Genomic DNA, 57,671 nt, shown 5'->3' on the forward strand with positions numbered 1-57,671 from the left:
GGCGCCGGCAGCTTTCAGCTTTTCGATAATATCCCAAAAAGTGCTTTCGCTTATAACACTATGTACACTGCTCCAGCCTTCTTCCGCAAGTGGCAATACGGTGGGGCTTTTCATGCCCGGCAGCAAAGAAATAATTTGCTGCAGGTTGTCGTTTGGGGCGTTCAGCAACACATACTTATTGTTCTTTGCTTTTTTTACAGATTGTATCCTGAAAAGCAACTTATCCAGAATAGCTTGTTGCCCAGGCGCAAGCTGCCTGTTACGTATCAGTACCGCCTGAGACTGTAATATAGTTTCCACCTCTTTTAAGCCGTTCATAAACAAGGTAGAGCCACTGCTTACCAAATCGCAAATGGCTTCTGCCAAACCTATACCCGGCGCTATTTCCACGCTGCCGCTTATCTCATGTATCTCGGCATTAATACCTTTCTCATTCAAAAAATTCTGCACTAACACAGGATAGCTGGTGGCTATGCGTTTGCCTTCCAAAAAATTCACATCATCATATACATCTCCTCTTGTTACAGCGATAGACAAACGGCATTTGCCAAAGCCAAGTTTTTCTACCACATCAATCTTTTTGTTCTTCTCATATACCACATTCTCTCCCACAAAACCAATGTCTGCAACAGCATCTTCCACATACTGGGGGATATCATCATCCCGTAAAAAAAATACTTCCAATGGAAAATTGCTGGCTTCACTCTTCAGCTTGTTTACACCATTGCTGATGTCGATACCACACTCTTTCAACAGTTTTAGCGAATCATCGTGCAGGCGTCCTGATTTCTGGATAGCGAGCTTTAGTTTACCCTCATCCCCTGAAGGGGTGCTTTGAATGCCTTGGTTCATTATTATTTATTGAAAACTGTCCCTGAATATTTTTGCCCCTTCATGGGATAGGGGTAATAAAAAAAGGCCTACCTACCGGTAAGCCCTTTGTACAATATTGTGTTAGCTGCACAGTATCACCGGCCTACCTTACTGGTAAGATATGATGGTGGTGATGTATGTGCAACTGATTGTTCATTTGAAAATTGTGCTGCAAAAATAGGGCATGCTGTTTACCGTCCAAATTTTTATTGATAATGCTTGTGTTTCTTTTTTAGATACCAGCAATAGTTTTTCATGGCGACTTCGTTGCGTCGCAAGCACTTTATCGTTCGGTTCAATGGGCGGCTGTAGCCTTGTAGTGTAACACGCTGGTTATTGCCCAACCTTTTGCTTGCCGGCATATAGCCCGGCGGCTATCTTAAATAAAAAAGGCTGCCCCTTGCGGAAACAGCCTTTATCCTATATGATGTTAAGTTTATTCAAACTTGAGGTCAAGGCCAAGGCCTCTTAACTCATGCACCAATACATTGAATGATTCAGGAATACCAGCCCTTGGAATGTTATCGCCTTTTACGATAGATTCATAAGTCTTGGCACGACCAATGATATCATCAGACTTAAGCGTTAACAGCTCCTGCAGTATGTTGGCAGCGCCATAAGCTTCCAGTGCCCACACTTCCATTTCACCAAAACGCTGGCCACCAAACTGCGCTTTACCACCCAGCGGCTGCTGTGTAATCAAGCTGTATGGTCCGATAGAACGGGCGTGCATCTTGTCATCAACCATGTGATGCAGTTTAATAACGTAGATAACACCAACCGTTGCCTTCTGGTGAAAGCGTTCGCCGGTTTCGCCGTCGTACAGGTAGGTATGTCCCATCATCGGTATGCCGGCTTTCTCACAGTAGTCGGCTATTTCATCGGTAGTAGCACCGTCAAAAATTGGCGTAGCGAATTTAGTACCCAGTTTTAAACCTGCCCAGCCAAGAATGGTTTCATAAATCTGGCCCAGGTTCATACGGCTTGGTACGCCTAACGGGTTTAACACAATATCAACCGGGGTTCCATCTTCCATGAACGGCATGTCTTCAGCACGTACTATTTTGGCAACAATACCTTTGTTTCCGTGGCGGCCCGCCATTTTATCACCTACTTTCAGCTTACGCTTAACAGCCAGGTAAACTTTAGCCAGCTTTAATACACCGGCAGGTAACTCATCACCGATAGAGATGTTGAATTTCTCCCTCTTGTAACGGCCCAGCTCTTCGTTGTATTTGATGTTGTAGTTGTGCAGCAGAATGTTGATTTGCTCATCAACGCCAGCATCGCCAGTCCAGCCGAGTGGGTTAACGTTCTGATAGTCTATGGCAGCCAGGTTCTTTTGGTTGAATTTGGCGCCTTTGCCAATCAGCATTTCGCCAAAGTTGTTGGTAACACCCGCGGAAGCTTTGTCTTTCAACAAGGTCTGCAGCTTGCTCAACAATATTTCCATTACGTCTTCAGCGTTCTTCTCATGTACTTTCTCTACTTTTTCCAGTAACGCTTTTTCACGCAGCTTGGCGTTTTTATCTTTCTTGGCACGCTGGAACAGTTTCTTATCAATTACCACACCTTCTGTACCGTTAGGCGCTTTCAGAGAAGCGTCTTTTGCATCGCCGGCTTTGTCACCAAAGATGGCACGCAACAGTTTCTCTTCCGGTGTAGGATCGCTTTCGCCTTTAGGGGTAATCTTACCGATAAGGATATCGCCTTCTTTAACAGTTGCACCAATACGGATGATACCATTCTCATCAAGGTCTTTGGTTGCATCTTCTGATACGTTAGGGATATCCGGAGTCAGTTCTTCTTCACCCAGTTTGGTATCGCGAACTTCAAGTTCGTATTCTTCAATGTGGATTGAAGTGAACAAGTCTTCACGAACTACTTTTTCACTGATAACGATGGCATCCTCGAAGTTGTAACCTTTCCAGGGCATGAACGCTACCTGCAGGTTACGGCCCAGAGCCAGTTCACCATCTTTTGTAGCATAACCTTCAGTAAGGAAGTCGCCTCTTTTTACCACCTGGCCTTTTTTAACGGCGGGACGGAGTATGATAGAAGTTGACTGATTGGTTTTGATGAACTTGGTAAGGCGGTAAACTTTCAGGTCGTCTTCAAAGCTTACAAGGCGGCCCAGGTCGTTCCTTTCGTAACGAACATGTATTTCCTTGGCATCCACAAATTCAACCACACCATCACCTTCCGCATGTATCTGGATACGTGCATCACGGGCGGCTTTACCTTCCAAACCTGTACCAACTATTGGTGATTCAGGGCGGATTAATGGTACTGCCTGGCGTTGCATGTTCGATCCCATCAATGCACGGTTGGCATCATCATGCTCCAGGAACGGAATAAGGGAAGCGCTCAAACCAACAATCTGGTTAGGGGCAACGTCCATGTATTCCACATCATTCTTCTCCAGTATCGGAAAGTCGCCGGTTTCGCGGCTGATGATCCTGTCTTCAACAAAGTTGCCTTTATCGTCCAGCACAGAGTTACTCTGCGCAATTTTGGCGGTATCTTCTTCCTCAGCGCTCAGGTAAGTCAAATGCTTAAGGTCAACCTGGGCATTGCTTACTTTACGGTAAGGCGTTTCAATAAAGCCCATTTCATTGATCTTGGCATGCACACAAAGTGTGGATATCAAACCAATGTTGGGGCCTTCCGGTGTTTCAATGGTACACAGACGACCGTAGTGAGAGTAGTGTACGTCACGAACCTCAAAACCTGCACGCTCACGGCTCAAACCACCTGGTCCCAACGCGGAAATACGGCGTTTATGGGTGATTTCGCTCAGGGGGTTAGTCTGGTCAAGGAACTGTGACAACTGTGAAGTACCAAAGAATGAGTTGATTACGGAAGAAAGTGTCCTGGCGTTAATCAAATCAACCGGTGTAAATACCTCATTGTCACGAACGTTCATCCTTTCGCGGATGGTACGTGCCATACGGGCTAAACCTACACCAAACTGGGCGTATAACTGCTCGCCTACAGTGCGTACACGGCGGTTGCTCAGGTGATCAATATCATCAATTTCCGCTTTGGCGTTGGTTAAACGCACCAGGTATTTGATGATTTCAATAATGTCTTCGCGGGTTAACACCTTGGTATTAAGGTCGGTGGTTACATCCAGCTTACGGTTTATTTTGTAGCGGCCCACTTCGCCAAGGTCGTAACGCTTGTCGCTAAAGAACAGTTTATCAATAATACCACGTGCAGTTTCGTTATCGGGGGCATCAGCACCACGCAATTGACGGTAGATGTGCTGTACCGCTTCCAACTCACTGTTAGAGGTATCTTTATTTAATGTGTTGTAGATGATGGCATAATCGCCACCCACATCTTCACGCTGAACGAAGATGCTTTTTACCTCCAGTTCAGAAATTGTATCAATCGCGTCTTCATCAAGGATGGTATCACGCTCCATCACTATCTCGTTACGCTCAATGGACACTACTTCACCGGTATCTTCGTCCACAAAATCTTCCACCCAGGTCCTCAGTACGCGGGCAGCCAGCTTTTTGCCAACATGCTCTGCCAGGGACTTTTTATCGGCTTTTACTTCCGTGGCCATACCAAACAGTTCAAGAATGTCTTTATCTGTTTCGTAGCCTATGGAACGCAACAATGTTGTTACAGGGAATTTTTTCTTACGGTCAATGTAGGCAAACATCACGTTGTTGATGTCTGTAGCAAACTCCATCCAGGCGCCTTTAAAAGGAATTACCCTTGCAGAGTAAATTTTGGTGCCGTTGGGGTGGATAGACTGGCCGAAGAACACACCGGGGGAACGGTGTAGCTGAGACACCACTACACGTTCTGCACCATTGATAACAAAAGTGCCGCGGGGTGTCATGTAAGGTATGTTACCCAAAAACACGTCCTGAACAATAGTCTGGAAATCCACGTGCTCTTCATCGTTACAGCTCAGGCGTAATTTGGCTTTCAACGGCACAGCGTAGGTTAAACCACGCTCCATACATTCTTCAATAGTGTAACGGGGAGGGTCAATAAAATAATCAAGAAATTCCAGCACAAAGATGTTGCGGGTATCAGTAATAGGAAAGTTTTCCTTAAATACTCGGAAAAGGCCTTCCACATTACGTTTGTCCGGGGTAGTCTCTAACTGGAAAAATTCTTTGAATGATTCTAACTGAATGTCTAATAGGTCTGGAGTTTCAGCCAGGTGTTTTGTTTTACCAAAGCTGATCCTGTTTTGAACTTTTGTTGATGACATATCTGTAATTAACCGGTTTTGCTAATAATTCTGGGGAGAACTTACAGGTTCTCAGTGCACTGATTTGGAATTAGTTACGTTTTCTTTATGGCCATAAAACGTAACACAATTGCTAATTAGCCCAAAATAAAGGATGGCAAAATTAAGAAACGGGAACCAAACGCAAAAACAAATTTTATGCCCTAATGTTAATATCCTGCAAAGGGGCAGAAATATTTTTAAGGTTAATATGTTGATTTAAAAGGCGAACAATTACTTTAGAGGTGATTTTTTCTTATGCTGAAACGTATTCTTGAACTTTTTGCGGGTGTGCTAATTGTAATAATTGTCTTAGCCAGATGCGGCGACGCAACCAATGCTTCTAAGCCACTTATTACGTATATTTTTACCAATAAGGCCCTGACTGTTATAGTCAACATTGCTCTATTGGTATTGGCTGCCAGGCTTATTTCGGGAAAACAGAAAAAAACAAACAGGAAAGAAGATCATCCTACATAAAAGTTATTTGCTTCCATGTATTTTACACACTGGCTTGCTTTGAAGTATGGAATAAGAACAGTTTGATTAATTCATATTCCCTACCCATCCGGGTCTGAAAAGACCCCATGAAAAACCAACCGATGAACGTAGTGCGACGCAACGATGCCTCCACAAAGAACCTGCAGTTGGCCACCATAAAAAAAGCCGGAGGCTTGATTGCAAACATGCAGCTAATTAACTTCCATTACTGTCAATTACACCTCAAGGGTAAACGCCAATTCCTTATTTTTGCCCTCATTGTAAAAATAACCGCATGAGCGAAGAAAAGAGCCTGAATTTTATAGAAGAGATTATTGAAGAAGATTTGAACAATGGTAAACACACTTCGATTGTCACCCGCTTTCCTCCCGAACCCAACGGCTACCTGCACATAGGCCACGCCACCAGCATTTGCCTGAACTTTGGCCTTACCAACAAATATCCCGGCTATACCAACCTGCGCTTTGATGATACCAACCCCGTTACAGAAGAAACCGAATATGTGGAGAGCATTAAAGCCGATATTCAATGGCTGGGCTTTAAATGGAAGAACGAACTCTATGCATCTGACTATTTTCCGCAACTGTACGAATATGCCGTTAAGCTGATTAAACTGGGGCTTGCTTACGTGGATGACAGCACTTCGGAAGAAATAGCTGCCATGAAAGGTACGCCAACCGAAGCCGGCACAAACAGCCCTTACCGCAACCGCAGCGAGGAAGAAAACCTGCAGCTTTTTGCCCAGATGAAAGAAGGCGTTTTTCCTGATGGCAGTAAAACACTCCGCGCCAAAATTGATATGGCACATGTTAACATGCTGATGCGTGACCCCATACTGTACCGCATTAAGCACGCCCACCATCACCGCACCGGCGATGCATGGTGTATTTACCCCATGTATGATTTTGCGCATGGACAAAGCGACAGCATTGAAAATGTGACCCATTCCATTTGCACGCTGGAATTTGTGCCGCACCGCGAACTATACGACTGGCTGATTAAAAAGCTGGAAATATACCCATCCCGCCAGTACGAATTTGCACGCCGCAACCTTACCTACACGGTAATGAGCAAACGTAAGCTGCTGCAACTGGTGAATGAAAAATTTGTAGAAGGCTGGGACGACCCCCGCATGCCAACCATCAGCGGTTTTCGCCGCAGGGGATATACGCCGGAAAGCATCCGCGAATTTTGCGACCGTGTGGGTATTGCCAAAAGAGATAACGTGATTGATGTGGGCCTGCTTGAATTTTGCGTTCGTGAGCACCTGAATAAAATAGCCAGCCGCCGCATGGTGGTGTTCGACCCGCTGAAAGTGGTTATCACTAACTACGAAGAAGGCAAAGTGGAAATGATGCAGAGTGAAAACAACCCCGAGGAAGAAACCATTACCTACCGTGATGTTCCTTTTAGCCGGGAGCTGTATATTGAGAAGGAAGATTTTATGGAAAACCCGCCGAAGAAATTCTTCAGGCTGGCGCCGGGGCAAATGGTTAGGCTGAAGAGCGCTTACATCATAAAATGCGACGAAGTAGTAAAAGATGAAGCCGGCAATATTACCGAAGTAAGGTGCTCGTACCTGCCCGAAAGCCGCAGTGGCAGCAATACCTCCGGCGTTAGCGTTAAAGGCACGTTGCACTGGGTAAGCGTTCAGCACGCTGTGCCTGCAGAGGTGCGCCTGTACGACCGCCTGTTTAAAGTAGAAGACCTGGGCGAAGCTGAAGGCGACTTTAAAGATTATATTAATACAGGTTCGTTGCAGGTGGTTGAACATGCTTACGCAGAGCCTGCTTTAAGAACCGCCAAATTTGACGAGCGTTACCAGTTTTTGCGTAAAGGCTATTTCTGCCTTGACAAAGACAGCAACGAAGAGGTGATGGTTTTTAACCGCACTGTAACGCTTAAAGATGCCTGGGCTAAGGAACAAAAGAAAAACTGATAGTGTATACTCCGCCTGGCGGGGCCTACGCCCCCTGAAGGGGGCTATTATGGGCCCGGCTGTATGAACTACTATGAGGCTGCCGTTGCGTCGCACTCTTTTACGTTCTGTAATTCTACTCAGCATTGTGCGGCAAGCTTTATTATCATTTTAGCAGGCTTCGTTTAAATAGCAGTTAACTCCCGTTTACAAATAACATTACCCGCCTGTTTGCAAACAGGCGGGTTTTTATTGATATTGCAGGATGAATTTGCTTGAACATTTCCGTTATCACATACAGCAAAACTTTCCCCAGCTATCTGCATGCACAGGCAGGCTTGTTATAGCGGTAAGCGGCGGTATTGATAGTATTGTTTTAACTGACCTGCTGGCAAAAGCCGGCTTTGACTTTGCTATTGCCCACTGCAACTTTAAACTGCGGGGAGAAGAAAGTGAAAGGGATGAGCAATTTGTAAGAAGCCTCGGGTTAAAATACAATAGTGAAGTACTGGTAAAAAGTTTTAACACGGCCGAATATGCCGCCGAGAAAAAGCTGTCCATACAGGAAGCTGCAAGAGAGTTGCGCTACAACTGGTTTAGTCAACTGGTTGATAAAGACAGTTACCTGCTAACCGCGCACCATGCGGATGATAATATTGAAACGCTGTTAATGCATTTTTTCAGAGGAACCGGCATACAGGGCCTTGCCGGCATACCAGCTTACAGCCGGGAGAAAAGAATTATCCGGCCACTGTTATTTGCCTACAGAGAGGATGTAACAGCTTATGCAAACGAAAATCAATTACAATGGGTGGAAGATTCATCAAACGCCAGTGACAAATACACCCGCAATTTTTTCAGGAACCAACTGTTGCCGGCCATTGAAGAAGTATATCCCCAGGCACGAAAGAACCTGCAGGATAACATAGAACGATTTAAAGAAACGGCTCTTCTGTATAACCAGTCCGTTAGTGTGCATAAACAAAAACTCATTGAGATAAAGGGTAATGAGTTGCACATTCCTGTATTGAAGCTGCAACAAACTGCGGCCTTAAAAACCATTGTTTGGGAGATTATTAAAGATTATGGCTTTACAGTTCACCAAACTGATGAAATTGTTAAGCTGCTGTCAGCGGATAATGGCAGCTATGTACAAAGCCATGCTTACCGTACCATCAGGAACCGGCAATGGTTGATTATAGCCCCACTTGAAACAACTGAAGCTGCTACCATCCTGGTAGAACCATCAGACAGGAAAATAGTTTTCGACAATAACTGCCTTACCGTTGAAACCGTTGACGCCGCAACTTATCAATTATCAACAGCCGCATCGGTAGCATCGCTGGATGCAGGCCTGGTTAAGTTCCCCTTACTATTGCGCAAATGGAAACAGGGCGATTATTTTTATCCGCTGGGTATGCGCAAGAAGAAAAAACTCAGCCGTTTTTTTATTGATCTTAAACTTTCCACCACAGATAAAGAAAAGGTTTGGGTGCTGGAGTGCGACAAGAAAATTTTATGGGTAGTTGGTTATCGTATTGATGACAGGTTTAAGCTATCGGCCGGCACCAAGCGGGTATTGAAATTGAAGATTGATTAACCCGAATTGTAAACATGTAAAAATGCCCGCCAAACAGGTGATGCCAACTGAGTTAGGCGTTGAAGTATCACTCGTCAAAGCAACCAAATATTGCGTTGACGATGGTTGTGAACGCAGCTCCACCCGGTGAAGGCCTGTGCGTTGGCTTAGCACTACCACAAAAGCCACCTATCCGCATTTCTATAAAAATCACCTATATTTGCCCCGCTTCTATCTTATGAACGCTGACCCTTAAACGCATAGCTTCCCATACATTTCAATTACTGTAATTTTGCCCATGTATATGTTACCTGGAAAATCAGAGAAAATAACCGGCTGGGGAAACTACCCTGTTTCAGAATCAATTGTATTTACCCCTTCTGCTGAGAAAGACATTCAGAACGTATTAAAGGAAGAAAAACTGGTGCCCCGTGGTTTGGGCAGGAGCTATGCAGACCAGGCAGTAAACGACAACCGTTATGTAGCCGTTTGCACACACCTTAACCGGTTTATTGCCTGGGATGAAAAGGAAGGTATCCTGGAATGTGAGGCCGGGGTGAGCCTGGAAGACATCATCAATACATTTACCCCGCAAGGTTGGCTACCTATGATTTGCCCGGGCACTAAATTTGTTACCATCGGCGGGGCTATCGCCAACGATATACACGGCAAAGCCCACCATATAGATGGCTCTTTTGTTAACTGCGTAATTTCTTTTACCATACTTCTGGCCAGCGGCGAAACCATAACCGCATCCCGCACCGAAAATGCCGACCTGTTCTGGGCCAACTTCGGCGGCCTGGGTTTGCTGGGCATTATACTTACCGCCAAAATAAAGCTGCGGAAAATTGAAACCACTTATTTCAAGCAAAAAAGCGTGGTGATCAAAAACCTTGACCACATGCTTGCTGCTTTGGATACTTATGACCATGAGTACAACTATTCCGTTGCATGGATTGATACTTTAGCCAAGGGCGACAAACTGGGCAGCGGCGTATTAACGCTGGGCAATGCGGCCAGGCTGGATGAACTGCCGGAGAAACTAAAGAACGATCCCCTGAAACTGCACCCGAAAGGCAAACTGTCTGTTCCTTTTTTTATGCCCAACTTTACACTGAACGGTTTAACAGTGCGCATTTTAAATAAAGTGATTGGCTTTGTTCAGAACTCTCCCAAAGCGTTTGTGCACTACGAAAAATTCTTCTTTCCGCTGGATGCCATTAATAACTGGAACCGGGGTTATGGCAAACGCGGTTTTATACAGTACCAGTTTGTTATACCCGAGGAGAATGGCAAAGAAAACCTTACTGAAATATTGAAAATGATTGCAGCCAGCGGCTGTACGCCTTTCCTGAATGTGTTTAAACGCATGGGCGATGGGCAGGGCATCCTGTCTTTTCCGTTTAAAGGATATACACTAGCTATTGATTTTCCCATGACCAAAAACCTGCCCGCCTTTGCGAAGGAACTGGATAAGAAAGTGCTTCAGGCTGGTGGCCGCCTTTACCTGGGCAAAGATGGTCTGCTGGATGAGCAAATGTTCAAGACCATGTACCCGCAACACCAGCAATGGCTGGCTATAAAGAAAAAATACGATCCCAATAATGTATTTACTTCCAACATAGCAAGGCGGTTGGGCCTGGAGGCATAAAAAGGCGATTGTTGTTGATGCACGATGCATAGTGTATTACAAGGCTGTTGTATTACGGTACTATTTATTAAGCCTGCCCGCAGAAACAACAGCGTGTGGCACTTTCGGGTGAGGGATTGAAGCGGCTACCCCGGTGAGGCCATCGCAGCCGTGCTTTTGTGCCGGAGTAGTAGCGGAAAGCCCGACCCCTTGCGATAGCTTGGGGGCACCCCCAAAAATTCCTCACAGCAGAACGCAACAGCGCTGCCCCCCACCGTTCCTTAAACCCGGGATGACAGCTTACCTTACAATATTCCCCTGCTGCTAACAAGATTGTACCAGTTTTTGTAAACACTTTACCGGTTTTCTGCGGCATGTAAATAAATTGAATAGTTAACTGTAGCAGGATAAACTGTTTGCCCTATTTTAGAAGCTGCAAACTTAACCAGCTAACCATTGCCTGCATGAAAAGAAGTCTATACATACCACATTGCCTGTTACTTATTGCCGTGCTGGCTTTGCCCTGCGATACAGATGCACAACAAGCCAAAAACATTACCCTTCAACAGGAACTGCAGTTTCTGCATAATATTGCACAATTACCATTGTATAACACCAACACTTATTCGGCGCAGGTATCTACCTACGATACTACCGGCGGCAACAACGACGGGTTTAACGGCGACTACTCTTTTATAAGAAAGACGGCAGACAGCAGCCTGGTTATTTTTGATGTACAGGGCTGCGGTGTTGTTAACCGTATATGGACGCCCACACCTACAGAAGACACCCTTGATTTTTATATTGATGATACCAGTAAGCCTGTCCTTTCCATTTACTATAAAGACCTGTTCTCCGGCACAGTGTTTCCTTTTGTGCAACCACTTTGTGGCAGCCAGCTTGGCGGTAACTATTGCTATTTCCCTATTCTTTTTCAGCAGCGGTGCATTATTATAGCAAGGGCAAAACGCATGCAGTTTCACCAGGTGCAATACAGGTTATTCCCGCAAGGCACGCAGGTGAAAAATTTTACACCCATGCTTAATGATGAGGAAAAACTGGCTTTGCAAAAAATAAAAAACGTGTGGACAAACCCGCAACCTGCCGCCATTGTAAAAGAAACTAAAACACTTGAGCTTTCTGCAGCCTTGCAACCCGGCGAAACAAAAGACATCCTCAATCTAACACAGGGTGGCAGAATTACCAGCATTGAACTTTCGCCCTCTGCCGTATTTGAAGGGCTTACAAAGCAGGTGGATTTACTGGTTTATTGGGACGATGAAAAAGAGCCTGCCATCAATTGCCCCATTGCAGATTTTTTTGGTTATGCTTTTGGCAAACGCTCCATGCGTGGCCTGCTTATTGGCAGCAATACAGAGGCGGCTTATTGTTACCTGCCTATGCCTTTTGACAAAAAGGCCAGGATAGCATTGCGCTACAGGATGGCAGATAACCTGACGGCGAAGACGGTACAAATTCATGCTAAAATAAATTACACACTACAGCAGAGAAACCCAGGCATAGAAGGCCGGCTATATACCTACTGGAATAAACAGCAGCCGCAAAAAGGCAGCCCGCATGTGTTTTTGCAAACCAGTGACAAAGGGCATTTTGTTGGCGCCATTTTACAGGCACAAGGTTTACAAAATGGCATGACAATCTTTTTTGAAGGCGACGATTCCACTGTTATTGACGGGCAAATGCGGCTGCATGGCACTGGGTCAGAAGATTACTTCAACGGCGGCTGGTATGCATTTATGGATTGCTGGGATGCCCGCATGAGCCTTCCTTTGCACGGCTCACTTGATTACTCTTTGCCTTATTGCCGCACAGGCGGCTACCGCTTTTACATGGGCGATAAGCTGTCTTTCGAAAAAAACTTTTATCACTCTATAGAGCATGGCCCGGAGAACAATGCCTTCCCTTCCGAATACACTTCTGTAAGTTTTTATTACGGCAGCCATGCACCCCAGGGCAGTACCAAACCGTTAACTGTTTCCACGGCTGTGTATGTGCCTGATACACTCAATCTATACCCACAGTTACTCGAGTTTACGGTTTGGGATGCTGCTGATGTTAAGGCCACCTGGGCCTACCCCACCGGCGGCCAAAGCTTTATATTTGGCGTTAACAGCGAGAGTAAACTGCGCTTATCGTTAAAAGATATCCTGCCGGGCAAATACAAGCTGTACGCGGATTACGAATTGAATAGCGAAGGCTGCGATTTCTCCATCTGGCAAAGGCAAACACAGCTTTCAGAATGGATATCCACCAGCGCCGGCACTAAATCCCGCAACAGTAATCATTACCTCTGCGATATTACTACCGACGATCTTGTGAACGCACTTACCCTCCGTTTCAAAAATACAGGGCAAAAAAAATCATTCTTTCTTAACCGGTTCATCCTGGTAAAGCAATAAGTGTACGGGCATAACACAAAGCAATATGCATTGATAGGTTTTATGGGGTGCCCCCAAGCTACGCAAGGGGTCGGGCTTTCCGCTATTACTCCGGCACAAAAGCCGGGCTGCGATGGCCTCACCGGGGTAACCGCTTCAATCCCTCACCCGAAAGCCGGTTACCGGTTACAAGTTGCAGGTTGCTGGTCTGTTGATTATGTGGATGATTATTTTAGTTTAATATCATGCAGGGAAAGAAAAATATTCAATAAGTCCGTTGACGATTACAATAAGGTATGTGCGAAACCCAAAACTCACGTTTTATTAAATAACTCTGTAATCTTACAGTAACTTATACCGTAAATTCAGCTTACAATTTTAAACACTTGTGCTATGTGGTGGATATACGCATTGCTGTCAGCATTGTTTGCAGGGCTTACTGCTGTGCTGGCAAAAAAGGGAATAAAAAACATTGATTCAGACCTTGCCACGGCCATAAGAACAACGGTTATACTGGGCTTAAGCTGGGGGCTGGTTTTTCTTAAAGGGGCAGCTTCCGGTGTGCAGCAATTCAGCAGGCAAAACTGGGCGTTTCTTGTGTTTTCTGGCATAGCCACAGGCCTGTCGTGGATATTCTATTTCAAGGCATTGCAAGTAGGTAAAGTGTCGCAGGTAGCTCCCGTTGATAAGGCCAGCGTAGCTATCGCTATTATCTTATCAGTAATTTTTCTTGGTGAACAACTCACCTGGAAAACTGTATCCGGCGTTGTGTTGATTACGGCAGGCACTTTAATAATAGCATGGAAGTAAAGGCCCTTGCAAAAGGATTACATCACACCAAAGGTTTCTTTTTTAATTTTTCAGTTGATTCTATAAAGAAAAGTGGGCACCACATGAGGATAATGAAGAATACATATAGCAGTTCTTTCATACATTGGATTTTGAAGCGTTCTGGATTTGGAAGAGCGTAAGTTATTATAATTATTCGTATCTGCCGGTATATTTTTTCTGCCAACTTGTAACAACCAGTGTAGCACGCAATTAGCTTAATGATGCTTAACCATTAACAAGAAAATTTGCTTAAATAACCATTTATTATTATTGCAACAGTCTAAATGATCTATGAAAAAAGGACAACTTATTTTTCTTGTTATTATTTCCCTTACAGCCTGGGCAGGCCTGCTGTTACAGTTGTACATTATGCCTAAGCAAAATGGCTTCTTAAGGGCTGCTGAAGAATTCTTCAGTTATTTTACCGTGCTTTCAAATTTACTTGCCGCCCTGTATGCCACTCTAAAGCTTTTTGGCTGGTGGAAAAACCCAGGTGCGGCAGGCGCAATACTTTCCGGCGCAATATGCTCTTACATAACCATTGTTGCCGTTGTTTATCACACGTTACTTAGTAAACTGTGGAACCCGGCCGGCATATTTTTTATTGCTGACCAGTTACTGCATACTGTAGTGCCAGTGTTGTTTGTACTGTTTTGGTTTTTGTATGCAAGAACAGGGTTGCTGCAATGGAAACATGCTTTACTCTTTTTAATATTCCCGGTTTGCTATATTATTTACACAATTGCTCACGGAGAGTTATCTGGTTTTTATCCCTATCCATTTATCAATGTAGGCCAGTTGGGTTATAGTGCAGCATTGCAAAATACGGCGGGGCTGGTGGTGGTTTTCCTGGTAGCCGGTTGCATTGTTATTGGATTAGATAAAAGCAGGCAAAATCAGAAACAGGTTTTTGCTAAATAAAAAACCGGGGCGATAACCCCGGCTTCATATAGTATTCAATTAAAAGTATTAAGACACAGCTTTGTGTAAATCCCTGTAACTTTTTATGGTATTGTGAGATTGCAGCAGGGATGCCTTCTGCTCACTTACCAATGAACGCAGGTTCGCACTCAGGTCATTATCTTCCAGTGCTTCTTTGTATGCTTTTTGAGCGGCATCTTCACCATATTCGCAGGATGATAGTATGGCATGGCGGTCGTTACCGGTAAACGTATTTTTAACATCCATCCATGCCCGGTATATTTTACCCGGCGTAGTTGTTCCTGTGGCTACTTCACCACCAAGGGCAACCACTTCCCGGCTTAGTTCATCAACATATCCCTGGCTTTCATCTATCATACGGTTAAATAAAACTTTCAGGTCACCGTCAATAATATCTGTCTCTTCCAATGCTTTTTGGTAACCGGTAATCCTGTCGTTATTAATCCTGATAAGGTCATTTAGAATGTCAACATTATTCTCGTTGCTGTTCATATTGATTATTTTTTTAGGTTAACAATACTTCTACAGGATAGAATATTGTGCCGGAAATGATACCCATTGAAAACGCGGGTTACAAGGGCAGTATAATCCACATCGGCCTACTCAGAGTGAGGAAGTTACCCCTCAATATCCGATGCCGTAATTGCCGGGATAAGGGCTTACGAAATGTGATATGCGAAGGAACATTCAAGGAAAATTTCTGCCGCTGAAAGCGCAGAAATAAAGGCTAACCTGCGGGAAAAGCTGCGTAGCGAATCTGAACGTACAAGAGTGCGACGCAACGATGCTTAATTCATGCCCTGTTGCCGGGACCATAAAAAGTTAAAACCCGGTTTTACCGGGTTTTAACAACCTCATCTATAAAAATGCCGCAGTATAACTTTCTTTTACTTCTTTTAAATCAGCAGGTTTACCGGCAAATACAAGATTGCCGCCACCATCGCCGGCTTCGGGGCCAAGATCTATTACCCAGTCGGCATTTTTAATAACATCGGTGTTGTGCTCTATTACCAGCAGCGAATGGCCCTGCTCTATCAACGCATTGAAAGAAGCCAGCAACTTTTTAATATCATGAAAATGAAGGCCGGTGGTAGGCTCATCAAACACAAACAACACATGCCCGCCGGATTTACCCTTGCCCAGGAAACTGGCCAGCTTAACACGCTGCGCTTCGCCGCCACTCAGCGTATCGCTGCTCTGGCCAAGCTTTACATAACCGAGGCCTACATCCTGCAAAGGCTGTAAAGCTTTCGCCAATGATTTTTCATCCTTAAAAAACTCGATAGCTTCATCCACGCTCATCTCCAGTACATCGTACACGCTTTTGTTTTTGTATTGTACCTCCAGCACTTCCTCCTTAAACCGTTTGCCACCACACACTTCGCAGGTAAGGTGAACATCCGCCAAAAACTGCATTTCCACCACCTGTTCGCCTTCGCCCTTGCAGGCATCGCAACGTCCGCCATCTACGTTAAAAGAAAAATGCTTAGGCTGAAAGCCACGCACTTTTGACATAGGCTGCCGGGAATACAAATCCCTTATTTCATCATACGCTTTTATGTAAGTAACCGGGTTACTGCGGGATGATTTGCCGATGGGGTTTTGGTCAACAAGTTCTACCTGGGTTATATAATCCGTATCGCCGGTAATGGCTTTATGAAAGCCTACTTTATCAGCAAACTCTCCCTTTAGTTTTTTCAACGCAGGATATAAAATCTGTTTTACCAATGTTGTTTTTCCGCTGCCGCTTACCCCGCTTACCACGCAGAGCAGGTTAAGGGGAAACTCTACCGTAATATTTTTCAGGTTGTTTTGACGGGCGCCTTCTACTTTAATGCTACGGTTCCACTTACGGTATTTGGCGGGTGCCGCAATGGACAATTTGTTGCTGAGATATTGCCCCGTAAGGCTTTTGGGGTTGCTGATAATTTCATCGTAATTACCGGCAGCTATTACCTCGCCGCCAAGGTGAGATGCCAGCGGGCCCATGTCAATAATGTAATCAGCCTCCCGCATCATCATTTCATCATGCTCCACCACTACAACAGTATTGCCTTCATCCCTTAACTGCTTCAGCACTTTAATAAGGCGGGCTGTATCCCGGGAATGCAGGCCGATAGACGGCTCATCCAGTATGTACAATGAATTGGTGAGATTGCTGCCCAGGCTGCGGGTAAGCTGTATGCGCTGGCTTTCGCCCCCGCTGAGTGAGTTGGCCAACCTGTTTAAGGTAAGGTAACCAAGGCCAACATCCAGCAATGTCTGCAACCGCTGGTTAACCTCCAGCAGTATGCGTTTGGCAATTTCCTGGTCGTGGCGGGAAAGTGTTAACTGGTTAAACCAATCCTTCAGGTCTTTTACAGGCAGTTTGCAGAGTTCGCCGATATGTTTGCCGCCCACTTTAACATATAAAGCTTCTTTTCGCAAACGGTAACCGCCGCAATCCGGGCAGTTGGTACGGCCCCGGTAGCGGCTAAGCAACACCCTGTATTGTACTTTGTAGAGGTTTTGTTCTACTTCTTTAAAAAACTCATTGATGCCGTAAACAGTACCCTGCCCTTTCCAGAGCAAATCATATTGAGAGGGCGTTAAATCCGCCACGGGTTTATGCACAGGAAAATCAATGGCCCTGGCGCCTTTTACAAACTGTTCCCTCCACCAGCCCAGCTTCTCCCCTTTCCAGGGTGCAACGGCGCCCTCGTATACGCTTAGCCTGCGGTCTGGTATTACGAGTTCAGGGTCTATACCCAGCACCTGGCTAAAACCTTCGCAGGTGGGGCAGGCACCATAAGGATTGTTAAAGGAAAAAAGATTGGGTACCGGCTCTTCAAACTGCAGGCCATCCAATTCAAACTTATTGCTGAAGTGCAGCAACTTGTCGCCTTGTTCCGGTAGCTGTACTTCTACCAGCATCTCGCCCTCCCCTTCATAAAAAGCCGTACCGATGGAATCGCTGAGGCGATGGGTATCATCTTCGTCAAAATCCTTGGTTACAATGCGATCTATTAAAATATGGGCTGCCTGCTGTTTATCACCTGCAGCCAGTTTTTGTTTCAGTTCCTTGTCAGTTAAATCCAGCAGTTCTTCTATACGTACCGGCTGCCTGTTGATATACAAACGGGCAAAGCCTTTTTGGGTGAGAATATTAAGCTCTTCGCGGCTATCGCGGTTGGCATGCTGCTTAAAAGCGGCCAGTATAACAACGCGGCTGTTATGCGGCAATGCGTTGATGGCATTAAGTACATCAGCCACATCATCTTTCTTTACTTCGCGGCCACTAATGGGAGATATTGTTTTGCCGGTGCGGGCAAACAGCAGGCGCAGGTAATCGTAAATCTCCGTCATGCTGCCCACCGTACTGCGGGGTGTGCGGGTAATTACTTTTTGTTCAATGGCAATGGCCGGGCACAGGCCTTTGATGTAATCAACATCGGGCTTAACCATACGGGCCATAAACTGGCGCACATAGGCACTAAGGCTTTCGGCATAGCGCCGCTGCCCTTCCGCAAAGAGCGTATCTATGGTTAGTGAAGATTTACCGCTGCCGGATACGCCGGTTACAACAATAAATTTATTGCGGGGAAATTCTACCGTGATATTCTTAAGGTTATGCACCCTTGCACCCTTCACCAGTATCACATCTTTTGCCGCAGCGGGCTGAACGGCTTTTTTCCTGGCCGCCTTTGTTGCTGTTTTTTCTGCCATAACAAACGGCAAATTAATTAAACTAAACCAGCAGAAAAACTAAAAAATTGAGCAGAGTTTTTTTTAATGAAGATGCCTGACAAATAACAGGGAAGCGCCCACTACCGCCCCAAGTTAGCTTCCAGCCCGTTTACGGGCTTATCTGAGTACACTAACACGTGGCCGGCACGCAATTGTTCGGTATCAGAACTGTTCAATATTTTTAACTGTACGGCGTGTTTTCCTTTGGGCAAATCATACATCCAGCACAGTTCGTAGCGGCGGGTGGTGTAAGCAGCGGGTAATTTTGGAGATTCCACCAGTTTCCCATCTATATACAATTCCGTATTAAACACAAAGGCGGTGGTACTGGCCCATTTGGCTGTTTCGCCACGCAATACAAAGCCGGTTCCTTCAAATTCAAAGCTGATTTCGTTCTTAGCACCGTTCCATACCACCGGAATTTTATTAACCGGGTACACGCCGTCAAAACTCTTCTCAAATCTTACGGCTACCGGTTGCTGCGCCTTAATGGTGATGTTCTCTCCGTTGATGGTTCCGCCATTGCGTTCTATATTTTGCAGGGCATGTTTAAAGCCAATGTCGTACACATCTTCCAGGCTCATGGTGGTGTATTTAAAGTCTATGCCTTCGGCTTCTTTTAAGCCCTGTTTCCAATAAGCGGGTATTTTATCGTAGCCCAATATGGTGCCTAATATGCCGCCGGATGATGACGGGTTACAGTCCGCATCCTGGCCGCACCGGGTAGTTATTTCAAGGGTTTGTGTAAAATCTCCTTTGCCGTACAGCAGGCCGATAACCACGTAAGCGGCGTTTACATTGGCATCTATGTTAAAAGGTGCAAACACGCCTTCAGGGCAGCCAATGTCATTGGCGTATTTTTTTTGCACTTCCATCCATGTTTGTTTCCAATCTGCCGGGTATTTCCTGTGCCAGCCGATAACATCACTGATGCATTGGTAAAACAAGCTTTGGCGGGGCACTGTTTTCAGCGCCTCGTTAACTATATAATTTATATCGCTGCTGGTAAATGCCAACGCGTACATGGCACCCACATATACGCCGCCGTACCAGCCATCGCCGTAGTTCATTATATGGCCAATTTTGTCGCTTATGGCAGAAGCTGTATTGGGCATAGCCGGACTCATTAAACCGGCAAAATCGCTTTCTATCTGGTAGTCTATACAATCGGCATGCGGGTTGTTTTTCCAGTGGCCGCTTTCCGGCGCTTTAATGCCATGCAGAATGTTGTAGCGCCCGGCCTGGTTGGCATGCCATAATGCATAACCTGCATTGGCAAAGGCGTTGGCAAAAGAATCTACCGGCGCATCCAGGCCATATTTTTCAAATACGTCTACAAAAGTCAGGTCCATGTATAGGTCGTCGTACAGGCCGGGGGTATTCAGCATTGTTTTTTTCAGGTAGCCATCATACCATAACAAGGGTTGATAATCGCCGATAAACGTTCCCTGAAAACCAAACTCATAAGGGCCGCCGAAAGTAACACCAATGGTTTGCCCGGCCCAGCCACCCATGATTTTATTTTTCAGTTGCTGTTTGGTTAGGGTTATTGCTTTGCCGGTTTGCGCGGCAATACCGGTGGCAAAGCAAAGCAATACGTAAAAAAGGACATTTTTCATCGGGAGAAGTTTATAGCGATTTACTGATCTATTTGGATACCAGCCACGGTTTTTTATGGCGGCTTCGTTGCGTCGCAATCCGTTCATCGTTCTGTTTTTCATGGCGACTTTTCAGCCCGGGTAGAGCATACCGAACAAGGAACAAGGAATGTTGAATAATGAAGTGGAATGCCCATTCACTACTCACCACTCACTAAACAAGCAACATGGAACGTTGAACAAACTAACTTTTATACGCCACTACATTGGTTAATGTGCCGATGCCCTCTATAGAAATACTCACTTCATCGCCGGGCTCTAAAGTAAAATGATCCGGCGGAACAATGCCCGTGCCGGTCATCAAAAAGCAGCCGGTATCGAAGTTGGTTTCGCGGAAAAGATAGGCGGCCAACTCTTTAAATTCCCGTTTTATTTTGTTTACCTGTATGCTGCCGTTGAACATTTCCTTTCCACCCCGGGTTATTACAAGCGTGATGGTTGTATCGGTTGGCAGAGGCTCCTGCGGTACATACAAACAAGGGCCCAGCGCAGCGCTGCGTTCGTAAGTTTTGGCCTGAGGCAGGTACAAAGGGTTTTCGCCTTCAATGCTCCTGGAGCTCATATCATTACCAACCGTATAGCCCTGTATACTGCCGCTGGAGTTCATGTATAAGGTAAGCTCCGGCTCCGGAACATTCCAGGTGGAGTCTTTGCGGATGTACACTTCCTGGCCCGGGCCCGCAACACGTTGCGGGGTTGATTTAAAGAACAACTCCGGCCTTTCGGCATCATACACACGTTCGTAAAAATCCCCGCCTCCCGCATCTTTCGATTCTTCCATACGGGCATTGCGGCTGCGCAGGTATGTTACGCCGGAAGCCCATACCTCCTGGCTGCCAACAGGCGGCAGCAGGTATTGTTCTGTAAGTTCTTTAAACTCCTGTTCTGTTATAGCCGCTGACTCTTTCGATAAATCAGTTAAATGCCCAAAGAGGTCGGTTTGATTGATAAGCAAATCCCAGTTCTTATCCAGCAGGTAGTAGCTATTGTTATTTTCTAAGATGATGCCTTTTGTTGTTTTGTACAGGTGCATGTTATTATAAGTTTGTTGATGATAAGAAACGAATATCGAACAAGAAACAGTAATGAATATCGAACAAGGAACAAGGAATATTAAATGGCGAAGTGAAATACCCCCACTCACTATTCACCACTCATCACTCACCAAATGAATATCGAACAAGGAACAAGGAATATTGAATGACGAAACGGAATGCCCCCACTCACCATTGACTATTCACCATTCACCATTCACCATTCACCAAACGAATATCGAACAAGGAACAAGGAATATTGAATGGCGAAGCGGAATGCCCCCACTCACCACTCACTATTCACCACTCACCATTTACCACTCACTTCCTCACTTCATCCAGTTCTACCCCCAGTACCTGCTTTACGAGTTGCTTCAGCGAGGCATAATCGCCCTGCAGGTGAACTGTAGCCTGGCGGTATTCCTGCACTTCTCCCGCCTTCAGTTCTGATGCCGCTGAAGATGATTCTATTTCATAAAAAGGGCCCATTTGTGTACCATCTTCAAGAGGGCCATCGTTGTAAGCATTTACCGCGTCGCCTTTATAAGGCTCTTTCTGCAACTCCCACTTGCTGTTTACATAACTGCCCTTTTTATCAACCGGAAAAAGGATTAAGGTAAGCACATTCTTTTTAAAATCATAACTGCCGGCAATGCCCTTGGCTATTACAGGAGAAAGGCCAAGCTTGCTGCGCTTTTTGCCATCCGCGGTAAAATACAATACGCTGTCCTTCACCTTTAACCTGTCTGGCGGAATAGTGCCGAAATAGTTGTCGGTAATATAAGAACGTGCATTGGCAACCCCGTTGAACGGAATGATAACCATTGTTTCTTCTGTTGGCGTTAACATGGCCAGCAGCCAGATAGATAACAGGCCTTTGTCTTTCTTCCAATCGGCGGCGCCTGCATTCTTTACTTTGTTTACAGTTTCATAACCTACGGCATTAACATTACCGGGAAGCGTAACCCCCAGTTTTTGCGCTATGGCATCTTTACCCAGCAGGCTTACAGTTCTTTCAATAGCCAGGTTAAATTCAGTTCCGCTCCAATTGGTGATGGTGGCTTCTTTTTTGAATACAGCATGGCTGTCATCCGCTTCGGCTACATCGTAAGCAACGGTATCAATAATGGCAGGCACCTGCCAGTTAGCAAAGTTAAAAGAGTCTTTACCCTTAAAGTAAATGGAGTATTGGCCACCTTCAGGGCCCAGCCAAAAACGCTCTTCGCCCCCAACAGGGTTAAACTGTTTTTTCTTTTCAGGTGCTTCTATCAGGCTGTAATTAAGCCAGCCATAGCTGGCGCCACTATCGCCAGTGGCGGTGCTGGTCATAACCCGGCCCTGGTAATCGGCAGACAGCAACACTTTTGCATTACCATCCTTGTCTTTTAACTCCAGTATTTTGTTGTTATGCTTTTGCAGAAAGGCTGCATCGTAAGCGTAACTGCCTTTTGGCGCCGCGGAACTGTCTGACGGATTTGTTTCTTTGTTGTTACCGTTACCACAAGCAATAAGAGATACCATGTAGCATACACCGGTAATTTTTACAAGCATACTTTTCATATAGCTGCAGTTGTTCGTTTGTTCAATGTTTGTTTGTTCAATGTTCAATGTTTGCTTGTTTTGTACGATACAAGTACTTCGTACTTCGTAAATCGTACTTGACCTAAGCCTGCCTGCAAAAAAACAACGTGTTACACCTTGCGCCAGGGATTGAAGCGGATACCCCGCTGAAGGCCCTGTGCAAGGGCCTTGTGGCGGAGTATGAGCGGAAAGCCCGGTGCCTTCGGCAGGCGCCATAAATATGTATGATGTTAGATGTACGATGTTAGATGTATGATGTATTTCCGAACCGGAATTTAACAACAAAAGCTTAATTCACTTCAAGCTTATCTTTTGCTGGAATTTTAGGGAATGCGCCATGCGGTTCGCTCTGGTACCAGAAAGAAACGGAAGCAATATCATCCTGCAACGGCAGGTAACGGCCTTCGCTTCTCCAGCCCAGCGCCTGTATGGTTACCTTGAGATTCTTTTCGAACCGGATGGGGTCTGTAATATGCCAGCGGTACATGCCAAAACGTTGGGCAATCTGGTAGTGCCCATCCCCTTTTATTACCTGGTGAAAACCGGTGTATGGCCCGGTAAACTCAGTATAGTTTACCTCTTCTACGCCGTACTGGTTTTTACTTCTTGTATCAAAGTCGTAAGAGCCGCATATATAGTCTTCGGTGCCTGTGCCGCAGATGGTAGGAAACTCGGTATCTCCATCCATAAAGAACTTAATCTCCCCTTCGCCCCACCAGCCATTGTTGTGTACGCCCCAGGCCAGGTAAGTACCCACATAATGCCCCTTGCCCTGTATGCTGTCAACCAGTACATAGTCTGTTTTGTATGGCAACGGGTTTACCCTTCTGAACTGTGCGTGAAAGTAAGCTGCATCATCCGGCACGCTGGTAAGGGTATAATCTACCTGGTAGTAGAGCACCATATCGTGCTCGTCAATATTCTCCATGGTAATGCGGCATTTTTTGCGGAAGGGCATTGCCCAGTAACAGTTGAAAGCGCTGCCCGGGTTTACCGTTACCGCCAGTGACTGCAGCGAAGCATACTTGCCCCAGCCGCTGCAAAAGAAGTCCCCCACAGGCGCTTCAACAGAGGGAGTTGTTTCATCGTCCCAATAAAAGCGGATGATAGAATAACGCCAGTTGCCGGTAGGCGTCATCCATATATGCTGAATGGCTCCTGGGCCTTCAATTTCAGCAATAGTATAAGTTGTTTTGGCTTTAATGACTACACTTGGGCTCACTTTCCATTTCTGGCCAAGGTCCCGGGATGCCCTTTCGCCGGTGCCGGTAGTGGCCATGCCCCCTTTTCCTTTTTCGCCCTTAAAATTTTCAGGGCTGATAGAACGTGTTTTTGCATCGGAGAGGCGGTATAAATTACCGAGGTTAACATCCAGGCCACTGAACTTTTGTTGGGCATTTACGGCAAAGCAAACTAGCAAGGCAATACAAATCGCTGAAACATGTTTTTGCATAAGTAGTGTTTTATTGCATGTGGTTAATAAGAGATTATTGCAAGCATTTTTAGGCAGAAAGTTATAAGGCGGAAGGCCATGATTTACCCTTAGCCCTCCCACCGCTGAAAATTATTTATTCTTCACTATATACCTGCAATATTTCTTAATTTATTGACAAAACAATACCCAACTCTGCCAATAAAGTACCAGAAAAACAAAAGCCGGCATTTTTGATGCCGGCTTGTATGTAATATAGAAGATACCTTAACGCAACACTACCGCACTAAGCGCAGGCAAGTGTACTTTCAGCTTGTAGCATTGGGTTGGTTCATCTACCAGTTCGCTGTTTACATCGGGGTTGTACACGTCGCCGGTTCCCCAGAAATCTTTATCGTTGCTGTTAAACACTTCTTTCCATGTTTGCTTGCCGTGTACATACACTTCCCAATCCCGGCGCACAACGGGTGTCATGTTCAGTATAACCAGCACATCGTCCTGTGGGTTATTGCCTTTACGCTTGAAAGTGATGACAGATTCACTGCGCCTGCTTAAGTCGCCCCATTCAAAGCCCCCCTGTTCAAACTGTTTTTCATATAAAGCCGGCTCCGACTTATACAGTTCATTTAATTTTTGGATGCAGTACTTCATACCACCATGACTTACATACTGCAGCAACTCCCATTGCAGTTCGCTCTTGTAATTCCATTCGTTGGTGGCGGCAAATTCATCGCCCATAAACAGCAGTTTGCCGCCGGGATGCGTAAACATATAAGTGTATAACAGGCGCAGGTTGGCAAACTTTTGCCACTCATCGCCCGGCATTTTATACAGCATGGGGCTTTTGCCATGCACCACTTCATCATGGCTAAGCGGCAGCATAAAGTTTTCGTTGTAGAAATACATCATACTGAACGAAAACTTATCCTGGTGAAACTGCCGGTACACAGGGTCTAACTTAAAATAATCAAGCGTATCGTGCATCCAGCCCATCATCCATTTCATGCCAAAGCCCAGGCCGCCTTCAAACGTGGGCCTGCTTGTTTGCGGCCAATCTGTAGATTCTTCAGCGATGGTTTGTATATCCGGGAAATCACGGAAAAGTGTTTCATTCAAATCCTTTACAAAGGCTATGGCTTCCAGGTTACCGTTGCCGCCATGTATATTGGGTTCCCACTGGCCTTCGTTACGGCTGTAGTCCAGCCGCAGCATGGAGCTTACCGCATCAACCCTGATGCCGTCAATATGAAACCTGTCGCACCAGAACCTGGCACTGCTGATAAGAAAGCTTTTTACTTCGCCACGTGCATAGTTAAAGATATAGCTGTTCCAGTCAGGGTGGTAACCTTTGCGCATGTCAGCATACTCGTAAGTATGGGTACCGTCGAACATAAAGAGGCCATGGGAATCGTAGGGAAAATGCGAAGGCACCCAGTCAAGTATAACCCCTATGCCGGCATTGTGAAAGGCATCTATCATAGCGGCAAAATCCTGCGGGCTGCCAAAGCGGGAAGTAGGTGCAAAATACCCTGTGCCCTGGTAACCCCAACTGCCATCAAAAGGGTGTTCCATAACGGGCATCAGTTCCACATGCGTAAAGCCCATTTCTTTTACGTAAGGTACCAGGCGTTCTGTTATCTGGGCGTAGGTATTGTAACGCTCTTCATCGTTTTTGTCAGGCCGCATCCAGCTTGCAAGGTGCACTTCGTAAACGCTCCAGGGAGCATTAAGTGCATTATGCTTTTTTCGTTGCTGCATCCATGTAGCATCCTGCCAGTCGTGATAAGTACCCCAGGTTATGCAGGCTGTTAAAGGCCTCATTTCCCACAAGTGGGCAAAGGGGTCGCCCTTATCCAGTTGAATGCCCGCAAAGCCATGAATATGGTATTTGTATGCTTCACCGGCCAGCAGGTTGGGTATAAAACCTTCCCAAATGCCGGAGTTATCCATACGTACATTAAGCGGGTGCGCAGTATTATTCCAGTCATTAAAATTGCCGATTACATTTACCTGTGTAGCGTTCGGCGCCCATACGGCAAAATAAGTACCCGGCGTATCCAGCACTTCTATTTGTTTGTTGCCAAATAACTCGTACAGTTTATAATGCGTACCACTTTGAAAGTTGCGGACATCTTCCTCCGTGAAAAGAGAATAACCCCAAACGGGCTTTGTACTGTCAACAAAGTGAATGTCCTCGTATTTTTTTTGCACAGGTTTGTTTTTAGTTGATGATTTAATTGCATAGGCCCCCGCATCAGCAGTAACGCCTTTCTTTGTTTTTTCCTGCGCAGCAGGTGTTTTGGATGGCATAGCTTTACCGTTTAGACTTATTAGAAACCATTAACGTAAAATTAGGAAGGTTACAATTGGTTTGCACAATAATTTATGCATTTTCACGTAAATATGCCACCGTACCGGAAATGTGTTGAATGGCTCGCATAAACCCTGTCGTAACTATCCCAGCTTTTTAGGACAAACTGCTAAATCAAAGTAATATAGAATAAAGATTGCTGCTTTTGAAAGAAAGCGTGTAATGCTTTGTGCTTGCTGATGCACAGTGGGGAGTAGAGAACAAGGCGTACAAGTGTTCCAATCTTGCTGCTTCGACACGCAAGATTGCTCAACCAAAGCCCGATAGTAGCAACGAACGGCCAGTACCAAATAAAAAATGAATTTGATCAAGGGTTCATGGCTATTCGTCAGAAAATGAAATAAAGAAAAAATGATTCTAACATCTTTGGTTTACAAAGAAATTATGAGCCAAGCAGAAAATACGAATGAGCATAGTTGCGCAATTATGCTGCTTAGACACGCAAAATTGGAAACGAACAAACAAAATTCCTTTAACGAAAATTTATAACTAAAAAATTAGTTATAACAACCGGAAATATGGATTTTGCAGCCGGTTGTATCTTAAACACTTAACCGAAACCAACCTCATGAAGAAACTAATTGCGTTTACATGGGCAATACTGTGCATAAGTTGCCTGGCAATGGGGCAAAGCGCTTCCATAAAAGGGGCGGTAACAGACAGTATTAACAAGAAAGACCTGCAAAACACAGTTGTTTCGCTGTTACAGGCAAAAGATTCCATTCTTTATAAATTTACCCGCACCAACAACAAGGGCGCATTCGAGCTTAAAAACCTGAAGGCCGGCGATTATGTACTGTTGGTATCTTACCCCGAGTACGCTGACTATGTTGATAAGCTTACCCTTGACAGCACCAGCTCCATTGATTTAAAAACATTGTTCCTTACATCCCGCGCCAACCTGCTGAAAGAAGTAATCGTAAAATCGCAGGTGAGCGCCATAAAAATTAAGGGCGACACTACAGAATATACAGCCGACAGTTTTAAGGTGGAAGCCAATGCATCTGTTGAAGACCTGCTGAAAAAATTGCCGGGCATACAGGTTGATAAAAACGGGCAAATAACAGCGCAGGGCGAAAAGGTACCCAAGGTACTGGTGGATGGTGAAGAATTTTTTGGTGACGACCCAACCCTGGTAACACAAAACCTGCGTGCCGATATGGTAGATAAAGTGCAGGTTTTTGACAAGAAAAGCGACCAGGCCAACTTTACAGGCATAGATGATGGCGAACGAACGAAAACCATAAACCTTAAACTAAAGGACAACAAAAAGAATGGATACTTCGGTAAAATAAACGCCAACCAGGGAACGGAAGGCTACCACGATTACCAGGCCATGATCAATATGTTTAAGAACAAACAAAAGTTTGCCGCCTACGGTATTGTTTCCAATACAGGAACATCTGGCCTTAACTGGCAGGACAGGGATAGTTATGGGCAAAGTTTTGCCTCATCCGTAGAGTACGATGAAACCAACGGTTGGTTTATGTTTAACGGCAGCGGCGATGATGAACTGGATTCCTGGGATGGGCGCTACAATGGCCGTGGTTACCCATCTGTAAAAACAGGTGGCATGCATTACAACAACAAATGGAATGAAGACAAACAGTCTGTAAACGCCAACTACAAATTCATGAACCTGGATGTTAACGGGCAAACGGATATCAAATCCCAATACATCCTGCCAGACAGCACATCGCAATACAATAACCAGCAGCAATTTTTTACCAATGAAGCCATGCGACATGCAGCCAATGGCAATTATGAAATACAGATTGATTCCTCTTCTTCGATAAAAGTGATAGCAGATGGCGGCCTTACCAACAAAAAAACCAACAGCCGCTATCTCTCCCAGATGTATGATAAAGACAGTGCCATGATTAATAACAGTATCAGAGACATCTCCAACGAATCTGATGCCCGCACTTTTAACAGTAATATTCTCTGGCGCAAGAAACTAAAGAAAAAAGGAAGAACACTTTCGCTTAACCTGAGTGAGCAATACAGCATGACAACTTCTGACGGTTACCTGAAAGCACAGAATGATTTTTACAAAACCGGAAGCATTACCGAAACGCAGCTTACCGATCAATACAAAAATTCAAAATCAGAGAATCTTTCTTTTGACACCAAGCTTACTTATTCCGAACCCTTGTCAAAGGTATCGTCCCTGGTGTTTAACTATGGCATTGTGGTAAACAACAGCTCCAGCGAACGCAACTCTTTCAACAAAGCCAGCGACGGCAAATACACCCAACTTGACAGCCTATTCAGTAACGATTACAAGTTTGATGTATTCACCCACCGTACAGGCCTTAGCTATAGCTTTTTTGAAAAGAAAATTAAGTTTAACCTGGGCTCCAACGTTGGTTTTACAGATTTTAAACAAACCGATGTACATGCAGACAGCTCCATAACAAGAAACTTTGTTAACTGGTTTCCCAATGCCAACTTCAATTACCAGTTTACGCAATACAGGCGCCTGTCATTACGGTACAATGGAAGCACCCAGCAACCAAGCATTCAACAGATACAACCAGTACGCTCTAATGAAGACCCCCTGAACATTTCCATTGGCAACCCCGACCTTAAACCAGCTTTTCGCAATAACATCTGGATGAGCTTTAATGACTTTAAAGTATTGAGTGAAAGAGGTATCTGGACAAGCCTGAGCTACAATTTTACGCAAAACGCTATCAGCAGCAGGGATTATGTTGATTCGCTGGGCCGCAGGGTTTACCAATCTGTTAACCTGGATGGCAACAGCTCCTGGAATGGCTACCTGGATTATAACTTTAAAATAAAGAAAATAAATACCAGGCTGGGTTTCAACGGCAACTTCAACAGTTCCAAATACTCAAGTATTGTTAATGACGCACTTAACGTTACAAGAAGCAACACCTACCGCATGGGTATTTGGATAAGCAATGAGAAAGAAAAGAAATATAGCTTTAACATCAACGCGGGTGCTGCTTATACCAACAGCAAATCCTCCGTTCAAAAGAACCTGGAAACCAAATACTGGACCTTTGATGTAAACCCCAACTTGGATATATACCTGCCGCTAAAGTTCCAGGTGCATACTGATGCCAATATGAACTTCAGGCAAAAGACCAGCGTATTTGATAACAATACCAATGTGGTATTGCTGAATGCCTGGGTTGGCAAGAAGTTCCTGAAAAAAGATGCCCTTTTGGTTAAGGTTTCCGGCCAGGACATCCTTAACCGTAACCTGGGTGTTGACAGGTCGCAGAGCAGCAACTTCATTTCTCAAACAACTTATACCACTATACGCCGTTACTTCCTGCTTTCCGCGGTATGGAACTTTACCAAAGCCGGCGGTGCAGGCGCCCCATCCAACGGAAACTAATTAAACAGTTAAACATGCAAAAGATATTCACTTACCTGTTTCTATCATGCGTTTTGCTGGCAAGCATTACTACCCATGCCCAAAATGCCATCTTCCTGTCCGAAGGCAGGATTGAATTTGAAAGAAGGATAAACTTATACGCCCAGTTAGAAGATGAGGACAACAACGATACCGACTGGAAAGAATTGATGAAGAAAACAATGCCCAAGTTTAAAACCACCTACTTCGACCTGAATTTTAAAGACGGCAAAACCCTGTACCGGCCGGGCCGCGAAAACACAGACAATAACCGCCTGTGGCAGCAACCGGCGGAAGACAATATTGTATTCAACAACCTGGAAACCTACCAGAGCACCACGCTGAAAAATGTGTACGACCAGGCTTTTCTTGTGCAGGATACCACCCGAAAAATAAAATGGAAGATTACCGAAGAAACCAGGAATATTGCCGGGTTTACCTGCCGCCGCGCCAATGGTATAGTGATGGATTCCCTTTACATCGTTGCCTTTTATACAGATGCCATTACTACCTCCGGCGGGCCTGAATGTTTTACAGGCCTGCCCGGCATGATAATGGGTGTGGCAATACCCCGCGAACATATTACCTGGTTTGCTACAAAAGTGTACACCGAAGTTATTACAGACGCCAAACTTAACCCGCCGGCCAAAGGCAAAAAAACTACCAATCAATCCCTGTTAACAACATTAAAAGACAGGATGAAAGACTGGGGCAAATGGGGTGAGCGTTACATTAAAGCAATTATGTTGTAAAATATTTATGGGCCCGGCAGAAGAATAAGCAGGAGGCTTTACTTGCGTCGCACTCTTGTACGCCTTTATCGCTATGCAGCTTTTCCCACCATGTATAACATGAACGCTGTCAGGCTACATTATGCAGAGAGTTCTGTGACAGAGCATTGTAATATGCCAGTTGCGCTTCAAGCATTTTCTTATATGCAGCAAACTTATAATCATACAATACACCCGCAACTTCTACTGTAATCTGCCGCAGCTTGTTTAATTCATCATTCTGAAATTCATTTGCCATAAAGTAATGATAGAACTTTTCGAGAAACACCTGTACATCATTATGTAAATCACTATGCTGTTCTTTATTGATAATACCCTCTTCCATCAACTCCTTCAATCTTGCCTTCAGGCGAAGCTCATGTTTATTTTTAAGCTCGCTTATCAGCCCGTTTATTTGTTCTAGCTGCAACTGGCCATAATAAAAAGGTTGGATGCAGTTAATAACCGCGTTAGCGTCGGTAATATATGCCTGGTACTTTTCTGATGCCTGGTTAAACGATGCGTAATCTGCTTTAACCTGTACATTATACCCGTAAAAAAAGCAATATGCCTGTTTATCCGCCTGTTGAAGTTCTTGCTTCTGGCTGGTTATTTCCTGTTCCAGTTGGGCAATCACCTGGTCGCAGTCGGTTGCTGAAAATTTTTGTCCGTCAAAATCAAAACTATTCACATCAATCTGCTTTTCTTTAATGGCTTTCACTATCTGCAAATCCCGTTCATTGTTGTTAATAAAAGAGTTTAATGCAGCCTTTTCAGTTGTAAACAATTGCTCTAACGAAGGCAACGACCTGGTGTTCATAGCGTCATCCACTTCCAAATCTTTTAACTCAACAAAACGGCTATCATAATAGCCGTTGTACACTTCCGGCAGGCGGTACAGCTCATTTTTGTTTTCATACCACTCGGCATAAGCGCCGCTGTCCATTTTCTCCATCGCCTCTCCGTTTTTAATATTCCGGTAAAGGTTTTGGGTTAGCTGCTCCTGCAGCTGCATTGTATTGTTAAACACCACCCAGGCCGAAGTTTCGTCGGGCAGTACCTGTATATCAAGTTTGTCAAGATGCGCTTTTCTCTCGGCCAACTCCGGATGGCTGGCCCACTGGTCTTTGTAATTTATCCTTGACTTGGAAAATGAATGCACAAACTCAAACGATACTTCCGGCAGTCCTTGCCTAACCGGAAGTTTATACCTGTTGGCCATATTGCGAAAAACTGCCAACTGGTTATCAAAAATGTTAGCTGAACAACGCTTTTGTTTCAACAGTTCATCAGCATTGTCAACCGCGGTATTATAGCAGCCTGCCGCGACTTCTATCCTGCTTAAGCCACTTATAACATTATTACCGCCTGCAACGCTGGCGGCTACAGCATCGGCATGAAATTCCATTTCACGGCTAAGGCTCATATAGTTCTTATTGATCAATTTATACATTTGCCTTAGTATGTACTGTATACCCTCAGCTATTTTAATGGTTATGGCGGCAAAAAAACTTAATACACCATCAATGCTGGCCCAACTGTTTAGAAAAGTACCATACCCTGTATTTTCATACAGCATATTGTAAATAATGCGGTTTACATTGTAAGTAAAGCTTCCCAGCTTCATGCTTCGCTGGCTAAAATGACCAAATTCATGAGCAATAACGGCTTTAAGCTCGCTGATGTTAATGCTGTTCACTAATCCAAAACCTATTTCCAGGTTTTTACGAACAGGAAAAAACATGCTCCAGAAACTGGAATTATAAAAAACGCAGGCATTTACATCGGGAGATACAAATATCTTTTTGGGAAAAGCGGTATTCGTTTCCTTGCTAAGTTGTCTTATAAAGGCAAAAAGTTCAGGCTGTTCCTGTTCGGTAATCTGCACCCTGTTAGGGTTTTCGTTTTTTGAAACAGAGAAAATAAATTTTATAAGAAAAAAGATGACTGATACGCCAACCGCCATTAATCCCAGGCCAGCCAAAAGAGTGATTAGTTTGGGCATAGCCGCAATTATCAATACCCCCAGGTAGCAGCAGCCAACAGCCAACAACACCGCCCCCACAACCAGTAACAGGTACACAGCAAAAAACCATACAATGGAAACAATAACTTTTGCAACCTGCTTTTTAAAAGCGGCAGAGGGCTGCAGTTTTTCAGGAAGTACATTTTGGGGCGTAGGAGGGTACGCAAAGTTTTGCATGTTGTTTGGGTTTAGGATACAATTTTAATAAAAAAACAAACCCTGGGAAATAGGTTAAATCAATTTTAATTGCCCTTAGCCAGGCAATCACACATGTTTAATCATCAAAATCATTAAATTTTTTCTTGCTGACAACCACATACAACCATTAATCGTTATAACAAGTGGATTTAACGGGGTTTATTTGAACGGGGCGGGTAGTAAAGTACCCGCTCTGTTAGTTTAGCTAATGGCATAACTGGCTGGTATACTGCGCTATCAGCAGCTTGTTGCACTTTGGGGTGAGGGATTGTAGCGGCTACCCGGTGAGAAAAATTAACTGGCAGAAAAATTGATGGGCAGGGAAACGAAAAAAATGGTACCGCAGCCGTTGTTATTTTCAAACCATATTTTTCCATTGTGGGCTTCAATAATCTGCCGGGTAATGTACAGGCCCAGCCCAAACGAAGGCTCGCCCTGGGTACCTTTTCTTTTTGCTGTAAGGGTCATATTAAAAATCTCTTCCTTCAGCTCCGTGGGTATGCCAATGCCATGGTCTTCTACCGCCACCATAATATGTGCCCCATCCTCTTTCATTCTTATAGTAATGGTTTCCTGTGCAGGACTAAATTTTACAGCGTTGGCAATAAGGTTACTGAATACCCTCCAGAGTTTCTCCCTGTCTGCATGTATGCTTGCCTGAACAGGATAAAACTCAAGCTGCTGTTTCTTTTCCGCTGCTTTTGGCTGCAACTGTTTTACACAATAATCCAGCAGGTGGTCAAGCTCTACAGGCACTTTTTCTATGTCTTTAACAGAGGCATTTGTTTGCAGCAGGTCGTCAATAAGGGAAAGGGCATCAGTACCGCTTTTTTGCATGATGCGCACCATTTCTTTTTTCTCGTTTTCGCTAAGCCATTCGTTAACCTGCATTTCAGCAAAGTTAAGCATGGCGCTAACGGGGTTACGCAGGTCATGCGCAATTACCTTCATCATGCGGGTATTTTCATACTGGCTTTTTTCAAGTGCCTCAAGCGCTTTCTGCATTTGCCCGTTACGGGTATTTATTTCTTTGTTAAGGCCTATTAACTGGGATACATTGCGGCGGGACTGACGGTACAACCGCCATACAAGTACGGTAATGATAACCGCCATTAACAGGCAGATGATAATGATGTATAAATACAGCTTTTGTGTTTGCTCTTTTTCTTTGGCCAATACCAGTTCCTGCGTACGTTCCAGGTACTGCAACTGTTTACGTATGTCCTGCTCAGGGCTTGGCTTTGATGCGGAGGTAACTGAATCATTTAAGCTTAGGTATTGCAGAATATCTCCGTAAGCATTTTTATAATCGCCCTGCTGCGCCAGGGCAGCGGCCCGCAAACGCAGGTACCTTTCACGGTGCTGTACACTGCCATTAACACTATCCAGCCATACCTTCATGTTTCCGATTACCTGTTGCGCTTTTTTTGGTTCAGACCTTTTTAAATAAAAACCAGCCAGCCGTTCCCTGGTGTATTGGGCATCTTCTTCTGCACGGTTTGGCTTACTGGTTAGCGCTATGCTTTCTTTCAACACACGTTCTGCAGCGGTATCGTTGCCCATATCCATCAACAGCTTGCCCATATTGCCATACACTACACCTTTGGCTGTTTCAATATAATCCGTGCGGTCTGTAAAAACCAAAGCATGTTTGTTGATAAAATCAAAGGCCAGGTTATAATAGTGCAGGGCGCTGTCTTTAATACCAGCATTGCTGTAACAAAGGCCTATATCATCCAGGTGCATTTGTTTGTAAACAAACCTTATAAAAGGGTCTTTCTCTTTGTCCATTTCAGCAAACGCCTGGTGAAAAACGGGTATTGCCTCCCTGTAATTCCGCTGCTTGTATAATTCGTATGCCAGCCTTGAGTAATAACCAACAGATGATGGCAACCCCTTCATTTTCCTGCTTACAATATCTTTTGCCTGGTAGTATAATGCAAATGCGGCTTCGTACCTGTTAAGGGCCATCAACGCATCGCCTTTAAAAAAGAGGGCTTTAACATAATCGCCGGTGTATTGCCCGTTTATGTACGGCTCATGTATTATAAACAACATACTGTCAGCGTACAGGGTAGCGCTGTCGTAGTCCCTCTCTATGGTAAAATAGTAATCCCTTATTTTGTCGTACTTGCGGTAAATATCACCCCGGCCGGGCTTAAAACGTTGGTACGATGTATCCAGGTAATGCATCATGGCGCCCCGCCTGAAACCGGAGACTTTAGACAATACGGAATCTACAATAACCGGGTTATCGGGCACGGTTTTGCTGCCATTGTTACAAGCCATTAAAAAAAAGAAAACCAGGTGCAGGGATACTGCTGAAGCTGTTTTGGTGGATTTACAAAAATAAAACAGGCCTATAGCCATTACGGGAGTTTTATTAACCGGCAAATGTAGTTTAATTAGCCAGACGAACACCGGCCTGCTCTTTTAATTTTACCGTAATGTACAGTGGCCAACAGCATAATTACAAGGCAATTTTTTTTACCGGATTACAAGAAGTGTCTCCCCCAAAAAACACCAATGCCCATTTGTAACAGTCCCATACAGAGCATGGCTATGCCTTTTGATGGCCATTTATAAAACCTTTCCGCGAAAGCAGCCGCGTGTTGCACTTTCGGGTGAGGGATTGCAGCGGTTACCCCGCTGAGGCCATCGCAGCCCGGCTTTGTGGCGGAGTAATAGCGGAAAGCCCGGCCCGAGGTACGAGGGACACCCCCTAAAAAAATTCTACCACAGTATAACGCAGCAACCCAGCCATGCAGCGATGGGGATTGCAGCAAAAACCGGAACGGCATAATACCCGCCCGTTTAAAGCATGCGAAGCTTTTTTTACCCATGTGGCCTCATTAACATTTTAGGGTTATTATTGCACCCAGGTATGTTTAATAGCTAACCAGTACTATGGCAAAAATTCTTATACAGTTTGCCCACCCGGCATTTGGCAAATCAAAGGTTCACAAAACGCTGGTTAAATACAGCCGCGGCCTGCAGGGCGTAACCTTTAACGACCTGTATGAGCTTTATCCTGACCTTCATATTGATGTGGCAAGAGAGAAAAACCTTTTGCTGCAGCATGATATTATTGTACTGCAGCACCCATTTTACTGGTACAGCGGACCCGCCATTATTAAGCAGTGGCTTGACCTGGTGCTGGAATACAACTGGGCATACGGGCCTGGCGGTAATGTATTGGAAGGGAAAAAAATGATGAGCGCCATTTCCTGCGGGGGAAGTATAAATGCTTATACACAGGGCGGTTACAACCGTTATCCTGTAACAGACTTTCTGTTACCCTTTAAACAAACAGCTTACCTGTGCAAAATGAACTGGCTTCCGCCATTTGTAATACATAGTACATACCGCCAAAAAGCCGGCGGGCTTGAAGCACTTGCCAGCCAGTACACAGACATTTTAACAGCGCTGGTAAACGAACAAATAGCGCCGGAACAATATAACCAGGCAACTTATATAAATGATATTGAGCTTGCCATAGCAGATGCCGGAGCGGTTAACATTACTGAAGGAAAAACCGAAAACTGAAGAAGGACTGGAAGAGCCGGCGGAGAAATGCACGGCGTTTAGTCTATACTTCCAATACAACAGGGTTAGCCTTTTTGACCTTTTTTTGCAGGCCTGTCTTTCTTTTTTTTACCCCACCATAAAACAAAACCGGTAACAGGCAGGCTGGCAGCAATAAGGCTTGCGCAGAAAGCAAGTATTTTACCGGGCAGGCCCAATATAGCGCCTACATGCACATCATAATTCATGCGCATTATTTTATCGGCTACGGTGGCATCTTTAAAGCTGCCATACGCATGCTTAACCGGTATTTCTTTAAGGGTGTATTGGTCGTAAAAATGATAGTCAGCTTTCCAGTAAGTAGATGCATCCGGGTTAATGGCAGCTTCAATGCTGGATGAGTCGGTTTCGGGGAAATGCATATCAATGATGGCAGCCGTGGGGTTTTCCGCACTTACTTTTTGCCAAATGGCATCTACCGGCGAAGCAGCAACAGCTTGTGATTTTTTAGTTTTGTCAGAGAGGCTTTCCGCAAACTCCACCTGTGCCTTACCGCCGGATGTTACCCAGTACACAGATTTGGCAAACCACTGAAAACCCCAAACCAACCCGGTAAGAGCGATAAAAATCACAATCCACGTCATATAAAAACCCAGCACATTGTGCAGGTCGTAATTAACCCTGCGCCATTTGGCATTCCACTTAATTGTAAAGCGTTGCTTGCGGGCTGCCTTATTTTTAGGCCACCACAAAATAAGGCCGGTAATAATCATGACAACGAATATCAATGTAGCCGAAGCCACAATTGGCTGACCTATAGCTGGCGGCAGCCACAGGTAAAAGTGGCCCATTAATACTACCCTGAAGAACTCGGTGTTCATATTCTGCAGATTAAGCACCTGTCCACTGTAAGGGTTTATGTGTATAAGGTAATAGTACTCAGGGTCTGCATTATAAAAAGCAGCTACCGCAGCTTTGTTTTTGTCGCCGTAAGATATGCTGTGCAGTTTTTTATCCGGCAGTTGTGCCAACGCTATTTTCTTAAGCTCGGTAGGAGGTAAAAAGGGTTTGCTCTCTTGTTGCACATACTGGTAAGGCTCGGTAAAATGCTTTATTTCTCTTTCAAAAGCCAGTATGCAGCCCGTTATCCCAAGGAACAATACGATAAGCCCGGACGCAAGACCTAACCAAAGGTGCGCCTTAAGTATTATTTTTTTAAAATTCATGCAATGCTTAGTAAGTGCTAATTTGATGAAGCCAGGTTATACGTATGCTTACGCAGTACCGGGGTTATGCCAGCATTGCAAATGTGTGCCGCAGAAGTGGTAATGATTTATAAAATCAGGAAAAACTTTTACGTAAAGCGGAATGGGGTATGTTTGGTTAAACCTTAAAAAGCTTTTGTTCAGTTTTTCTTTTTGGCTTTGGTAACCGCCATAGCCGCATTTTCCTTCACCCTGAACTTTACAATTTTTGTTACCAGGGCGAGGGGCAAGGGCTCATTTAATGGAAATTGAACGGAACCTTTGGCGCTTTTGTAGCGGGATAACTCTTTTTTAAAAGCTTCAATGCCAGAGGGTGTAGGGTAAAAGCCGATGTGGTTTTCGTAGCAGGCAAAGTAAACCAGCATCCCCCTCAGTTTATAAGCCGGCATTTGATAACTGATCGTTTCTTCAGCCCCCGGCGCAGCAGCTTTAATAGTTTGGCGCAACTGCTGCAGCAGCAACTGTATACCAGGAGAAAAACCGGCTATATATTCATCCACGTTGGCTACCTGTACTTTTTGCATAAGGGTAACCTGTTTATTTCATTTAACAGGCAGGCTAAGATAATTTTCTTCCTCCTTAAATGCAAGCGTGTATCTGCTTTCCGGCTGTACAAGCTAACATAAGCTGATGAAAGCCTTAATGCATGCTGTTTGTCATCATAAAAACAGAGCCACTACTCACCTACCTTACCTTAAACAAAATACGCATTGTATGAAAGGTCTTGAAAATCCAACTTACCTTTTGTTACTGATTATTTCTAACGTTGCCGCATTGCTAATGATTGTATTGGCTGTTAAGTGGCCGCGCATTTCCCGGATGGTATTGGCCACTCTTTTTGGCTGGGCATGCTATATAAACTGGAAAACATCGCAACTAACACCACAGGTATACCTTGAGTACGGCAATCTTGCATGGACACCCTTTTACCGCGAATTTATTAATGGCTGGTTTGCCGGCAATATAAAGCTTGCCGTAGGCGGTATAGCTACCTGCCAGGGATTGATAGCGCTGGGCCTGCTGGCGGGTGGCCGCCTGCTAAAGATTGCCGGCACGGGCGCCATACTATTTCTGCTGGCTATAATACCCCTTGGCGTAGGCTCCGGGTTTCCCGCTACACTGCTGATGGCCATTGCTATGCTGGTTACTTTAAGGAAGGCAAAAACACCCCTTATCAGCAAACGTTTACAACCAGTTGCCCCAAACTGAACAAATTACAAACTGCCCAGCCTGCCCCCATCTACTGGCAGGTTTATGCCATTAATAAAAGCCGCTGCAGGCGAACACAAGAAAGCCACCGCGGCGGCAAACTCTTCCGGCTCGCCCAGCCTTCCCGCAGGTACGGTGGACAATGTTTTCCGCAACACCTCATCCACAGAGGTATCATTGGCCTGTGCCTGCCTGCCAAAAAGATAATCCAGCCTGGCTGTTTTGGTAAAACCGGGCAACACATTGTTTACGGTTATGCCACAGGGGCCTAATTCGTTAGCCAGCGTTTTGGCCCAGTTGGCCACGGCGGCACGCACGGTGTTGGATATGCCCAAACCTGCAGTTGGTTGCTTGGCCGAAACGGAAGTAACGTTTACAATACGGCCAAACCCTGCCGCTTTCATCCCCGGCACTATGGCCTGCGCTAAAAGGTGCGCTGTTATCAGCAGCGACCGGAAGGATTTTTCCAGTTCTTCCGCTGCTGTATCAATCAAAGGCCCGGAAGGCGGGCCGCCGGAGTTGTTTACCAGTATGTGTATGGTATTGCCGCCGGCCAGGTATTGTTTAACGGTATGCTGTAATTGATAAGGCTGCCCGCTATCAGCAACAAGGCAAGTGTGTTGCTGCTGCTGCGATGCATCAAGCGATTGCAGCACTGTCTTTAATTTTTCTTCATTTCTTGCCAGCACAATTACATTGGCGCCGTTAAGGGCAAGCTCTTTTGCCGTAGCTGCGCCCAGCCCTTGCGATGCACCGCATACCAGCGCTGTTTTTCCGGTTAAGCTTAGGTTCATAAGATTATTTTTTATGGTACAGACTGAAGTTCTTCATGGGGACTTCCGTTGTGTCACTCACTTGTACGTCCGGTTTTTCATGGCGGCATTTAAGCGGGTACCATTAAGCACAAAGAGAAGCCCGGGGCTTCTCTTTGTGCTTATAACAATTCTATTTTCAAACAAGCTACTTGTTCTTGCCAATACAGTTCAGATCTTTAAAAGCCTCTTCCAAACGTTTTACAAAATTGTCTTCTCCTTTGCGAAGCCATACACGTGGATCGTAGTATTTTTTGTTGGGTTTTTCCTCGCCTTCGGGGTTACCTAACTGGGTTTGCAGGTAAGCTTCATTCTTTTTGTAATAGTTCAGCACACCTTCCCAAAAAGCCCATTGCATATCGGTGTCAATATTCATTTTAATAACACCATAATCCAGTGTTTCGTTAATCTGCTCTTTTGCAGAGCCGCTGCCACCGTGAAACACAAAATACAATGGTTTAGATCCTTCAGGCAGGCCTAATTTTTCAGATACATAAATCTGGCTGTTCTTTAAAATTTCAGGGCGCAGTACCACGTTACCCGGGCTGTAAACACCATGCACATTACCAAAAGAAGCAGCAATGGTAAACCTTGAGCCTGTTTTGGCCAACGCTTCGTAGGTTTCAAACACATCCTGCGGCTGCGTGTACAGCTTGGAGTTTTCCACATCAGAGTTATCCACGCCGTCTTCTTCACCACCCGTAACACCCAGTTCCACTTCAATGCTCATGCCCAACGCATTGATGCGCTTAAAATATTCCGCGGATATTTCAATGTTTTCGTGCAGGGGCTCTTCACTAAGGTCGAGCATGTGAGAGCTGAAGAGAGGCTGGCCGTTTTTGGCTTTATATTCTTCGCCGGCTGTAAGCAGGCCGTCAATCCAGGGCAGCCATTTTTTAGCTGCATGGTCTGTATGCAGCACCACCGGCACACCATAATATTTTGCCACATTGTGCACATGCAGCGCACCGCTTACAGCACCGGCAATATTGGCCTGCAATTTATCGTTGGGCATGCCCTTTCCGGCATAGAACTGGGCGCCGCCATTGCTGAACTGTATGATAACGGGAGATTCTACTTTTGCCGCTGTTTCCAGCACCGCGTTAACAGAGTCTGTACCTATTACGTTTACGGCGGGCATTGCGAATTTATTTTCTTTCGCGTCTTTATATAATGCTTCTAACTCATCGCCGAAAAGTACTCCGGCACTGTATTTAGCCATGTTTGTATTATTTTTTGGGTGATTAATTCCAGAAGCGCTAAGATACATGTTTGAACGGACTTGCCAAAGGCAGCAGTAACAGGTTTGGGTTATAAAGTAGGGAGTAACTTTTTGTAATTTTTTCTTTGTAAGCAACTACCTGCAAAAGCAGCGTGCTGCACCTTTGGGTGAGGGATTGAAGCGGTTACCCCGCTGAAGGTCCTGTGCAGGGGGCCTTGTGCCGGAGTATGAGCGGAAAGCCCGACCCCTTGCGATAGCTTGGGGGCACCCCCTTATACTTATTAAACTAAAAAAACAATTAGCCGGCAACAGCAACCGGCGGCTGTACCATTTCGGTAAAATCATTAATAATCATATCCGCCTCTGTAAGTTTATCGCGGCTGTTGGTGGTGGTTAGCGCTATAACCTTCATACCTGCGGCCTTGGCAGAACGTATGCCGGCCAAAGCATCTTCAAACACGAGGCAATTTTGTGAATCAACGCCAAGGCGGGCAGCGGTTTTTATGTAAATCTCCGGGTCTGGCTTACCCCTGTCAATATCACCCGCATCTACAACAGTATCAAAATAAGCTGCAACATCAATATACTTAAACATAAACTCTACATTTTCCTTAATGGCAGATGTGGCAATGGCCATGGGTACACCGGCTGCCTTTAATGCCTGCAGCAAAGGTTGCAAACCGGTAACCGGCTGTATATAAGGCACATACAATTGCCTGTAAATGCTTTCTTTTTCAGCGGCATATTGCAGGTTTTCAGCTTTACTGAGTGTGTTGTTGTACAGGTAAGCTATGGCCTCCCTGGTGGCATGGCCGTTAATGCGTTGCTTATAAGCTTCTTCTGTTAGCTGTATCCCTTTGTTTTGCAGGAATTTTCCCCAGGCCTGCAGGTGAAAGCGGTGGTTATCAATCATAGTACCATCCATATCAAAGATAACAGCGCAACAGTTGAGCCGCTGTAACAGATGCTGAAGATAGGCCATGAGGCAGTGGTTATTTGTTGGTTAGATAGTATGGGGCTGGCGCCCCTGCGTGAAAATAAGGCAAAGAATATATGCGTGAAAATTTAATGCCGGGTACGCCTCAAATTTTAATTTTATGAATATGAAGACATACCTGCGTTACCAGTAATTAAATAAACACAGGTACGTACAAGACAGGTTTACGTTTAGGATAATCGGCCCGGGCAGAAGCATAGCCATTACTCCACACTCTCGCCCCATAAACGGCCAATCGCTTCGCTGGAGACATGGGAAAATTTAACGCTGGCTTTGTTTAAAGCGATAAAATCCTTTGCCGAAAGTTTTCTGGAATTATCAAAGCTATACAGGAGATCGTAGCCTTCGCCACGTATCACCATATCCACCTGCAGCAGCTTTGCTGTTTGCCCGGTGTTCTTTTTATAAAGAAGAGGTTTATTCAGGTATGCCTTGCTGTCTGTTTCAATGGAGGCAGCTTCTTCAAAAGTCAGGTATTTCATGCAGGAGTTTCTGAGCGTAAAAATAGGTAAAAGTTGGTATCAAGCTTTGCCCGCCGCAGATTTAATAGTTAACGCCCTATTCGTATCATTGCATTAGTTTTTGCAGCTCTGCAAAAGACACTTTAAGTACAGTGCCATGCCGCAGCCCTTTGGGGAAACTGACTTTATCAGACTCATCCTGCCAGTGCAGCAAATCTGTTGATGTTACCGCGCCGTAGGCATGTTGTGTGTACTTATCGAAATACACTATCCATTTCCCCTGCCATTTTACAGCGGTTGGCCCCTCGGCCCAATAGTTACCGGTAATAGGTTTTGAGGCCTGTCCATAGCCGGCAGTTAACTGTGTACTGGTAGCCATGCGGATGTTTTTTTCTGGCACAGGCTTTAGCGTTTCGTTCTTGAGAAACATGATGTACCGTTGCCCTTCCTTATGAATAGAGGCATCAATAACATTAAAACCCTTATCGTACAAAACAGCCGCACGGGAAAAGGTTTTAAAATCTTTTGTAGTAACATAATACATGCGGTGGTTGTATTTGCTATCGCCGGCAGTATCACTTTCAGGAAACCTGCCGGGTATGGTAGTGGCCCAGTAAATCATGTATTCGCTATTGGCTGCATCGTAAAAAATCTCTGGCGCCCAGCAATTAAGCGCATCGTTTTCGTGCGCCATAACGGGTATATCCTGCTGCGGGCTCCAGTTAACCAAATCTTTCGAGCTTGCATAACCGATGCTTTTCTCATTCCAGCTTACCGTCCACACCATGTGAAAAAGGCCATCTCCACCCCTTATAATGCAAGGGTCACGCATTAACTTATCCACTCCTGCCGTTGGCGTTAAAAAAGAGCTACCGCCTTTCAGCGCTTGCCAGCTATAGCCATCCTTGCTCCAGGCAAAGTGTAGGCCATCTTCACCATTGTTGATGAAATAAGAAAACAGTAATGCAGAATCCTGGCGCTGTCCATAACCGTAACAGGCAACACAACACAGCACAAAAGACAAGAATATTTTTTTCATTACAGCATTTTATTGATAAACGATTTTTACCAGCGATACACCCTGCCGTGGCAGGTTGAAAGATAACCGCAATTCACCACTCTTAACTTTCCGCTGTTCCACTGGCAGCAATAAAGCAAGCTGGCCGGCTTTTTCAAGCTGCGCATATTGCTCTTTATTAACCTCTTGCGGAGAGCCCATTTTCTTCCATAGCTCATAAGCATTGCTGTGCAGGCTGTCAATACGGTAATGCTGCAGCAATATTCTTTTGGCGGGAATATTTTTTACAGTCAACTGTAATCCCGCAGTGGCCGCCGGCAAATCATCATCGTGGTAATTCCACAACATAACGGAAGCGCTGCTGTCGCCAACGGTAGCAAAAGCATCAATATCGGCTTTGGCACCCCGAACCCCGGCATAAATAAGCGTATCTAACGGCAAGGCGCCGGGGTTAGTTACCTGTATCTTGTTTTCTTCCATCAAAGCAAACATGCGGAAAACATTCAGCACGGGCTTATTTACACCATTGGTTGCCAGGTCTCTGAAACCATGGAACCAGGGCTGGTTTTCAAATTCAAATGACCAGCTTACAGCACCTTCCATATTTACACCGTAGCGTTTGGCCAAATCGTAAATGCGAGTAAAAGACGATGCGGTATAACTGGAATACATGGTGCCGTTGCGGTAAGCATTTTCAGGGTTGGTGGTCATGCCACAGGCAGCGCAGCCCTCGGGGTCGCATTCGCCGATAATAATGGGCAAATGCTTGAACGCGGAAGCAGCCACGGTTTCAAAACCTTTGGCAATGTCTTTCAATTCGCTGGTCATGTTCATACGCACATGGCCATTTACAAGTTTTGGAGATCCCTTTGCGTGAAAGCTGATGTACTCCAGCGGAGACCCTTTTTTACCTGTAGCGTAATTGGTTCCTTCTGCGCAATGCAACAAAAACTTCCTCAAAAATTCGTTGGCCTTATCCCACGATGGCCCTGTTGATGTAGGCCCTCCCACTATTGTACCGGGACAGGCCCTTTTAACTGCGTCCGCAGCATAATCATAGAGCGCCAGGTATTCTTCAAATGTACCTTTCCAGTAACTGATGTTCGGCTCATTCCATACCTCCCAGTACCATGTATTTACTTCCGCTTCTCCGTAACGCTGCACGCAATGCTTTACCCATTCATATACCAAAGCTCCCCACTTTTTATAGTCTTTGGGGGGATATGCCCAACCGGTATATATCTCCTCGTAAGGATGGCCGGGCTGCCAGTAATGCCGGTAGGGTTCGGGGTGTGTGGATAATGCCTGGGGCATAAACCCGATTTCGGCTATGGGCTTCATGCCATTGCTTATATACGTGTCAAAAATAGAATCTACAATACGCCAGTCATACACCGGGTTTCCATTGGCATCCTCTGTATAGGCGTTCGTTGAACCCCATTTTAAAGCGGCTTCTCCATTACCGCTTGTTAGCAGGTTATGCGCCCTTACATATACCGGCCTTTTGCTAAACGCTGCAATCTCTGCCAATAATTTTTTACCATCCTTCATGTATGTATAATTGGGCTCATCATAACCGAAATATGCCCAGATAGGCTTTATTTTTTCCCTGGGCGATAACAGGTTTGCTTCAATGTTAACGATGTTGTCCTGCGCTAAAACATTTACTGCAAATAGTAATAAGACAACAAAAGACGATAGGTTAAGCAACCGGCGTATGTGCATGAGTAGAAATTTCATTAAATGTACATTATACAATTAATATAACCGTGCTACTGTAGAGAAAACTCCACAATTTAAAAACTAATTATATTAGTAATTTAGCACTAAATAAATTATCAGGTATGTGGGAACGTATAACAGAAAAACTGTCTATCCTTGCCGATGCAGCCAAGTATGATGTATCGTGTGCCAGCAGCGGCAGCAACAGGAAAAACAGTAACAAGGGTTTGGGCAACACCGGCAATGGCATTTGCCATGCTTACACAGAAGATGGCCGCTGTGTGTCATTGCTGAAGATACTCCTAACCAACCATTGTATATACGATTGCGCCTATTGTGTAAGCCGCAAAAGCAACGATGTTAAACGGGCCGCGTTTACAGTGCAGGAAGTGGTTGACCTTACTATTAATTTTTATCGCCGCAACTACATAGAAGGTTTGTTTTTGAGTTCTGGTATTTTCAGCAATGCGGATTATACCATGGAGCGCCTGGTGTTAGTGGCAAAAAAGCTAAGAACAGAACACCGCTTTAATGGGTACATCCACCTTAAAACCATACCTGGCGCAAGCAATGACTTATTGGAGCAGGCTGCTTTGTATGCCGACAGGTTGAGTGTTAATGTTGAAATGCCTACAGAACAAAGCCTCAAGCTACTTGCACCCGACAAAAAAAGGCAGGATATGCTTAACCCAATGACCTATCTTAAAAACAGCATACAAGCCCGCCATGAGGAAAGGAAGACCAGCAAAAAAGTACCAGTATATGCCCCTGCTGGTCAAAGCACGCAAATGGTAATTGGCGCCACACCTGAAACTGATCTTCAGATACTGCTGATGTCTCATTTCTTTTATCAAAAAATGCAAATGCGCAGGGTATACTATTCCGGTTATGTACCTGTAAGCAACGATAACAGGTTACCCTCCATAGGTACGCCAGTGCCGTTGCTGCGTGAAAACCGTTTGTACCAGGCAGATTGGTTGTTACGCTTTTATGGTTTTACTGTAAATGAAATTGTGTCTCCCCACCAGCCCCTGCTGGACGCGGATATTGATCCCAAACTTGCGTGGGCCTTACGTAACCTGCACCTATTTCCAGTTGATGTTAACAAAGCAGACCTGTTTCTCCTCAAACGGGTGCCAGGCATAGGCATCCAGTCTGCCAATAAAATTTATGCTGCCCGAAAATATGCATTGCTTAACGAGCAACACCTGGTTAAAATTGGCATCGCTTATAATAAAGCTAAATACTTTATAACGCATGGTGTAAACAATAACAACTACAAAGAATTAACGGCCATGCAAATAAAAGACCGGCTGGTTAACCAGGCAGTATCTAAATATAAGCCCAACTTTTCGCCGCAAATGAAACTGTTTTAAACATCTTCAAGCCAGGTAACTTTTACTCAAAAGTTTTGCCGTTAACGGCAAAATAATGTTTATGGGCCCGGCAGAAGGAACAGGCATTGAGCTTTACTTGCGTCGCACTCTTTTACTGCAACAATTCTATTCAGCATTGCCGTAGCAGATTGCCCCTGGGCAAATCCACCAACTTAAAATAATGCCGCATGCATACATTTATTTACAATGGAAGTTTTGAAGGATGGCTTACCGCTGTTTTTGAAATATATGAATACAATATCAACGAGGAAGTGGTGATTGTAAAAGATGCTATATACCAGCCATCGCTGCTCACACAGGAGCATATCGTAACCCCTGATGATACAAAAGCCAAACGTGTATGGAACGGCCTTAAACAGAAGCTATCACCCAGGGCACTGGAAACATTGTACCATAGTTTTCTCTCAGAAGACAAGGGAATAGAAAATCAAATGTTACAGTATGCCCGGCTGGTGTTTTCCAATAAACTAACCATTGAACACAACTTTAGTAACAGCGCCATCCTAAAAATTACTCAAACGGCCCAAAAAGTACGACGGGAAAGGCACCGGATGACGGCATTTGTAAGGTTCCAGTTAACATCAGATGGTTTGTATTACGCACTGGTTGAGCCTGACTTTAATGTATTGCCGCTTATCATCAAACACTTTAAAGACCGGTATGCGGATCAACGCTGGCTTATTTATGATAACTACCGCAAATACGGCATCTACTACAATTTACAAACCGTAGAAATTGTTGAAATAGCTTTTACGGAAAGCAATGCATCTTCAGGTGCTATTTTGTACGATGAAAAAGAGGCGCTTTACCAGCAACTCTGGCAACAATACTTCAGCAGTGTAAATATTAAGGCCAGGAAGAATACCAAACTGCACATACAACACATGCCCGTACGCTATTGGAAATACCTTACGGAAAAGAGGGATTTTATGTAGCTGTATTACAGAGAAGGCAAAGATTGCCGCTCTTTTTGCCAGGCTGCCAGGTTGCCGTTAATAACAATAGTTTGCCGCTTTTGCAATAAGCCACACAATGCTCCTATTGCTGCCCCTGTAGCTCCGCCCGCTATTAAACCTCCCGCAAAACCCTCGGCAGGTGAATAATCTAATATCTCAAAGGAAGAACCCTTATCCTGGCCTGCGGAAGCAAGGCCAATTATCCCCCCTGAAACACCGCCAATAACTGCGCCAACGGCAACGGCATGTCCTAATGACCTTTTTATTTTGATGACCCCTATGGATGAAACAGCTATCTCGTGCTGCACTTTATCTTTTTCAATAAGCAGGCTTGAATCTGTTGTGGCTATAAGTTTACCTTTTGCAATTCTTTCCCCGGCAATGTTGAAGACGCGGATGTAAATATGTTTTACCTGTGCATGGCTTGCAAGCAAATACAAAAGCACTGTTAAAGTGCAAATAATATTTTTTCGCATAATGATGTTTATGAAGGCTGAAGGAGATAGAACAAATTATATATTATTTAGCTGAAATGCAAGCGGTGCAAACCTTAAGGATGGAAAAAACAGTTTTAAAATTACAGCTTCTTCATTATCAATTTTTTGAGTACAAATGCCTTCCGCAATGCGTTACACCTCCAAAAAACATTTTTTTGTTATATAAATATTTGTTTAGCTTAGTACAAGATTCATTGAACCGACAAAGCTTGCCGGGGGAAACAAATTTCTTCACCACTAAATTTTAATCCCATGGTTCAGACAGACATCTCACAGCTCTCTAAGGAGTGTAATCAATGGAGAGAGCATTTACATTCCTTACGCGATGAATTTAACGAGCTCAAACACCAGTTACAAACCATCGCAACTAAAGCGCTCTCTAAAGACCAACTTACCGACCTAGAACACTTCCAGAACCAGCTTCACATCCAGCTCATCAACATCCACGATTTAAAGCAGGCAGTAAAATCTCACGACCGTACCGTTAACAGGGAAATATCGGACAACAGTGGTAACGTTTCTGAAGACGTTTATGTGGACCATGAGCGCTTGTACGATGATTACGAATACCTGAAACACAGCCTTCAGGAATTACGCACAGATTTTAATAAGTTCAACAGCAGCATTTGAAGCTTTAATAGGTAATGAAAGCAAGTAAATGCTGTTCACTCATTTACCTGCTTTCAAATAATACTGCTGCGTTACTATAGAACATTATCTTATTTATTCTTAAAGTTCACTGGAACACGCTTCATCATTCATCCCCGAACCTGCATAGTGCTACATATAAACAGAACACGGATTTCAAGGACGAGATAAACATCACACAGGATGACAAAACCCATCCTTCATGCTCTTCGGTTATTATTGCCATATCACCCAGCATATATTGTCTAATCCCTGGCATCCGTGTTCCTTTTGTCAGTAAGCGTATACACTGCAGTATATGTAGTTAAGCTTACACTGTACAGGATGCCCAACCGGAGCGTAATTGCTGCATAGCGCGGTGCAGTACAAGAGTGCGACGCAAGGATGCCTAATAGTAATCCCTCCTGCCGGGCTCAAAAATCTACTGACACAATTAATCAACTAAACACATTAAACGCATACAACCATGTCAGAATTTGATACATCACACGTAAAAAGCATTGTCTTGCTGGGCCATGCGGGCTGCGGCAAGACCACATTGGCGGAATGCATGCTCTACGAAGCGGGAATAATAACCCGCAGAGGCAGCATAGCCGAAAAGAATACAACAGGAGATTACCACGAACTTGAACAGGAACGTGGTAATTCTATTTTTAGCAAGCTTATGCACGCCAAATGGCGTGGCTACAAGATTAACATTATTGATACCCCTGGTTACGACGATTTTACCGGGGAAGTAATAAGTGCCTTACGGGTGGCCGATACCGGCGTAATGCTGCTTAACGCTACTGCCGGCGTGGAAGTAACCACAGATATCATCTGGAACTACACGGAGCAGTTTAAAACGCCCATGATATTCGCCGTTAATAAACTGGATGATGACAGCGCCGATTTTGACAGCACGGTGGCAGAAGCGAAAAACCATTTTGGCAGCAAGGTGGTAGTGGTGCAATACCCCCGCCAGCAAGGCGCGGGTTTTCATGAAATAATTGATGTGCTGCGCATGACCATGTATAAGTTTAAAGACAATGGCGGCAAACCCGAGAAACTAGAAATACCCGCCGATGAAAAAGCGAAGGCCGATGCCCTGCATAAGGACCTTGTGGAAGCCGTTGCCGGTAATGATGAAGCCCTTATGGAAAAATATTTTGACCAGGGTGAACTGGATGAAGATGACATAAAAAATGGCATGAAAAAAGCCATGATAAACCATGACATCTTTCCCTTGTTTTGTCTTAGCGCAGAGCGTAACATGGGCAGCGGCCGCCTGATGGGTTTTATTGACAATGTTTGCCCCAGCGCCAATGAAATGCCCCCGCAAAAAACAAAGAGCGGCGCCACGTTGCCCTGCGACGCCAATGGCCCTGCCTGCATTTTTGTATATAAAACAGTAAGCGAGCCCCATGTGGGAGACCTTAGCTTTTTTAAAGTGTACAGCGGCACCGTTAAAAGCGGTATGGACCTTGAAAATGAAACCACCGGCGTTAGCGAAAAGCTAAACCAGTTGTTTTTGGTAGAAGGCAACAAACGCATAAACACCAACGAACTGGTGGCGGGCGATATTGGCGCCACGCTTAAGCTTAAAAACACGCATGTAAACAACACACTGCACATAAAGGGCAGGAATTATGAGTTGGACCCCATAGTTTTTCCATTGCCTAACATGACTGTAGCGATAGAAACGCTGAAGAAGGGTGAAGAAGAAAAACTATCGCAGGCATTGCACCAGTTGCGGGAAGAAGATCCTACCCTGCTGATAGAATTTTCCCCGGAATTAAAGCAAATACTGCTGCACTGCCAGGGAGATATGCACCTGGCTGTGGCACGCTGGAAAATAGAAAACCAATATAAGGTTGAAGTACGCTTTATAAAACCACGCATACCTTACAGGGAAACCATACGCCGCATGGCAGAATCTACTTACAGGCACAAGAAACAAAGCGGCGGCGCCGGCCAGTTTGGAGAAGTGTTTATGCGCATAGAACCCTGGCACGAAGGCATACCTGAACCTGCCGGGCTTAATGTACGCGGCCGCGATACCTACGACCTTGACTGGGGCGGCAAACTGGTATTTTACAACTGCATTGTGGGGGGCGCTATAGATGCACGGTTTCTGCCCTCGATCCTGAAGGGCGTAATGGAAAAAATGCACAACGGACCATTAACCGGCAGCTATGTAAGAGATGTTAGGGTATGTGTGTACGATGGCAAAATGCACCCTGTTGACAGTAATGACATTTCCTTTAAAATAGCAGGCCTGCAGGCATTCCGCCAGGCTTTTCAGCAGGCAGACCCACAGATACTGGAACCTATTTACAACGTAGAAGTTCTTTGTCCGGACGAGCTTACAGGCGCAGTAATGGGCGACCTGCAAACCCGTCGGGCCCTGGTAGAGGGCATTGACAGTGAGGGCAATTTTCAAAAAGTAATTGCCAAAGTACCATTGGCAGAAATGGATGGATATTCATCTTCGCTGCGCTCTTTATCGCAGGGCAGGGCCAAGTTCAAAAGCCGTTTTCATGAGTATGCGCCTGTACCTTACGACCTGCAGCGCAAGCTGATGGAAGACTACAGCCGCAAAGAAGTGGAAGAAGCTGTATAAAACAATAGTAGTTTGCACAAAAAAAGCTGCTCCGCAATGGGGCAGCTTTTTTTATGCAAACTTTTTTTTTGGGGGGGACGAACTGAATTGCTACTATGAGGCTTCCGTTGTGTCACTCACTTGTACGTTTTGTCCGCTACTCAACATTGTGTTGCAGGCTTTTGCTATTCAATACCTTTTATTCAAAGTGTAGTGTTGGCGGTAACCACGCAGTTATTTCTCAATGCGTGTAAACGTAGCCAGCAAAGTGGTGCAAAAGCCCAGCAATGCAATTACCGCAAAAGACCAGCGAAGGTTGGATGCTTCAGCAATAAAACCTATAAGGGGAGGCCCAAATAAAAAGCCGGAATACCCAATGCTAGAAACCGAGGCAATGGCCATACCGGAAGGCATAGTTTTTGAACGCCCTGCAGTACCGTACACTAGCGGCACAACAGACGAAACACCGATACCCACAAGCAAAAAACCTGAAATAGTTGTGATTACATAAGGGAAAAATACAGCCAGCAAAAACCCGGCTGCAATGACCAATCCACTCATTTGAATCATTGTTTTCTTACCAAGTTTCTCCGATAACCAATCTCCTGTAAACCGCCCCGCAGCCATTGTACTCATAAAGGCCGTCAAGCCAAGGGGAACAAGTTCTGGAGACGCCTGAACCGCTTTCTTTAAATAAACCCCGCTCCATTCAAACATAGTTCCTTCGCAAATCATGCAACAAAAAGCTATAAGACCAAGCTTTAGCAAGAAACTATCCGGCATCACGAAAAGTGGTTGTTTTTTTGCGTGCTTTGCATCCGAAAAAAGAAGATACTTACATGTTACTATTACCGTCAGAATTTCAGCGGAACTAACAATGCAAAAGTGAGCAAAAGGTGATATATCCGAAGATACCATTAATGTACCGATAGATCCACCGCTAAAACCAGCCAGGCTCCAAAGCCCATGAAAAGAAGCCATGATACTGCGGCCGTAAATAGTTTCAATACCTACCGCCTGTGTATTAACGGATATATTAAACAGGTTTCCAAAAAAACCGAAGAAAAAAAGCGTCAGCGATAGTTGCCAAACTTCTGCAACCAGCCCAAGAAAGGGCAACGTGCAGGCGTACAGCAAAGCAGCGAGAATAACTATTTTCCGGCTGCCAAACTTTGAAACCAGCACGCCGGAAAAAGGCAGGCTAACCATTAAGCCAACCGGCAGCGAAAGTAAAACTGTTCCCAACCCACCTTCGCTTAATTGCAGCTTTTGCTGGATATTGGGTATCCTGGATGCCCAGGACGCAAAACAAAAACCTGCCAGGAAAAAGAAAACACTAACCGCTACACGGGTTGCCCTTCTTGAAATATTTACAGCTAACGCAGCCTGCACCATAGTTTGTGATTATAGTTGCTTGATTGAATATGAGGCTCACAACCGCAGGTATTGTGTGGAATACGGTGCAAATATCTGTAAAAGTGGTGAAAGGCGTAGCGAAGATAAAATCGCCTTCATACACTGCTTTCAATGCAGCATAGTGCGTACATTTATCTTAATCAAATCCACAGCCTCATGACATCAACCGCTACCACCGTGCAGGAATACCTTGATGCTTTGCCGGAAGACAGGAAAAAACCTGTTGAAGAACTCAGAAAAGCCATCCTGGAGAACCTGCCCAAAGGTTTTAAAGAAGAGATGAATTATGGCATGCTGGGTTATGTGGTACCGCATTCCTTATATCCTGCAGGTTACCATTGCGATGCTAAACAGCCACTGCCTTTTATGAACATAGCCTCTCAAAAAAACTTTATAGCGGTTTACCACATGGGTATTTATGCAGATGAAAATTTACTAAAGTGGTTTACAGAAGAATACAGCAAACAAAGCAAAACCAAACTGGACATGGGCAAAAGCTGCATTCGTTTCAAAAAATTTGACACCCTGCCCTACCAGCTTATTGGCCAACTGGCATCCAAATTAACCCCGGCAGAATGGATTGCCCTTTATGAAAAAAGTTTCAGGCGCTGATACCGCAAACTCAAAAACCTTTACACCCATATTATCTTTAGGTTAACCCGCCCGGCACATTACAGGCTATTGTAGCTTTACTAAACATTTTTTTAGAACCCTTATACCTGTAATGTATGAAAACAAATGAACAAACCCTATGGGCAAAAATCCACAACTTCGCCCTTGACGCACCTGGCGCATCCTTTACATTTACTGACCGCCTTGCCAGGCAAAACGGCTGGACAAAAACTTACACCCAACGCGCTATTGAAGAGTACAAAAAATTTATTTTTCTCTGCTGCATTACGCCAACCGGTGTAACACCGTCTGACCCTGTTGACCAGGCCTGGCACCTGCACCTTACCTACACCAAAAGTTACTGGGTTGACCTGTGCAGGAACACCCTGGAAAAAGAAATTCATCACAACCCAACCAAAGGGGGAAAAGCCGAAGCTCAAAAGTTTGATGGCTATTACACCGGTGTACATACTTTGTACAAGGAAACATTCGGCTATCCGCCGCCAGCCGATATCTGGCACAACAACAAAGAGCGTTTCAGCAACATTAACTTTCAGCGTGTAAACCTTTCGCGGTACTGGCTTATAAAAAAGCCTGTAATTACCTTAAGGGATGTTATGCTGCCGGCAGCTCTCGCATTAATTGTTATGCTGTTTATACAGGCAGCGGGCGCAGAAGTGCTGGTGGTTGCCGTCGCTATCATCATTGTAGCACTAATCATTAAGTTTGCAGTAGAACCATTTGTTGAAAAGGAACGCAAGAACCGTAGTGATGGTGGTAGCTGCAGTGCCCATACCTACAGCAGTTGTTCTGGTGGTGATGGATGCCACAGTCACGGAGATGGCCACAGCGGGTGTTCAGGCTGCTCGTCCAGTGGTTGCAGCGGTTGTGGCGGCGGAGGTGATTAAAACATCAACGTTCCTCATTTAAAAGAAAAGTTATGGAAGATCTTCTTGTACCGAAGTATTCAGAAAAAGAATTAACAGGGCTAAATCTACTGGAATCACATCAATACTGGCAAACTAAAAGAATTCTTTTTAACCTGCTGGTCGGCATTAATGGAGTAATTGCAATTAGCCTTCACTGGAATAAGGTAACATTCTTCGACTTTTTTGGTATAATCCTTTGGGGAATAGTTGCCAATATTTTTTTCTCAACGGGCTATGCGTTGGAATCTTTTGTAATTGTAACCAGCAATAATGACAAAAATCTAAAATCGGTAAGAGAATTTCTTTTCTGGGCAGGTTGCTTGAGTTACATATTTGTGGGCTATGTTACAACAGGATCTTATTACAGTCTTGACACCTTTTAGAAATTATTGTTTCCCCACCCTTCCCGCACCCCTGTACCGCGGTTTCCAGTAGGTATCATTTAAGTCACTAACACTAACGCCGGTACTGGTAGCTGCATGAACAAATTTGTTGTTAAACAGGTAAATGCCCACATGGGTAATATCGCCGCCGGTGGTATGAAAAAAAACCAGGTCGCCTTCTTCCAGGTCTTCCAACTCTATCCTTGTTGATTGGTCGTATTGTTCCTGTGCCGTGCGGGGTATATCGGTGCTGTACACATCACGCAGCATAATTTGTGTAAAGGCAGAGCAATCAATGCACCTGTCTGTTACGCCGCCCATACAATAACGGGTGCCCCACCATTTATCTATGTTTTGCAGCAAAGAAAGGTTGGTTAGTTTTTCTACCGTAGCATCCAGTACAATCGCGTATTTCAGTTGAAGCCAGTCAGCCTTTTCAATATCAAAATTTGTTAACGCCACATCAGGCTTTACATGGGTAACTTTCGCTTTCTTTTCTATCCTTTTAGGCTCTGCTGTGGAGGGATATTTAACGCCACCGGGTGTTACATTGATATCGCCCAAAAACCGGGGGTCTTTACTCTTCTTAGCGGTGGAAGTATTGCTGCCGGAGCTGGCACTTTTAAAGCTTTTGCACGAGGTAAGCAATGCGGCAAAAGAAATACTGTATATAATGCTCTTCCAGTTCATCAACCTGCGCAAGATGCGGTTTGAATCATTACGATGCAAGATTTTTTTATAAACGCATGTGCATAACCGCATATTGTGGATAAATTAAGACCACTGATGCCGGTGATTTAAATGATTGTGTTGATTTTTGCCGTTGGTTTGATCAATGTGGAAGGGTGTGGTTTTAATTGTGCGAAATTACAGGGGGATGCCCATTGCTGAATAGAGAACAAGGCGTACAAGTGAGTGACACAACAGGCGGCGATAGTAGTAATAAAGTTGGTCCCATAAAAACATAAGGGCGGACTTTTTTTAATACCAGCGATGGTATTTCATGGTCCCGAAATTTCGGGATTGCATCGCAAACCGACGTAGGAGGTTCGCCAGCGCCAAAGTAAAACAACAACGTTGGCTGGCAATCCTTTCATCGTCCGGTTAATATGGCAACTATTGGTTTACAGTATATCAGCCAGTAGCTTGCGCACATCGTAAACGTTAAACATGGAACATTGAACAAATTATCCTGTAACCGGTAACTTAAAGAAATGAATTTTTCACACATACACGTACATACGCAATACTCGTTGCTGGACGGTGCCGCTGCCATTGACAGCTTGTACAAAAAAGCCGCTAAAAACAATATGCCGGCCCTGGCCATTACCGACCATGGCAATATGTTTGGCGCTTTTGAATTTGTAAGCCAGGCATGGAAGAACACCAAAGTAATTGGCAAAGATGAAAAGGGTAAGGACATTACCACGCCGGTTATAAAACCGATTGTTGGCTGCGAGTTTTATGTAGTGGAAGACAGGCACCGCAAAACATTCAGCAAAGAGGTAAAAGACGAGCGTTACCACCAGGTATTGCTGGCAAAAAACAAACAAGGCTACCAAAATTTGGTGAAGCTTACATCGCTGGGTTTTATTGAAGGGTATTACAGTAAGTACCCCCGTATAGATAAAAGCCTGATTGAAAAATACCATGAAGGGCTGATTGCCACTACCTGCTGCATTGGGGCTTATGTGCCGCAAACTATTTTGCATGATGGTGAAGAAGCAGCGGAAAAAGAATTTAAGTGGTGGCTGGATATGTTTGGCGAGGATTATTTTATTGAGCTGCAGCGCCACAATATTAAAGAGCAGGAGCTTATTAATAATACGCTCATCAAGTTCTCTAAAAAATATAACGTACCGGTAATAGCTACCAATGACAGCCATTATACAGACCGCGAAGATTACAATGCGCATGATATATTGCTTTGCATTAACACCGGCGAAAAACAAAGTACGCCAGGCTTTGATGACTTTGTAAACGACGAACTACAGGTAAAGAACAGGCGCTTTAAATTTCCAAACGACCAGTTTTATTTTAAAACGCAGGAAGAGATGGCCAGGCTCTTCAGTGATATTCCGGAAAGCATTGACAACACGAATATGATTGTTGACCGTGTGGAAGTGCTGAACCTGAAGAAAGATATTTTACTACCGGCCTTCCCTATACCCAAAGAATTTCAAAGCGGGGATGACAGTAACATTAACCAGTGGAACTACCTGCACTACCTTACTTACGAGGGCGCCAAACAACGCTACAGCGAGATAACGGAAGAAATAAGGGAACGCCTGGACTTTGAGTTGTTCACCATTAAAACAATGGGCTTTGCCGGTTATTTTTTAATTGTTAGCGACTTTATTAAAGCAGGCCGTGACCTGGGTGTTTTTGTAGGTCCGGGCCGTGGTTCCGCAGCCGGCAGCGTTGTGGCGTATTGCATAGGCATAACGAATATTGACCCGATAAAATACAACCTGCTGTTTGAAAGATTTTTAAATCCTGACCGTAAATCAATGCCGGATATAGATACCGACTTTGACGATGAAGGAAGGCAAAAAGTGATTGATTATGTGGTGAACAAATACGGCAAGAACCAGGTAGCGCAGATTATTACGTACGGCACCATGGCGGCCAAGATGAGTATTAAAGATGTGGCCCGTGTAATGGACCTGCCGTTGGCGGAAAGTAACATCCTGGCCAAGATGGTGCCCGACAGGCCGGGCACGGATTTAGGCCGTGTGCTAACCGCCCCATTTACTGCAAAAGAAGCAAAGGATGGACAAAAATCCCTGGAAGAAAAAGAAGGTTATGGTGGCGAAGAATTAGAAAACATTAAACGCCTGCGGGAGATATACGCAGGCACTGATATACGCGGCCAGGTGTTACGCGAAGCCGAACGCCTGGAGGGC

General features: G+C 44.8%; 40 protein-coding genes (2 of these 40 cut by a window edge). 18 read left to right on the forward strand and 22 right to left on the reverse strand.

Annotation, left to right across the window (positions count from 1 at the left end; translation table 11 throughout):
- Together hisG and rpoB are read right to left on the reverse strand one after the other, a co-directional pair.
- Positions 1-852, reverse strand: partial view of an ATP phosphoribosyltransferase gene (gene hisG / locus F0364_RS07910; RefSeq protein ID WP_153797229.1) — the 5' portion only. Its footprint begins 42 nt before the window's first position; only the first 852 of its 894 coding nucleotides appear in the window; it begins with the start codon at positions 850-852; its stop codon lies beyond the left edge, outside the window.
- 457 nt (positions 853-1,309) lie between these two features.
- Entirely contained in the window at positions 1,310-5,113 is a 3,804-nt protein-coding gene (gene rpoB, locus F0364_RS07915; protein WP_153797230.1) for a DNA-directed RNA polymerase subunit beta, read from the reverse strand.
- A 793-nt stretch (positions 5,114-5,906) separates the two neighbouring features.
- On the opposite strand from rpoB, the gene F0364_RS07920 reads away from it, so the two are divergent.
- The 6 genes from F0364_RS07920 to F0364_RS07945 all read left to right on the forward strand — a co-directional run bounded on the left by F0364_RS07920 (position 5,907) and on the right by F0364_RS07945 (position 14,910).
- The gene (locus F0364_RS07920; protein WP_153797231.1) at positions 5,907-7,571 is read left to right on the forward strand and encodes a glutamine--tRNA ligase/YqeY domain fusion protein; all 1,665 of its coding nucleotides are present in this window, start codon (positions 5,907-5,909) and stop codon (positions 7,569-7,571) included.
- Between the two features lie 244 nt (positions 7,572-7,815).
- The gene (gene tilS, locus F0364_RS07925; protein ID WP_153797232.1) at positions 7,816-9,150 is read left to right on the forward strand and encodes a tRNA lysidine(34) synthetase TilS; all 1,335 of its coding nucleotides are present in this window, start codon (positions 7,816-7,818) and stop codon (positions 9,148-9,150) included.
- 283 nt (positions 9,151-9,433) lie between these two features.
- Positions 9,434-10,780 (forward strand): FAD-binding oxidoreductase, encoded by a 1,347-nt coding sequence (locus F0364_RS07930; RefSeq protein WP_207632565.1) that lies wholly within the window; start codon positions 9,434-9,436, stop codon positions 10,778-10,780.
- Positions 10,781-11,223: 443 nt separating this feature from the next.
- Positions 11,224-13,179, forward strand: a complete 1,956-nt coding sequence (locus tag F0364_RS07935) for a glycoside hydrolase family 172 protein (protein WP_153797234.1) — start codon at positions 11,224-11,226, stop codon at positions 13,177-13,179.
- A gap of 372 nt (positions 13,180-13,551) precedes the next feature.
- Entirely contained in the window at positions 13,552-13,968 is a 417-nt protein-coding gene (locus F0364_RS07940) for an EamA family transporter (protein ID WP_153797235.1), read from the forward strand.
- Between the two features lie 312 nt (positions 13,969-14,280).
- The gene (locus F0364_RS07945) at positions 14,281-14,910 is read left to right on the forward strand and encodes a Pr6Pr family membrane protein (protein WP_153797236.1); all 630 of its coding nucleotides are present in this window, start codon (positions 14,281-14,283) and stop codon (positions 14,908-14,910) included.
- Between the two features lie 48 nt (positions 14,911-14,958).
- Here F0364_RS07945 and F0364_RS07950 read toward each other — a convergent pair whose 3' ends face one another.
- The 7 genes from F0364_RS07950 to glgB form a co-directional block, all read right to left on the reverse strand.
- Positions 14,959-15,423 carry a ferritin-like domain-containing protein gene (locus F0364_RS07950; RefSeq protein WP_153797237.1) on the reverse strand — a complete coding sequence of 155 codons (465 nt, stop codon included), beginning with the start codon at positions 15,421-15,423 and terminating at the stop codon, positions 14,959-14,961.
- A gap of 366 nt (positions 15,424-15,789) precedes the next feature.
- Positions 15,790-18,636, reverse strand: a complete 2,847-nt coding sequence (gene uvrA / locus F0364_RS07955) for an excinuclease ABC subunit UvrA (RefSeq protein ID WP_153797238.1) — start codon at positions 18,634-18,636, stop codon at positions 15,790-15,792.
- Between the two features lie 101 nt (positions 18,637-18,737).
- Complete coding sequence (locus F0364_RS07960) at positions 18,738-20,276, reverse strand: ADP-ribosylglycohydrolase family protein (RefSeq protein ID WP_153797239.1); 1,539 nt, start codon at positions 20,274-20,276, stop codon at positions 18,738-18,740.
- Positions 20,277-20,499: 223 nt separating this feature from the next.
- Positions 20,500-21,348, reverse strand: a complete 849-nt coding sequence (locus F0364_RS07965; protein WP_153797240.1) for a fumarylacetoacetate hydrolase family protein — start codon at positions 21,346-21,348, stop codon at positions 20,500-20,502.
- A 322-nt stretch (positions 21,349-21,670) separates the two neighbouring features.
- Positions 21,671-22,909, reverse strand: a complete 1,239-nt coding sequence (locus tag F0364_RS07970) for a DUF6786 family protein (RefSeq protein ID WP_153797241.1) — start codon at positions 22,907-22,909, stop codon at positions 21,671-21,673.
- 310 nt (positions 22,910-23,219) lie between these two features.
- A complete protein-coding gene (locus F0364_RS07975) occupies positions 23,220-24,383 on the reverse strand; it encodes a glycoside hydrolase family 172 protein (protein WP_153797242.1) in 1,164 nt (387 codons plus the stop codon).
- A 246-nt stretch (positions 24,384-24,629) separates the two neighbouring features.
- A complete protein-coding gene (gene glgB / locus F0364_RS07980; protein WP_153797243.1) occupies positions 24,630-26,672 on the reverse strand; it encodes a 1,4-alpha-glucan branching protein GlgB in 2,043 nt (680 codons plus the stop codon).
- A gap of 629 nt (positions 26,673-27,301) precedes the next feature.
- Between glgB and F0364_RS07985 the strand changes: the two genes are divergently transcribed.
- Both F0364_RS07985 and F0364_RS07990 read left to right on the forward strand, forming a co-directional pair.
- Positions 27,302-30,103, forward strand: coding sequence for an outer membrane beta-barrel protein (locus tag F0364_RS07985; protein WP_153797244.1), 2,802 nt, complete (start codon positions 27,302-27,304; stop codon positions 30,101-30,103).
- A gap of 14 nt (positions 30,104-30,117) precedes the next feature.
- On the forward strand, positions 30,118-30,873 hold the full coding sequence (locus F0364_RS07990; RefSeq protein ID WP_153797245.1) for a GLPGLI family protein: 756 nt from the start codon (positions 30,118-30,120) through the stop codon (positions 30,871-30,873).
- A gap of 109 nt (positions 30,874-30,982) precedes the next feature.
- Here F0364_RS07990 and F0364_RS07995 read toward each other — a convergent pair whose 3' ends face one another.
- Positions 30,983-33,094, reverse strand: a complete 2,112-nt coding sequence (locus F0364_RS07995) for a M48 family metallopeptidase (RefSeq protein ID WP_153797246.1) — start codon at positions 33,092-33,094, stop codon at positions 30,983-30,985.
- Positions 33,095-33,409: 315 nt separating this feature from the next.
- Positions 33,410-35,485, reverse strand: a complete 2,076-nt coding sequence (locus tag F0364_RS08000; RefSeq protein ID WP_153797247.1) for a tetratricopeptide repeat-containing sensor histidine kinase — start codon at positions 35,483-35,485, stop codon at positions 33,410-33,412.
- A gap of 537 nt (positions 35,486-36,022) precedes the next feature.
- Between F0364_RS08000 and F0364_RS08005 the strand changes: the two genes are divergently transcribed.
- The gene (locus F0364_RS08005) at positions 36,023-36,661 is read left to right on the forward strand and encodes an NAD(P)H-dependent oxidoreductase (protein ID WP_153797248.1); all 639 of its coding nucleotides are present in this window, start codon (positions 36,023-36,025) and stop codon (positions 36,659-36,661) included.
- A gap of 65 nt (positions 36,662-36,726) precedes the next feature.
- On the opposite strand, the gene F0364_RS08010 is transcribed toward F0364_RS08005, so the two are convergent.
- On the reverse strand, positions 36,727-37,866 hold the full coding sequence (locus tag F0364_RS08010) for a PepSY-associated TM helix domain-containing protein (RefSeq protein ID WP_153797249.1): 1,140 nt from the start codon (positions 37,864-37,866) through the stop codon (positions 36,727-36,729).
- A gap of 179 nt (positions 37,867-38,045) precedes the next feature.
- Positions 38,046-38,429, reverse strand: coding sequence for an iron chaperone (locus F0364_RS08015; protein WP_153797250.1), 384 nt, complete (start codon positions 38,427-38,429; stop codon positions 38,046-38,048).
- Positions 38,430-38,619: 190 nt separating this feature from the next.
- On the opposite strand from F0364_RS08015, the gene F0364_RS08020 reads away from it, so the two are divergent.
- On the forward strand, positions 38,620-39,114 hold the full coding sequence (locus F0364_RS08020; RefSeq protein WP_153797251.1) for a hypothetical protein: 495 nt from the start codon (positions 38,620-38,622) through the stop codon (positions 39,112-39,114).
- Between the two features lie 5 nt (positions 39,115-39,119).
- Here the strand turns inward: F0364_RS08020 and F0364_RS08025 are convergent, their stop codons facing one another.
- The 6 genes from F0364_RS08025 to F0364_RS08050 all read right to left on the reverse strand — a co-directional run bounded on the left by F0364_RS08025 (position 39,120) and on the right by F0364_RS08050 (position 45,364).
- On the reverse strand, positions 39,120-39,908 hold the full coding sequence (locus F0364_RS08025; RefSeq protein ID WP_153797252.1) for an SDR family oxidoreductase: 789 nt from the start codon (positions 39,906-39,908) through the stop codon (positions 39,120-39,122).
- A gap of 166 nt (positions 39,909-40,074) precedes the next feature.
- Entirely contained in the window at positions 40,075-41,148 is a 1,074-nt protein-coding gene (gene fbaA, locus F0364_RS08030; protein WP_153797253.1) for a class II fructose-bisphosphate aldolase, read from the reverse strand.
- Between the two features lie 298 nt (positions 41,149-41,446).
- On the reverse strand, positions 41,447-42,130 hold the full coding sequence (locus F0364_RS08035; RefSeq protein ID WP_153797254.1) for an HAD family hydrolase: 684 nt from the start codon (positions 42,128-42,130) through the stop codon (positions 41,447-41,449).
- 218 nt (positions 42,131-42,348) lie between these two features.
- Positions 42,349-42,627, reverse strand: a complete 279-nt coding sequence (locus F0364_RS08040; RefSeq protein WP_153797255.1) for a hypothetical protein — start codon at positions 42,625-42,627, stop codon at positions 42,349-42,351.
- Positions 42,628-42,712: 85 nt separating this feature from the next.
- Positions 42,713-43,645, reverse strand: a complete 933-nt coding sequence (locus tag F0364_RS08045) for a glycoside hydrolase family 43 protein (protein WP_153797256.1) — start codon at positions 43,643-43,645, stop codon at positions 42,713-42,715.
- 9 nt (positions 43,646-43,654) lie between these two features.
- Entirely contained in the window at positions 43,655-45,364 is a 1,710-nt protein-coding gene (locus F0364_RS08050) for a GH39 family glycosyl hydrolase (protein ID WP_153797257.1), read from the reverse strand.
- Between the two features lie 104 nt (positions 45,365-45,468).
- Here F0364_RS08050 and F0364_RS08055 point away from each other — a divergent pair, with 104 nt between their 5' ends.
- Together F0364_RS08055 and F0364_RS08060 are read left to right on the forward strand one after the other, a co-directional pair.
- Positions 45,469-46,722 carry a putative DNA modification/repair radical SAM protein gene (locus tag F0364_RS08055; protein WP_153797258.1) on the forward strand — a complete coding sequence of 418 codons (1,254 nt, stop codon included), beginning with the start codon at positions 45,469-45,471 and terminating at the stop codon, positions 46,720-46,722.
- 188 nt (positions 46,723-46,910) lie between these two features.
- Positions 46,911-47,678: a TIGR03915 family putative DNA repair protein gene (locus F0364_RS08060; RefSeq protein WP_153797259.1), complete on the forward strand. Its 768-nt coding sequence runs from the start codon at positions 46,911-46,913 to the stop codon at positions 47,676-47,678.
- A 5-nt stretch (positions 47,679-47,683) separates the two neighbouring features.
- Here F0364_RS08060 and F0364_RS08065 read toward each other — a convergent pair whose 3' ends face one another.
- A complete protein-coding gene (locus F0364_RS08065) occupies positions 47,684-48,175 on the reverse strand; it encodes a hypothetical protein (RefSeq protein ID WP_153797260.1) in 492 nt (163 codons plus the stop codon).
- Positions 48,176-48,448: 273 nt separating this feature from the next.
- Here F0364_RS08065 and F0364_RS08070 point away from each other — a divergent pair, with 273 nt between their 5' ends.
- The gene (locus tag F0364_RS08070) at positions 48,449-48,826 is read left to right on the forward strand and encodes a hypothetical protein (protein ID WP_153797261.1); all 378 of its coding nucleotides are present in this window, start codon (positions 48,449-48,451) and stop codon (positions 48,824-48,826) included.
- A gap of 484 nt (positions 48,827-49,310) precedes the next feature.
- On the forward strand, positions 49,311-51,446 hold the full coding sequence (fusA2, locus tag F0364_RS08075) for an elongation factor G2 (RefSeq protein WP_153797262.1): 2,136 nt from the start codon (positions 49,311-49,313) through the stop codon (positions 51,444-51,446).
- 213 nt (positions 51,447-51,659) lie between these two features.
- On the opposite strand, the gene F0364_RS08080 is transcribed toward fusA2, so the two are convergent.
- Positions 51,660-52,820 carry an MFS transporter gene (locus F0364_RS08080; RefSeq protein WP_153797263.1) on the reverse strand — a complete coding sequence of 387 codons (1,161 nt, stop codon included), beginning with the start codon at positions 52,818-52,820 and terminating at the stop codon, positions 51,660-51,662.
- 177 nt (positions 52,821-52,997) lie between these two features.
- Between F0364_RS08080 and F0364_RS08085 the strand changes: the two genes are divergently transcribed.
- The 3 genes from F0364_RS08085 to F0364_RS08095 all read left to right on the forward strand — a co-directional run bounded on the left by F0364_RS08085 (position 52,998) and on the right by F0364_RS08095 (position 54,765).
- Entirely contained in the window at positions 52,998-53,453 is a 456-nt protein-coding gene (locus F0364_RS08085; RefSeq protein WP_153797264.1) for a DUF1801 domain-containing protein, read from the forward strand.
- A gap of 116 nt (positions 53,454-53,569) precedes the next feature.
- Positions 53,570-54,361: a glycine-rich domain-containing protein gene (locus tag F0364_RS28870; RefSeq protein ID WP_207632566.1), complete on the forward strand. Its 792-nt coding sequence runs from the start codon at positions 53,570-53,572 to the stop codon at positions 54,359-54,361.
- Between the two features lie 32 nt (positions 54,362-54,393).
- Positions 54,394-54,765: a hypothetical protein gene (locus tag F0364_RS08095; RefSeq protein ID WP_153797265.1), complete on the forward strand. Its 372-nt coding sequence runs from the start codon at positions 54,394-54,396 to the stop codon at positions 54,763-54,765.
- Positions 54,766-54,768: 3 nt separating this feature from the next.
- On the opposite strand, the gene F0364_RS08100 is transcribed toward F0364_RS08095, so the two are convergent.
- Complete coding sequence (locus F0364_RS08100; protein ID WP_207632567.1) at positions 54,769-55,467, reverse strand: NlpC/P60 family protein; 699 nt, start codon at positions 55,465-55,467, stop codon at positions 54,769-54,771.
- A 512-nt stretch (positions 55,468-55,979) separates the two neighbouring features.
- Between F0364_RS08100 and dnaE the strand changes: the two genes are divergently transcribed.
- On the forward strand, positions 55,980-57,671 hold the beginning of the coding sequence (dnaE, locus tag F0364_RS08105; protein WP_153797267.1) for a DNA polymerase III subunit alpha. It continues 1,983 nt past the right edge of the window; the window shows 1,692 of its 3,675 coding nt (coding positions 1-1,692); its start codon is at positions 55,980-55,982; its stop codon lies off the right edge, out of view.

The sequence above is a fragment of the Foetidibacter luteolus genome (assembly GCF_009650435.1).
Lineage (GTDB): Bacteria > Bacteroidota > Bacteroidia > Chitinophagales > Chitinophagaceae > Foetidibacter > Foetidibacter luteolus.

What these genes read in the sequence shown, in the direction of transcription:
- rpoB (WP_153797230.1), bottom strand. Translation starts at nt 5,113, where the DNA reads ATGTCATCAACAAAAGTTCAAAACAGGATCAGCTTTGGTAAAACAAAA.
- F0364_RS07920 (WP_153797231.1), top strand. Translation starts at nt 5,907, where the DNA reads ATGAGCGAAGAAAAGAGCCTGAATTTTATAGAAGAGATTATTGAAGAA.
- tilS (WP_153797232.1), top strand. Translation starts at nt 7,816, where the DNA reads ATGAATTTGCTTGAACATTTCCGTTATCACATACAGCAAAACTTTCCC.
- F0364_RS07930 (WP_207632565.1), top strand. Translation starts at nt 9,434, where the DNA reads ATGTTACCTGGAAAATCAGAGAAAATAACCGGCTGGGGAAACTACCCT.
- F0364_RS07935 (WP_153797234.1), top strand. Translation starts at nt 11,224, where the DNA reads ATGAAAAGAAGTCTATACATACCACATTGCCTGTTACTTATTGCCGTG.
- F0364_RS07940 (WP_153797235.1), top strand. Translation starts at nt 13,552, where the DNA reads ATGTGGTGGATATACGCATTGCTGTCAGCATTGTTTGCAGGGCTTACT.
- F0364_RS07945 (WP_153797236.1), top strand. Translation starts at nt 14,281, where the DNA reads ATGAAAAAAGGACAACTTATTTTTCTTGTTATTATTTCCCTTACAGCC.
- F0364_RS07950 (WP_153797237.1), bottom strand. Translation starts at nt 15,423, where the DNA reads ATGAACAGCAACGAGAATAATGTTGACATTCTAAATGACCTTATCAGG.
- uvrA (WP_153797238.1), bottom strand. Translation starts at nt 18,636, where the DNA reads ATGGCAGAAAAAACAGCAACAAAGGCGGCCAGGAAAAAAGCCGTTCAG.
- F0364_RS07960 (WP_153797239.1), bottom strand. Translation starts at nt 20,276, where the DNA reads ATGAAAAATGTCCTTTTTTACGTATTGCTTTGCTTTGCCACCGGTATT.
- F0364_RS07965 (WP_153797240.1), bottom strand. Translation starts at nt 21,348, where the DNA reads ATGCACCTGTACAAAACAACAAAAGGCATCATCTTAGAAAATAACAAT.
- F0364_RS07970 (WP_153797241.1), bottom strand. Translation starts at nt 22,909, where the DNA reads ATGAAAAGTATGCTTGTAAAAATTACCGGTGTATGCTACATGGTATCT.
- F0364_RS07975 (WP_153797242.1), bottom strand. Translation starts at nt 24,383, where the DNA reads ATGCAAAAACATGTTTCAGCGATTTGTATTGCCTTGCTAGTTTGCTTT.
- glgB (WP_153797243.1), bottom strand. Translation starts at nt 26,672, where the DNA reads ATGCCATCCAAAACACCTGCTGCGCAGGAAAAAACAAAGAAAGGCGTT.
- F0364_RS07985 (WP_153797244.1), top strand. Translation starts at nt 27,302, where the DNA reads ATGAAGAAACTAATTGCGTTTACATGGGCAATACTGTGCATAAGTTGC.
- F0364_RS07990 (WP_153797245.1), top strand. Translation starts at nt 30,118, where the DNA reads ATGCAAAAGATATTCACTTACCTGTTTCTATCATGCGTTTTGCTGGCA.
- F0364_RS07995 (WP_153797246.1), bottom strand. Translation starts at nt 33,094, where the DNA reads ATGCAAAACTTTGCGTACCCTCCTACGCCCCAAAATGTACTTCCTGAA.
- F0364_RS08000 (WP_153797247.1), bottom strand. Translation starts at nt 35,485, where the DNA reads ATGGCTATAGGCCTGTTTTATTTTTGTAAATCCACCAAAACAGCTTCA.
- F0364_RS08005 (WP_153797248.1), top strand. Translation starts at nt 36,023, where the DNA reads ATGGCAAAAATTCTTATACAGTTTGCCCACCCGGCATTTGGCAAATCA.
- F0364_RS08010 (WP_153797249.1), bottom strand. Translation starts at nt 37,866, where the DNA reads ATGAATTTTAAAAAAATAATACTTAAGGCGCACCTTTGGTTAGGTCTT.
- F0364_RS08015 (WP_153797250.1), bottom strand. Translation starts at nt 38,429, where the DNA reads ATGCAAAAAGTACAGGTAGCCAACGTGGATGAATATATAGCCGGTTTT.
- F0364_RS08020 (WP_153797251.1), top strand. Translation starts at nt 38,620, where the DNA reads ATGAAAGGTCTTGAAAATCCAACTTACCTTTTGTTACTGATTATTTCT.
- F0364_RS08025 (WP_153797252.1), bottom strand. Translation starts at nt 39,908, where the DNA reads ATGAACCTAAGCTTAACCGGAAAAACAGCGCTGGTATGCGGTGCATCG.
- fbaA (WP_153797253.1), bottom strand. Translation starts at nt 41,148, where the DNA reads ATGGCTAAATACAGTGCCGGAGTACTTTTCGGCGATGAGTTAGAAGCA.
- F0364_RS08035 (WP_153797254.1), bottom strand. Translation starts at nt 42,130, where the DNA reads ATGGCCTATCTTCAGCATCTGTTACAGCGGCTCAACTGTTGCGCTGTT.
- F0364_RS08040 (WP_153797255.1), bottom strand. Translation starts at nt 42,627, where the DNA reads ATGAAATACCTGACTTTTGAAGAAGCTGCCTCCATTGAAACAGACAGC.
- F0364_RS08045 (WP_153797256.1), bottom strand. Translation starts at nt 43,645, where the DNA reads ATGAAAAAAATATTCTTGTCTTTTGTGCTGTGTTGTGTTGCCTGTTAC.
- F0364_RS08050 (WP_153797257.1), bottom strand. Translation starts at nt 45,364, where the DNA reads ATGAAATTTCTACTCATGCACATACGCCGGTTGCTTAACCTATCGTCT.
- F0364_RS08055 (WP_153797258.1), top strand. Translation starts at nt 45,469, where the DNA reads ATGTGGGAACGTATAACAGAAAAACTGTCTATCCTTGCCGATGCAGCC.
- F0364_RS08060 (WP_153797259.1), top strand. Translation starts at nt 46,911, where the DNA reads ATGCATACATTTATTTACAATGGAAGTTTTGAAGGATGGCTTACCGCT.
- F0364_RS08065 (WP_153797260.1), bottom strand. Translation starts at nt 48,175, where the DNA reads ATGCGAAAAAATATTATTTGCACTTTAACAGTGCTTTTGTATTTGCTT.
- F0364_RS08070 (WP_153797261.1), top strand. Translation starts at nt 48,449, where the DNA reads ATGGTTCAGACAGACATCTCACAGCTCTCTAAGGAGTGTAATCAATGG.
- fusA2 (WP_153797262.1), top strand. Translation starts at nt 49,311, where the DNA reads ATGTCAGAATTTGATACATCACACGTAAAAAGCATTGTCTTGCTGGGC.
- F0364_RS08080 (WP_153797263.1), bottom strand. Translation starts at nt 52,820, where the DNA reads ATGGTGCAGGCTGCGTTAGCTGTAAATATTTCAAGAAGGGCAACCCGT.
- F0364_RS08085 (WP_153797264.1), top strand. Translation starts at nt 52,998, where the DNA reads ATGACATCAACCGCTACCACCGTGCAGGAATACCTTGATGCTTTGCCG.
- F0364_RS28870 (WP_207632566.1), top strand. Translation starts at nt 53,570, where the DNA reads ATGAAAACAAATGAACAAACCCTATGGGCAAAAATCCACAACTTCGCC.
- F0364_RS08095 (WP_153797265.1), top strand. Translation starts at nt 54,394, where the DNA reads ATGGAAGATCTTCTTGTACCGAAGTATTCAGAAAAAGAATTAACAGGG.